Annotated in this window: 47 protein-coding genes and 1 riboswitch (2 of these 48 only partly in view); of the genes, 31 read left to right on the top strand and 16 right to left on the bottom strand. The window is 65.6% G+C overall.

The window, feature by feature from the left end; genetic code table 11:
• Positions 1-446 carry the 3' portion of an NfeD family protein gene (locus tag BMY71_RS13665; protein WP_011501286.1) on the top strand. The gene continues 4 nt to the left of window position 1, outside the view, so only the last 446 of its 450 coding nucleotides appear in the window; the start codon falls outside the window, past its left edge; its stop codon occupies positions 444-446.
• Between the two features lie 174 nt (positions 447-620).
• On the opposite strand, the gene BMY71_RS13660 is transcribed toward BMY71_RS13665, so the two are convergent.
• Positions 621-1,631, bottom strand: coding sequence for a KpsF/GutQ family sugar-phosphate isomerase (locus BMY71_RS13660; protein ID WP_011501287.1), 1,011 nt, complete (start codon positions 1,629-1,631; stop codon positions 621-623).
• A gap of 238 nt (positions 1,632-1,869) precedes the next feature.
• Between BMY71_RS13660 and BMY71_RS13655 the strand changes: the two genes are divergently transcribed.
• Positions 1,870-3,564 (top strand): outer membrane beta-barrel protein, encoded by a 1,695-nt coding sequence (locus BMY71_RS13655; protein WP_092684601.1) that lies wholly within the window; start codon positions 1,870-1,872, stop codon positions 3,562-3,564.
• Between the two features lie 109 nt (positions 3,565-3,673).
• Positions 3,674-4,711, top strand: coding sequence for a Na+-dependent transporter (locus BMY71_RS13650; protein WP_092684391.1), 1,038 nt, complete (start codon positions 3,674-3,676; stop codon positions 4,709-4,711).
• A gap of 64 nt (positions 4,712-4,775) precedes the next feature.
• On the opposite strand, the gene BMY71_RS13645 is transcribed toward BMY71_RS13650, so the two are convergent.
• Positions 4,776-5,048 (bottom strand): DUF7662 domain-containing protein, encoded by a 273-nt coding sequence (locus BMY71_RS13645; protein ID WP_011501290.1) that lies wholly within the window; start codon positions 5,046-5,048, stop codon positions 4,776-4,778.
• A 203-nt stretch (positions 5,049-5,251) separates the two neighbouring features.
• Between BMY71_RS13645 and BMY71_RS13640 the strand changes: the two genes are divergently transcribed.
• Entirely contained in the window at positions 5,252-6,763 is a 1,512-nt protein-coding gene (locus BMY71_RS13640) for a sensor domain-containing diguanylate cyclase (protein ID WP_041805126.1), read from the top strand.
• 92 nt (positions 6,764-6,855) lie between these two features.
• Here the strand turns inward: BMY71_RS13640 and BMY71_RS13635 are convergent, their stop codons facing one another.
• From BMY71_RS13635 to BMY71_RS13625, 3 genes are all read right to left on the bottom strand, one after another.
• A complete protein-coding gene (locus BMY71_RS13635; protein WP_092684389.1) occupies positions 6,856-8,187 on the bottom strand; it encodes a serine hydrolase domain-containing protein in 1,332 nt (443 codons plus the stop codon).
• 64 nt (positions 8,188-8,251) lie between these two features.
• Complete coding sequence (gene galU, locus BMY71_RS13630; RefSeq protein WP_092684387.1) at positions 8,252-9,124, bottom strand: UTP--glucose-1-phosphate uridylyltransferase GalU; 873 nt, start codon at positions 9,122-9,124, stop codon at positions 8,252-8,254.
• Positions 9,125-9,240: 116 nt separating this feature from the next.
• The gene (locus tag BMY71_RS13625; protein WP_092684385.1) at positions 9,241-10,185 is read right to left on the bottom strand and encodes an alpha/beta hydrolase; all 945 of its coding nucleotides are present in this window, start codon (positions 10,183-10,185) and stop codon (positions 9,241-9,243) included.
• A gap of 216 nt (positions 10,186-10,401) precedes the next feature.
• Between BMY71_RS13625 and BMY71_RS13620 the strand changes: the two genes are divergently transcribed.
• Complete coding sequence (locus BMY71_RS13620) at positions 10,402-10,881, top strand: Hsp20 family protein (RefSeq protein WP_092684383.1); 480 nt, start codon at positions 10,402-10,404, stop codon at positions 10,879-10,881.
• Between the two features lie 274 nt (positions 10,882-11,155).
• Positions 11,156-11,959 carry a sulfite exporter TauE/SafE family protein gene (locus BMY71_RS13615; RefSeq protein ID WP_092684381.1) on the top strand — a complete coding sequence of 268 codons (804 nt, stop codon included), beginning with the start codon at positions 11,156-11,158 and terminating at the stop codon, positions 11,957-11,959.
• A gap of 54 nt (positions 11,960-12,013) precedes the next feature.
• Here the strand turns inward: BMY71_RS13615 and BMY71_RS13610 are convergent, their stop codons facing one another.
• Positions 12,014-12,766, bottom strand: coding sequence for a hypothetical protein (locus BMY71_RS13610; RefSeq protein ID WP_092684599.1), 753 nt, complete (start codon positions 12,764-12,766; stop codon positions 12,014-12,016).
• Positions 12,767-13,184: 418 nt separating this feature from the next.
• Between BMY71_RS13610 and gltB the strand changes: the two genes are divergently transcribed.
• Both gltB and BMY71_RS13600 read left to right on the top strand, forming a co-directional pair.
• Positions 13,185-17,933: a glutamate synthase large subunit gene (gene gltB / locus BMY71_RS13605; protein ID WP_011501298.1), complete on the top strand. Its 4,749-nt coding sequence runs from the start codon at positions 13,185-13,187 to the stop codon at positions 17,931-17,933.
• Between the two features lie 164 nt (positions 17,934-18,097).
• Positions 18,098-19,552: a glutamate synthase subunit beta gene (locus BMY71_RS13600; protein WP_092684379.1), complete on the top strand. Its 1,455-nt coding sequence runs from the start codon at positions 18,098-18,100 to the stop codon at positions 19,550-19,552.
• A gap of 10 nt (positions 19,553-19,562) precedes the next feature.
• Here the strand turns inward: BMY71_RS13600 and BMY71_RS13595 are convergent, their stop codons facing one another.
• Positions 19,563-20,480, bottom strand: a complete 918-nt coding sequence (locus tag BMY71_RS13595) for a helix-turn-helix transcriptional regulator (protein ID WP_041805670.1) — start codon at positions 20,478-20,480, stop codon at positions 19,563-19,565.
• A gap of 156 nt (positions 20,481-20,636) precedes the next feature.
• On the opposite strand from BMY71_RS13595, the gene BMY71_RS13590 reads away from it, so the two are divergent.
• From BMY71_RS13590 to boxB, 4 genes are all read left to right on the top strand, one after another.
• Positions 20,637-22,193, top strand: coding sequence for a benzoate-CoA ligase family protein (locus tag BMY71_RS13590; RefSeq protein WP_175557673.1), 1,557 nt, complete (start codon positions 20,637-20,639; stop codon positions 22,191-22,193).
• 40 nt (positions 22,194-22,233) lie between these two features.
• The gene (locus tag BMY71_RS13585; protein WP_092684376.1) at positions 22,234-23,055 is read left to right on the top strand and encodes an alpha/beta fold hydrolase; all 822 of its coding nucleotides are present in this window, start codon (positions 22,234-22,236) and stop codon (positions 23,053-23,055) included.
• A gap of 109 nt (positions 23,056-23,164) precedes the next feature.
• Positions 23,165-24,853: a 2,3-epoxybenzoyl-CoA dihydrolase gene (gene boxC / locus BMY71_RS13580; protein ID WP_092684374.1), complete on the top strand. Its 1,689-nt coding sequence runs from the start codon at positions 23,165-23,167 to the stop codon at positions 24,851-24,853.
• Between the two features lie 129 nt (positions 24,854-24,982).
• Positions 24,983-26,419, top strand: coding sequence for a benzoyl-CoA 2,3-epoxidase subunit BoxB (boxB, locus tag BMY71_RS13575; RefSeq protein WP_175557678.1), 1,437 nt, complete (start codon positions 24,983-24,985; stop codon positions 26,417-26,419).
• A 254-nt stretch (positions 26,420-26,673) separates the two neighbouring features.
• Here boxB and BMY71_RS13570 read toward each other — a convergent pair whose 3' ends face one another.
• Both BMY71_RS13570 and BMY71_RS13565 read right to left on the bottom strand, forming a co-directional pair.
• A complete protein-coding gene (locus BMY71_RS13570) occupies positions 26,674-27,480 on the bottom strand; it encodes an SDR family oxidoreductase (RefSeq protein ID WP_092684370.1) in 807 nt (268 codons plus the stop codon).
• Positions 27,481-27,679: 199 nt separating this feature from the next.
• Positions 27,680-28,738 carry a polysaccharide deacetylase family protein gene (locus BMY71_RS13565; RefSeq protein WP_092684368.1) on the bottom strand — a complete coding sequence of 353 codons (1,059 nt, stop codon included), beginning with the start codon at positions 28,736-28,738 and terminating at the stop codon, positions 27,680-27,682.
• 155 nt (positions 28,739-28,893) lie between these two features.
• Here BMY71_RS13565 and BMY71_RS13560 point away from each other — a divergent pair, with 155 nt between their 5' ends.
• From BMY71_RS13560 to phoB, 10 genes are all read left to right on the top strand, one after another.
• Positions 28,894-30,288, top strand: coding sequence for an OmpA family protein (locus BMY71_RS13560; RefSeq protein ID WP_092684366.1), 1,395 nt, complete (start codon positions 28,894-28,896; stop codon positions 30,286-30,288).
• A 4-nt stretch (positions 30,289-30,292) separates the two neighbouring features.
• Complete coding sequence (locus BMY71_RS13555; protein ID WP_041805128.1) at positions 30,293-30,589, top strand: hypothetical protein; 297 nt, start codon at positions 30,293-30,295, stop codon at positions 30,587-30,589.
• A 237-nt stretch (positions 30,590-30,826) separates the two neighbouring features.
• Positions 30,827-31,861 (top strand): lysylphosphatidylglycerol synthase domain-containing protein, encoded by a 1,035-nt coding sequence (locus BMY71_RS13550; protein WP_011501309.1) that lies wholly within the window; start codon positions 30,827-30,829, stop codon positions 31,859-31,861.
• A gap of 2 nt (positions 31,862-31,863) precedes the next feature.
• Positions 31,864-33,219: an ATP-binding protein gene (locus BMY71_RS13545; protein WP_175557672.1), complete on the top strand. Its 1,356-nt coding sequence runs from the start codon at positions 31,864-31,866 to the stop codon at positions 33,217-33,219.
• 135 nt (positions 33,220-33,354) lie between these two features.
• Positions 33,355-34,365 carry a phosphate ABC transporter substrate-binding protein PstS gene (gene pstS, locus BMY71_RS13540; protein ID WP_011501311.1) on the top strand — a complete coding sequence of 337 codons (1,011 nt, stop codon included), beginning with the start codon at positions 33,355-33,357 and terminating at the stop codon, positions 34,363-34,365.
• 234 nt (positions 34,366-34,599) lie between these two features.
• A complete protein-coding gene (gene pstC, locus BMY71_RS13535) occupies positions 34,600-35,601 on the top strand; it encodes a phosphate ABC transporter permease subunit PstC (RefSeq protein WP_011501312.1) in 1,002 nt (333 codons plus the stop codon).
• Positions 35,602-35,603: 2 nt separating this feature from the next.
• Positions 35,604-36,464 (top strand): phosphate ABC transporter permease PstA, encoded by an 861-nt coding sequence (gene pstA / locus BMY71_RS13530; protein WP_011501313.1) that lies wholly within the window; start codon positions 35,604-35,606, stop codon positions 36,462-36,464.
• The gene (gene pstB / locus BMY71_RS13525) at positions 36,461-37,285 is read left to right on the top strand and encodes a phosphate ABC transporter ATP-binding protein PstB (protein ID WP_011501314.1); all 825 of its coding nucleotides are present in this window, start codon (positions 36,461-36,463) and stop codon (positions 37,283-37,285) included. Before pstA ends, pstB begins: the two co-directional genes overlap by 4 nt.
• A 25-nt stretch (positions 37,286-37,310) precedes the next feature.
• Positions 37,311-38,027 (top strand): phosphate signaling complex protein PhoU, encoded by a 717-nt coding sequence (phoU, locus tag BMY71_RS13520; protein ID WP_011501315.1) that lies wholly within the window; start codon positions 37,311-37,313, stop codon positions 38,025-38,027.
• Positions 38,028-38,081: 54 nt separating this feature from the next.
• Positions 38,082-38,783, top strand: a complete 702-nt coding sequence (gene phoB, locus BMY71_RS13515) for a phosphate regulon transcriptional regulator PhoB (protein ID WP_011501316.1) — start codon at positions 38,082-38,084, stop codon at positions 38,781-38,783.
• Positions 38,784-39,137: 354 nt separating this feature from the next.
• Here phoB and BMY71_RS13510 read toward each other — a convergent pair whose 3' ends face one another.
• The gene (locus tag BMY71_RS13510; protein WP_041805676.1) at positions 39,138-39,647 is read right to left on the bottom strand and encodes a GcrA family cell cycle regulator; all 510 of its coding nucleotides are present in this window, start codon (positions 39,645-39,647) and stop codon (positions 39,138-39,140) included.
• 458 nt (positions 39,648-40,105) lie between these two features.
• Here BMY71_RS13510 and BMY71_RS13505 point away from each other — a divergent pair, with 458 nt between their 5' ends.
• From BMY71_RS13505 to BMY71_RS13495, 3 genes are all read left to right on the top strand, one after another.
• Positions 40,106-41,317: an aspartate aminotransferase family protein gene (locus BMY71_RS13505; RefSeq protein ID WP_011501318.1), complete on the top strand. Its 1,212-nt coding sequence runs from the start codon at positions 40,106-40,108 to the stop codon at positions 41,315-41,317.
• A 23-nt stretch (positions 41,318-41,340) separates the two neighbouring features.
• On the top strand, positions 41,341-42,267 hold the full coding sequence (gene argF, locus BMY71_RS13500; RefSeq protein WP_092684364.1) for an ornithine carbamoyltransferase: 927 nt from the start codon (positions 41,341-41,343) through the stop codon (positions 42,265-42,267).
• 218 nt (positions 42,268-42,485) lie between these two features.
• The gene (locus BMY71_RS13495; RefSeq protein WP_011501320.1) at positions 42,486-43,499 is read left to right on the top strand and encodes an Hsp33 family molecular chaperone; all 1,014 of its coding nucleotides are present in this window, start codon (positions 42,486-42,488) and stop codon (positions 43,497-43,499) included.
• Positions 43,500-43,639: 140 nt separating this feature from the next.
• Here the strand turns inward: BMY71_RS13495 and apaG are convergent, their stop codons facing one another.
• Positions 43,640-44,032 (bottom strand): Co2+/Mg2+ efflux protein ApaG, encoded by a 393-nt coding sequence (gene apaG, locus BMY71_RS13490; protein ID WP_041805130.1) that lies wholly within the window; start codon positions 44,030-44,032, stop codon positions 43,640-43,642.
• 336 nt (positions 44,033-44,368) lie between these two features.
• Here apaG and BMY71_RS13485 point away from each other — a divergent pair, with 336 nt between their 5' ends.
• From BMY71_RS13485 to BMY71_RS13475, 3 genes are read left to right on the top strand one after another with little or no spacing between them, the layout of a single operon-like run.
• Positions 44,369-45,637, top strand: coding sequence for an OpgC domain-containing protein (locus BMY71_RS13485; RefSeq protein ID WP_041805131.1), 1,269 nt, complete (start codon positions 44,369-44,371; stop codon positions 45,635-45,637).
• Entirely contained in the window at positions 45,634-46,413 is a 780-nt protein-coding gene (locus tag BMY71_RS13480) for an SGNH/GDSL hydrolase family protein (protein ID WP_011501323.1), read from the top strand. Before BMY71_RS13485 ends, BMY71_RS13480 begins: the two co-directional genes overlap by 4 nt.
• Positions 46,414-46,448: 35 nt before the next feature.
• Positions 46,449-47,360, top strand: coding sequence for an SGNH/GDSL hydrolase family protein (locus tag BMY71_RS13475; protein WP_011501324.1), 912 nt, complete (start codon positions 46,449-46,451; stop codon positions 47,358-47,360).
• A 16-nt stretch (positions 47,361-47,376) separates the two neighbouring features.
• On the opposite strand, the gene BMY71_RS13470 is transcribed toward BMY71_RS13475, so the two are convergent.
• Together BMY71_RS13470 and BMY71_RS13465 are read right to left on the bottom strand one after the other, a co-directional pair.
• Positions 47,377-48,021: a L,D-transpeptidase gene (locus BMY71_RS13470; RefSeq protein WP_041805133.1), complete on the bottom strand. Its 645-nt coding sequence runs from the start codon at positions 48,019-48,021 to the stop codon at positions 47,377-47,379.
• Positions 48,022-48,410: 389 nt separating this feature from the next.
• Positions 48,411-49,637: an O-succinylhomoserine sulfhydrylase gene (locus BMY71_RS13465; protein WP_092684362.1), complete on the bottom strand. Its 1,227-nt coding sequence runs from the start codon at positions 49,635-49,637 to the stop codon at positions 48,411-48,413.
• Positions 49,638-49,711: 74 nt separating this feature from the next.
• Positions 49,712-49,791, bottom strand: a riboswitch (SAM riboswitch).
• A gap of 111 nt (positions 49,792-49,902) precedes the next feature.
• Between BMY71_RS13465 and BMY71_RS13460 the strand changes: the two genes are divergently transcribed.
• Entirely contained in the window at positions 49,903-51,009 is a 1,107-nt protein-coding gene (locus BMY71_RS13460) for a 2'-deoxycytidine 5'-triphosphate deaminase (RefSeq protein ID WP_041805680.1), read from the top strand.
• A gap of 160 nt (positions 51,010-51,169) precedes the next feature.
• On the opposite strand, the gene BMY71_RS13455 is transcribed toward BMY71_RS13460, so the two are convergent.
• The gene (locus BMY71_RS13455; RefSeq protein ID WP_092684360.1) at positions 51,170-53,158 is read right to left on the bottom strand and encodes a TIGR03768 family metallophosphoesterase; all 1,989 of its coding nucleotides are present in this window, start codon (positions 53,156-53,158) and stop codon (positions 51,170-51,172) included.
• 265 nt (positions 53,159-53,423) lie between these two features.
• A complete protein-coding gene (locus BMY71_RS13450) occupies positions 53,424-54,767 on the bottom strand; it encodes a PQQ-dependent sugar dehydrogenase (protein WP_092684358.1) in 1,344 nt (447 codons plus the stop codon).
• Between the two features lie 149 nt (positions 54,768-54,916).
• Between BMY71_RS13450 and BMY71_RS13445 the strand changes: the two genes are divergently transcribed.
• Together BMY71_RS13445 and BMY71_RS13440 are read left to right on the top strand one after the other, a co-directional pair.
• Complete coding sequence (locus tag BMY71_RS13445; RefSeq protein WP_092684356.1) at positions 54,917-55,951, top strand: hypothetical protein; 1,035 nt, start codon at positions 54,917-54,919, stop codon at positions 55,949-55,951.
• Positions 55,952-56,086: 135 nt separating this feature from the next.
• The gene (locus tag BMY71_RS13440) at positions 56,087-57,538 is read left to right on the top strand and encodes an MATE family efflux transporter (protein WP_092684354.1); all 1,452 of its coding nucleotides are present in this window, start codon (positions 56,087-56,089) and stop codon (positions 57,536-57,538) included.
• Here the strand turns inward: BMY71_RS13440 and BMY71_RS13435 are convergent.
• On the bottom strand, positions 57,524-57,671 hold the final stretch of the coding sequence (locus BMY71_RS13435) for a methylated-DNA--[protein]-cysteine S-methyltransferase (RefSeq protein WP_011501332.1). The gene runs 440 nt beyond the window's last position; 148 of the gene's 588 nt are visible here — the last part of the coding sequence; its start codon lies off the right edge, out of view — the gene reads right to left on this strand; it ends in the stop codon at positions 57,524-57,526. The two genes, BMY71_RS13440 and BMY71_RS13435, sit on opposite strands and share 15 nt — an antisense overlap.

The raw sequence follows: 57,671 nt of genomic DNA, 5'->3' as shown, positions 1-57,671 counted from the left end.
TGGACATGCTGGGCGCGCTGGGACCGTGGAACTGGCTGATCATCGGCTTCGTGCTGATGGCGCTGGAGTTGCTCGCGCCGGGAATTTTCCTGTTCTGGCTCGGCCTCGCCGCGCTGCTGTCAGGGCTGGCGGCGTTCGCGCTGCATCTGTCGTGGCAGCTCCAGATCCTGCTGTTCGCGCTGTTCGCCGTCGCGGCGGTGCCGCTATGGCGGCGGATGGCGCGCGGCGGTGCGGCCGAGTCCAACGCCACCAACCCGTTCCTCAATCGCCGCGCCGACGCACTGGTCGGCCGCATCTTCACGCTGGAAAAGCCGATCGTCGACGGCGTCGGCACGGTGCGGATCGACGACACCTTCTGGCGCGTCACCGGTCCCGACGCTCCTGCCGGGAGCCGGGTGAAAATCGTGCAGGCGGATGGAGTGAATTTGACGGTAGCGGGGGCGTAGTCGTCGCGCTTGCAACGCATTCCGCGTCATCCTGAGGCGCCGCCGCGCAGCGGCGGCCTCGAAGGATGAGCCGCAAGCACTTGTCGCCGCATCCTTCGAGGCCCGCTTTGGCGGCGGGCGCCTCAGGATGACGGTTCAGAGCAAGTAGCGATTTAGTAAGGACGACGTTGTGGCTTACGCTACGCCGGCGCGGAGCAGATCGTGCAGGTGCACGATGCCGACCGGCTTCTTGCCCTCGGTCACCAGCAGCGCGGTGATCTTCGAGGAATTCAGCAATTCCAGCGTCTCGCCGGCGAGCAGGCCGGGGCTGATCGTCTTGGGCCGCTTGGTCATCACCTCGTCGACGATCGCGGTCATCAGGTCCGGCCGCATGTGCCGCCGCAGATCGCCGTCGGTGACGATGCCGGCGATCTGGCCGTTGGCGTCGACGATACCGACGCAGCCGAAGCCCTTGGCCGACATCTCGACGAGCGCGTCCGACATCTTGGTGCCGAGCGGCTTCAGCGGGATCGCCTCGCCGGTATGCATCAGGTCGCGGGCGTATTTCAGCATGGCGCCGAGCTTGCCGCCGGGATGCAGCACGCTGAAATCAGTCGAGGTGAAGCCGCGGCTCTCCAGCAGCGCGATCGCGATCGCGTCGCCGAGCGCCAGCATCATCAATGACGACGTCGTCGGCGCCAGATTGTGCGGGCAGGCCTCGCGCGCCTTCGGCAGCGTCAGCGAAATGTCGGCCGCCTTGGCCAGCGTCGAGCCGTTGTCGGAGGTCATCGCGATCAGCGCGATCTTGAACCGCGAGGCGTAGGTAATGAGGTTCTTCATTTCCGGCTGCTCGCCGGACCACGACATTGCGAGGATAATGTCGTCGGCGGTGATCATGCCGAGGTCGCCATGGCTGGCTTCCGAGGCATGGACGAAGAACGCCGGCGTGCCGGTCGAGGCGAAGGTCGCCGCGATCTTGCGGCCGATATGCCCGGATTTGCCCAGCCCGGTGATGATCAGCCGCCCCTTGGCATTGCGGATCATCTCGATCGCGGCGACGAAAGCGCCGCCTAAATCCGATTGCAGCGCCGCGGCGAGCGCGGTGACGCCGTCCGCTTCCGCCTCCAGCGTGCGCAGGGCCGAGGGGATCGCGGCGGCGGAATCGGTCATCGCTGATTTCGTGATGTTGGGTTTGGAAAGAGCCATGCAGGGTCCCAAAACATGAGCCGTGGTCCGGCCGGGACCCCTTCTAGCATGCCGCCGGACGGGATGCGACGCGCCCGGCGGTTGTCCGGAAAGGTTCTCAACCGAACGTTCATCACGCGTCTCAACCCCTCCTTAACCATAAACGTTTTAACTCCATTAACGATGATCAGCGCCGCGCGGCTGCGACGCGGCTTGGTCGTTGAGTGTAAGAAATTGATTTTGTTGAGGTTCTGTGATCGTGACCCCGGCGCCAGCAACGGGCCGCCACCGCCGTGCAGCTCTGCTGCGGGCGGTCGCCGCTTGCCTGCTGACCGGCGGGGCCGGGCACGCCGAGGCGCAGAGCCTGACCCGCGACTTGTTCCGGCCGGAACGCGGTGCATTCGTGGCGCCGCAGGACCGGCCGCTGCAGCGGACGACGCCGCCGTCCGGCGCAGCCGATCCGTATGCGACGGACGATGATACCCGTAGAGACAGAAACGCGCAGTCCCGGCTGAGCGGATCGCCGAATTTCGGGCTTCAGCCGAGCCTTGGCGCCGCTGGCACTGGCTATGACGCGCTCGGCCGCAAGCGTCAGAAGCCCAAAATCTTTCCCGGTGCGCCGCAGCCGAAGGTGGTTGGTCCCGGATCGCCGGCGCTGATCCCCGCGCCGCCGCCGCCCCGTCCGGCGCCGCCGTCGCAGAGCGCCGCCAAGCCGCCGGTGTCGGCCGCCTTCAACGGCACGCTGCCCGGCCAGCCGACCCGCCGGCGTCTCAAGCCCGACCTCGAGCCGTTCGGCCCGGTCGGCGACTACGCCGGCAGCTTCCTGTTCAAGGGCGCGATCGAAGTGAACGGCGGTGCCGACAGCAATCCCGGCCGCACCAATAAGCCGCGCGGCTCGGGCTTCTATAAAGTTTCGCCGGAGCTGATGGTGACCTCGGACTGGGACCGCCACGCGCTGGTCGCTGATCTGCGCGGCTCTTACACCGGCTACGGCCACGACTTCACCAATCCGCCCGGCGTGGTGTCGTCGGCGCCGCTCAATCTCGACCGTCCGGAGTTCGATGGCCATGTCGACGGCCGGCTCGACGTCACCCGCGACACCAGGCTGCTCGGTCAGGGCCGGCTGATCGTCGGCACCGACAATCCCGGCAGCCCGAACATCCAGGCCGGGCTGGCGAAATATCCGATCTACACCCAGACCGGCGTGTCGGGCGGCATTGACCAGAGTTTCAATCGCCTGCAGGTCACCGCGATCGGCAGCGCCGACCGCAGGGTTTTCCAGCAGTCGCAACTGACCGACGGCAGCACGTTCACCAACGCCGATCGAAACTACAATCGATATGCCGGCACCGGGCGGGTCAGCTACGAGTTGCTGCCAGGCCTGAAGCCGTTCGTCGAAGGGCAGGTCGACAACCGCACCCACGACACCACGGTCGATCGTTTCGGCTTCCGGCGCAACAGTAACGGCGGCTACGTCAAGGGCGGCACCAGCTTCGAGCTGACGCGCCTCCTCACCGGCGAGGCGTCGATCGGCTACGCGGCGCGCACCTATGCCGACCCGCGGCTGCTGAAGCTCGACGGCCTGCTCACCACGGCCTCGCTGATCTGGACAGTGACGCCATTGACGACGGTGAAGTTCGGCGCCGACACCACGATCGACGAATCGCCGCTGTTCGGCGTGTCCGGCGTGCTGACGCGAAGCTACACTGCCGAGGTCGACCACGATTTCCGCCGCTGGCTGACCGCGATCGGCAAATTCACCTACGCGACCTACGACTATCAGGGCTCCAGCCGAAGCGATCGCTTCACCTCGCTGGAAGGCAATCTGGTCTACAAGCTGAACCGCTCGCTCTGGGTCAAAGGCACGCTGCGCCGCGACCAGCTCGATTCCAACATCGTCGGCGCGAGCTACAACGCCACCGTCGTGATGCTCGGCGTCCGCCTGCAGAATTGAGCTGGCCGCCGCATCGGCGGCGCTGCAACAGGAAGCAATCAGAAGTGATTTCGGGCGCCGGTGGAAATCCGCCATTGTCCGCGCCGAACTCCATCCTCCCCATGAGTCCATGCCTTTCAATTTGCATCATGCCGCCGCCGTTCCGGTGCGCGCTCTCGCTTGGCTCGGTCGTCAGGGCACGCGGGCGATCGCCGCGCTGGTCTTTGTCGGACTGGCGGCGCCCACACTCGGTGCGTGGATGAAGCCGTTCCTCGGCGAAGCAATCTTTCTGCTGCTTTGCGTTTCGTTTATGCGCGTCGACATGGCGTCGTTGCGCGCCAATCTGCGCCGACCGGGGATCGTCATCGCGGCGACCGCGTGGACGACGCTGGCGGTGCCGCTGATCGTCGGCGTCGTCAGCCTCGCTGTCGGCCTCGACCATCGTTCGCCGGATCTGTTCCTGGCGTTGATGCTGCAGGCGGTCGCCTCGCCGATGATGGCGGCGCCGGCGTTGGCGGCGCTGATGGGCCTCGACGCGACGCTGGTGCTGATCACGCTGGTCACGAGCACGGCGTTGATCCCGTTCACGGCGCCGCTGCTGATCTTCATCTTCGTTGGGCCTGTGCTGACGCTGTCGCCGCTCGCGCTGGGGCTGAAACTGGCCGCGATCCTCGGCGGATCGCTGCTTGTGGCGGCGGCGATCCGCCGGATCGTCGGAGGCGCTGCGATCAGGCGGCACAAGGAGCCGATCGACGGCTTCAACGTCATCGTCCTGTTCGTTTTCGTCGCTGCGATCATGGGGTCGGTCACCACCAGTTTTCTCGCCGACCCGGCGGGCGTCATCGTGCTGGCGCTGTTCGCCTTCGTGGTGTTCGCGGCGCTGCTCGGCGCAACCTTGCTGATCTTCCGCGCCATCGGCGACGAACGCGCGCTGGCGCTCGGCCTGATGGTGTCGCAGCGAAACATGGGCCTGATGCTGGCTGCGACCGATGGCGCGCTGCCCGGCTTGACCTGGCTGTATTTCGCGCTGGCGCAGTTCCCGATCTACCTGTCGCCGCAGCTTCTCAAGCCGTTCGCGCGAAGGCTGACCGTGCGGTCCGCCGAGGCGAACGGATTGCCGGTCGAGGCGGGCGACGGACGCCCGCGCTCCGCTACTCGTGTGCGTTGACCTCAGGTCGCCAGGTCAACAGCCCTTCAGTGACGCGCGGCTCGCGGTCGAGCCTGGAGCGATGTCAGTACCGGCGGCGGTCGCGTTCGGCCTTGATGCGGCGAAACCGGACGCCTTTGCCGTCCGGCAGGCGCGTGGCGATATAGCCGGCAGCGAGGCAGGCCTCGCGCTGCGGCATCTTTTCTTCGGGGGCCCGGGTCGAGTCCCACCACGACGCGCGCTGCGCCGCGCGCGGCAGCGCGAAGCCGAGCAGCTCTTCGATCTGTTCGTTGCTCAGCACCAGTTCCGTTGCGGTCTGCCGCGTCAGGAAATCCCGGAGCTGTTCAAATTTGTCCACCTTCTCTGACTCCTCATTCCGCGAAACCGTCGTCGCCTGCCCGCATGTCGCGACTTGTTGCGCCGAAGTCTATGACAAGGGACTGTTTAGGCTTGCCGGTGAAACACGACGTTAACCGCAGGTTATGTCCTTATCCTAAGTTAGGCCCTCTGCAAGTTTCCAACTTAAGTCCTCTGCAAGCTTTGGATGGCATCCCTCGGCCTATGAATGGCGGCGGGTTTTTCGAACGCGTGAGAAAGGAAATCGGCCGGCGACGGCGGATGTCCGCGCGGCTGCTGATCGCCTCGTCCGTCATCACAGTGCTGGGCTTTTCCGCGGTGTGCGGCAGCATCATGCTCGACATGCGCGGCAACGCTCAGGAATTGGCGCGGCAGACCCAGGAAAATCTGGCGTCCACGATCAGCGCTGACATCAACCGCAACATCGAGGCGTATGATCTGTCGCTGCGTTCCGTTGTCAGCAACCTGGCGCTGCCGCAACTTGCTCATGTCGACGAAACCCTCCGACGGCTCATCCTGTTCGATCACGCGAGCATTGCGAGGCATTTCGGTTCGATCCAGGTGTTCGACGCGCAAGGAAACCTGACGATCGACTCCGCGACGCTGACGCCCGAGAAACTCAATCGCGGCGATGAGCCCTTCGTCAGCGCGCATCGCGACGATCCGACTGTAGGTCTCTATATCAGTCGCCCGATGCAGCATCGCGGCACCTTTGCGATCGTGCTCAGCCGGCGGATCTCCGGAACGGACGGCCGGTTTCTCGGCGTTGTCGCCGGTTCGATCCGTTTCAGCTATTTCAAGCAGGTGTTCAGCCGGCTCCGGCTGGAGCCGGATGACACGATCGGGGTCGTTGCGCGTGACGGAACGCTGGTGATGCGGACGCCGTTCAGACCGGACGTCATCGGCACCAATGTGATGGGCGCCCCGGGCGTCAGACAGGTTTTCAGCCAGCGGCGAGGCTGGTACAGCGGCGAAGGCATCATCGACCAGATTCCGAGGATGATGGTTTGGGCCGACGGCACCCGTCCGTTGGTGGTGATCGTCGGGAAATCATGGAGCGATGTCTTCCGGATGTGGCGCCATGAGGCGATCCGAATCAGCCTTATTCTGCTCGGGCTCGCGATCATCGTCGCCGGCTTCACCGTCTTCTTTATCCGCGAGATCGACCGCCGCGCCGAGGCCGAGCGCCGGCTGGAAGAACTCGCCACTACCGATTCGTTGACCGGGCTGATCAACCGCCGCAAGTTCGATACCCTGATCGAGCGCGAATGGCGCCGCGCGCTGCGTATGAACACGCCGATCGCGCTGCTGATCATCGACGCCGATCACTTCAAGGCATTCAACGACGGCTACGGTCACCAGGCCGGCGATCAGGTGCTGGTCGGCATCGCGCTGTGCATCGGCGACTCGGTGCAGCGCGCCGGCGACTGCGCCGCGCGATTCGGCGGCGAGGAGTTCGCCGTGCTGTTGCCGGGGGGCAGTGCCACCGCAGCGCAGGGCGTCGCGGAGACCATCCGCAACAAGGTCGCGCATTGGTCGGTCGGCCAGGGCGATGTCACGGTCAGTATCGGCGTCGCCAGCATGACGCCTGCGCCGGGCCAACACTGGCCGGTGCTGTTCGAAGCCGCCGACAAGGCGCTGTATGCGGCCAAGGATCTTGGCCGCAACTGCTGCGTGGTCGCCGCCAGCCGGCACGATCTGACGCTGGCGGCGTAACCGGCGAGGCTGTCGCCCCGAGGGGGCTTACGTCCCCAGATATCGCTGCATGTCGGCGCGCAGCCCGTCGCGCAGGTGTCGGCGCCGCGCCGCTATTTCATCAGTTCGGCGGCCAGCGCCGCATAGGCCGGCAGCGTCACCGGATCGTTGACGCCGTTGGCGGCGTAGGGATGCGAGGCGTAGCGCACGATCACCATCTCCGCCTTGGGGTCGATATAGATCGACTGGCCATGGATGCCGCGCGCGGCGAAGGCCCCATTGGCGTTGTTGGTGATCCACCACATGTCGCGATACGACCAGCCCGGCAGCGTCTTGTAACCGGCCTTGGCGAATTTCGCGGCATCGCCGCCCTTGCGGATGTCGGCGATGGCCTCGGCCGGTACGATCTGCTGGCCGTTGAAGCGGCCGTTGTTGCGGATCATCTCGCCGAACCGGGCGAGATCGCGCAGCGTGGTGTTGAGCCCGCCGCCGCCGGATGCGGTGCCGATGCTGTCGACCATGAAATAGGCATCCTCCTCGGCGCCGAGCTTCTGCCAGATCCGCTGCGACAGCAGATCCGCCAACGACTGGCCGCTGGCGCGCTGGACGACCCACGCCAGCACCTCGGCGTTGGACGTCTTGTAGGCGAAGGCGTCGTCATGCTGACCTTCCTTCTGCAACGTCACGAGGAAGTCGAAGAAGGTCTTCGGGCCGTTGTAGCCGGCAGGCTGCGGCATCATCCCGCCGGCCCTTGCATAGTCGAATACCTCGGCCTTGGGATCGGAATAGTTCTCCGAATATTTCACGCCGATGGTCATGTCCATCACCTGCCGCACGGTGGCGTCGCCATAGGCGGACCCCTTCAGCTCCGGCACGTATTTGACGGCCGGCGCGGCGGGATCGAGTTTGCCCTCCGCGGCCAGCATCGCCGCCAGCGTGCCGACGAACGACTTGGTGACGGAGAAGGCGATATGCGGGCGGTGGGCCTCGCCGGCGCCGAAGTATTTCTCGTAGATAATGGCGCCCTTGTGCAGCACCAGCAGGCCGTCCGCATAGGTCAGCGCCGGCAGATCGCCGAAGGTGACTTGCTGGCCATCCATGGTGGCGAAGGCAATCGTATCGAGGTCGCGCTCGGCGCGCGGCAGTTGCGCCGCCGCGCCGCTGCCGCGCCAGACATTCGCGGTCGGGCCCAATTCGCGGATGTGGTTGAACGACCAGCGCGTACCGGGAAATTGGCTGCTCGATCCGTCGCCGAATCGCACGATCCTGTCCGGCGGCGGCGGAAAGTCCTGCATCACCCGATTCGCGATCGGATCGCTCTGCGCCGCGCTCGGCGGCTTGCGGGCATCTTGGGCGACGGCGATCTGGGCGAAGGCCGCGAGGCCGAGCGCCAGCAGGCTCGCGCCTGCGCGTGCGGATGCGCGACGAATTGGGTGATGCGTCATGGCGTTTTCCCTAGGTTTTGTTGTTTGTTGCTGGTGACGAGATTGCCGGACGGCGCGGCAGGCGTCAGGCGAGATATCGCTGCATGTCGGCGCGCAGCCCGTCGCGCAGATCGTCGCGTCGCATCGCGAATGCGATGTTGGCGCGGAGGAAGCCGGCCTTCGAGCCGCAATCGTGACGCTCGCCCTCGAATTCGACGCCGTAGAATTTCTGCGTCGCGGACAGTCCGATCATGGCGTCGGTGAGCTGGATCTCGTTGCCGGCGCCGCGCTCCTGGGTCGCGAGAATCTTGAAGATCTCCGGCTGCAGGATGTAGCGGCCGGTGATCGACAGGTTCGACGGCGCGGTGCCGGGCTTCGGCTTCTCGATCATGCCGTCGATCTCGAAGATGTTGCCGTCGCGCTTGCCGACGCCGCAGATGCCGTATTGATGGGTCATGTCGGCCGGTACTTCCTCGACCGCGATGACATTGGCCTTGTCGCCGAGTCTTTCGGCGGCCTGGATCATCTGCTTGAGGCAGCCGGGCGTGTTGAGCACCAGCTCGTCAGGGAGCACCACCGCGAACGGTTCGTTGCCGACGATGTCGCGGGCGCACCAGACGGCGTGGCCGAGGCCGTGCGGCGCCTGCTGGCGGGTGAAGCTCATCGCGCCGGCCTCGGGCTGGTCGCGCGCCAGGATTGCCATTTCCGACGTCTTGTTGCGCTTCTCCAGTGTCACGTCGAGTTCGAACTGGCGGTCGAAATGATCCTCGATCATGCCCTTGTTGCGGCCGGTGACGAAGATGAAGTGTTCGATGCCGGCTTCCTTGGCCTCATCGACGACATACTGGATCAGCGGTCTGTCGACGATTGTGAGCATCTCCTTCGGCATCGCCTTGGTGGCGGGAAGGACGCGGGTGCCGAGGCCGGCGACCGGAAACACGGCTTTACGGATTTTCATGGGCTGGGGATCTTTCGAGAGAATTTGGACGACCAAGGGCAGCGTTTGCAGCCTGCAACCAAGGCGGATGTGTGAAGTTCCTCCGCCGCAGCTAGTTTCGTTAACGGCACATCACATCAGAACAGCGGGGTCCCGGGGACGAAAGCATCGAACGCCGCCCAGAATTGCTCGCGGTAGCGATCCTGCTCCTGCAGGATCTCGTGCCTGGCGCCGGCGATCATCAGATGCGAGCCCGCACGCAGATGATAGGCGAACTCTTCGATCGCCGCTGTCGAGACGATGGTATCATGGCTGGCGGCGAGCATCAGGATCGGCTGCCGGATTCGCGACGGATAGTTCGCAGCCCGAAATCCGTGCATCGCGGCGAAAGACGTATCGGCCCAGGCGACCGTCGGCGAGGCGAGGCCGAGCGTCGGATCCTCGGCGACGATCGCGGCGTTGCGGGCGTAGCGCACCGGGTCCGAGGTCAGCGGATTGCCGACGAAAGGCTCGGTGTTGGCGAGAACGTCGTTGCCGCCTGGCACGTAGCGGCCGCCCTGGCCGGCCAGCCGCATTGCCCGCAACAGCAGCCGCACCGGCAGCGATGTCGCGCGGCCCGGCAGGTCGATCATCGGGGCCGACAAAACCATGCGGTCGAACCAGCGTTTGCCGGAATACGCAATTCGGAGCATCACCGCGCCGCCCATCGAGTGGGCCAGCGCAAAATGCGGCGGCGGACAATCCGGCAGCACCACCTCGCGCACGAACGTCTCGACGTCGATCTCGTAGTCCGAGAAAGCGCGGACATAGCCCTTGCGCGGATCGTGCAGTCGCCGCGCCGAATGGCCCTGGCCGCGCCAGTCGATCATCGCCACCGCGAAGCCGCGGTCCTGCAGGTCGCGCACCGTCTCGAAATACTTCTCGATCTGCTCGGTGCGGCCGGTGAAGACGCAGACGGTGCCCTTGCGCCCTGCCGGCGGCGGCCATCGCGCGAACCGCAGCTCGGCGCCGTCGGGGGTTTTGATGGTGCCGGACACGGCGCCTTCGGGGACCGGATTGGCGGGAATCGAGACGAGCGTCATGCACCAGGTCCGGTTGATCTAAATCGCTGATTTAAAAGGAGGAAAATCGAACAGCACGAACATCGTCCGGACCTCTTGAACGCCGGAACGCTCCTCCCATATCATTTTCATGCAGGCCACACCAAGGGGCAGGAACTTGCCTCCCCGGCTGCATAAGACGATGCCCGGCCCGATGGCGGGCGGGTACCCAACAGTCGCTTCTAGGAGGACTACACCATGCGTACTTTCGATCTCACCCCGTTCTATCGCTCCACCATCGGTTTCGACCGCCTGTTCAATCTGCTGGACCAGACCCCCGGCGATGCGGCAGCCCCCGGCTATCCGCCCTACAACATCGAGCGGACTGGCGAAAACGCCTACCGGATCAGCGTCGCGGTCTCCGGCTTCTCCTCCGCCGAGCTGTCGATCGTGTCCAAGGAAAACACCCTGACGATCAAGGGCGAGAAGACCGCCAATGAGAACGGCGCCAAGTCCGAGGTGCTGTATCGCGGCATCGCCGCGCGCGCCTTCGAGCGGGCGTTCCAGCTCGCCGACTACGTCACGGTGAAGAACGCCAGCCTCGAGAACGGTCTGCTGCACGTCGACCTCGTGCGCGAGATCCCCGAGGCGAAGAAGCCGCGTAGCATTCCGATCAGCACCATGGCGGTATCCGCGCCGCAAGTGGTCGATCAGTCCAACGCGAAGGCGGCTGCGTAAGCGCGCTGCGAGCTTTCAACAATCATCGTTCGAACGCCCCGGGAAACCGGGGCGTTTTTGTTGGCGGTAAGCTTCGGTTGGCTGGGCAGAAACAGAGAAGGACGATGGCTCAATTCGGCGCATGGTTTATGCCAAAGTTCATGTTGGCCGGGGCTTGGCCGGTCGCTACGATTCCGCACCGCACGGCCTGCCGTGAGCACGGCCTGCCGGAAGCATCGTGAAGCCAGCCGCCACGACGGATCGCGGGTATCCAAATTCCCACGAAAGTGCCGTCATGTCGGAAGTTTTCGATTCACCGCCGCGCTCCAAACCAGTTGCGTTCGGCGCTGGTGCGCTGATCGGAGCGCTGGGCGGCCTGATCGGTCTCGGTGGGGCCGAGTTCAGGTTACCGTTGCTGATCAGCCTGTTCAGGTTTCGCGGCCTGGACGCGGTGATCCTCAACAAAGCCGTCAGTCTCGTTGTGGTTGCCACCGCCTTGCCGTTTCGCGCCAGTGCCGTTCCGCTCGCCGATGTGGCGGGGGAATGGCCGATCATCCTCAACCTGCTCGCCGGCAGCTTGGCGGGCGCGTGGATCGGCGCGGGCTGGGCCACGAGGCTGCAGTCGCAAACACTCTACAGAATCATTGCGGTCCTACTGGTTGCGATCGCGGGCGTCCTGCTGTTCGCTCACGATGTGGTCGCCGGGGCTCCGTTGTTCAGCGGCGCAGCGCTGTTGCTCGCCGGCGTGATCGCAGGTTTCGTCATCGGGGTCATCGCGTCGTTGCTTGGTGTCGCCGGTGGCGAATTTCTGATTCCGACTCTGGTGCTGCTATTCGGGGCGGATATCAAGTTGGCGGGAAGTCTCTCACTGGCGGTCAGCTTGCCGACCATGCTGGTCGGTTTTGCCCGGTACAGTTTGGATGACAGCTTCTCCGTGATCGGCCGGAACAAGGCCTTCTTGCTCGTGATGGCGGCCGGATCGATCGTGGGAACGCTGATCGGTGGATTACTGTTGGGGCAGGTGCCGAACGCGGTCCTGCTTCCCGCGCTTGCGGCGATTCTCCTGATTTCGGCCGCCAAAGTCTGGCGGCACGCTTGATCGCCGCGCCGTGAGGCCGGGGGCTCCTGAGTTCGCCCGCGAGTCGGTGCCGGACTACTCCAGCCCCTGCACCGGCGGCATCGGCTCGGTCGGCTGGATCGGCGGCGTCGACGGCTTGGCCTCGGTGGGCGTTGGAGCGGGTGCGGCGGCCGGCTTGTCCTGCACCGTGGCGCTCTCCTGCCTGGGCGCATCAGTGTTCGGCTTTGAGGCGTCCTTGCCGGGAGTCACTGCGGCGGCCGCATTCGACGCGGCGGCCGGCGACGGCCCCTTGGTTGATTGCTGCGGCGAAGGCCGCGGCAGCGGCGTGGTCGGGGTGCGGCTGGCCAGGTGCGGGACCGATCGCGGCGGGCGCGGCGGGCGTCCTTCGGCCAACGGCGGCAGGCCCTGGACCGGTCCGTAGCTGGCGAGGGTCTCCTCTTCCATTGCAGCGCCCATCCGCCACGCCGGCATGAACCGCACCAGCCGGCCGCTGCGGCCGTCGATCACAAGGCGGCCGTCGTCGCCGTCCGGGTTGATCGCGGCCAGCGTGTAGAACATCCCGCGCTGCCGTGGGATGCCGAGCGGCGCAAAGCCTTCGTCGCGGGCGATCGCGGAGATTTCGCGCGGCGACAGCACCGCGGGGGCGAATGTCGCTTCCGGTACGTAGCGGCGCTGCCGTGGCGGCGGCATGGCCGCATAGGGACCTTCGATGTCCGAGGTCGCCGTGATCGCCGGTCGCCCGATCTCGCGTGGCGGCGCCGGCTGCGCCAACGCCGCGGTCGCGGTGGCGACAAAACCGGCCGACATCATCCACCCGATAAATTTCATGTCCTGCTCCTGCGACGTCCCTGCACCCATCCTGGGCGGCGCGGAGCCTCACGCCGGAATCGGGCGTCGCTTGGGCCGGATCGCGGCCGTTTCGGCGTGAATCCAGGGCGCATTTTGCGGATTGCACCTTTGGAAACAGGACTCTCGCGCGCTTGTGTGATAAAGAAAAATTTGGCAAGGTCGTGTCTAGGACAGCATCACTGTCTCAATTGCGGTGGTAGCCCGACACGGTTTGCATCGTAATTCGCGGCGTTTTCGCCGCGTGAGGCTCCTGCATTGTCCATTGGACGATATGGACACCGGGGTCTGAATACGGAAATCGTGGCTCGCGGCGGCGAGCGGTGGCCCGGAGGGTGCCGCGGATGCCCTGAAGTGCGCCGCTGCTGGAAGTATCCTTGCCGGATGAATGAGGACGAACATGAGCGGGTCTGGGTTTGAGCGCGACAACACGGCTGCCGAAGCGCTGACGGTGGACCCGGCTGCGAAAGCGAATGCGACTTTGGTCGGGCAGGATCAGCGCGAGCACGATTGGCGGCCGCCGGCTGAGGGCCTGTACGACCTGTCGCGCGAGAAAGACGCCTGCGGCGTCGGTTTCATCGCCAGCATCAAAGGCGTGAAGTCGCATCAGATCGTCGCCGATGCGATCCGGATTCTGTGCAACCTCGAGCACCGCGGCGCGGTCGGCGCTGACCCGCGCGCCGGCGACGGCGCCGGCATTCTGGTGCAGATTCCGCACGCCTTCTTCAGCCGCAAAGTCTCGGAACTCGGCTTCACGCTGCCGGCGCCCGGTGAATACGCCGTCGGCGCATTGTTCATGCCGCGCGACAGCTCGTGGCGGAAGGTGATTCAGAGCATCGTCGCCGACCAGATCAAGGCCGAGGGCCTGACCCTGCTCGGCTGGCGCGATGTGCCGACCGACAATTCGTCTTTGGGTGAGACCGTCAAGCCGACCGAGCCCGCCAACATGCAGGTGTTCGTCGGTCGCGGCAGCGTGATCAAGACCGAGGACGATTTCGAGCGTCAGCTCCTGATTGTGCGCAAGTCGATCTCGAACGCGATCTATCAGCGCCGCGACCGCGGCTTCGCCGGCTACTACCCGGTGTCGCTGTCGTGCCGCACTGTGATCTACAAGGGCATGTTCCTGGCCGATCAGCTCGGCAAGTATTACCCCGATCTCAGCGAGCCGGATTTCGAAAGCGCGCTGGCGCTGGTGCATCAGCGGTTCTCGACCAACACTTTCCCGACCTGGTCGCTGGCGCATCCGTACCGGATGGTCGCGCATAACGGTGAGATCAACACCCTGCGCGGCAACGTCAACTGGATGGCGGCGCGGCAGGCTTCGGTGCATTCCAAGCTGTACGGCAAGGACATCAGCCGGCTGTGGCCGATCTCCTATGAGGGCCAGAGCGACACCGCCTGTTTCGACAACGCGCTCGAATTCCTGGTGCGCGGCGGCTACTCGCTGCCGCATGCGGTGATGATGATGATTCCGGAGGCGTGGGCCGGCAATCCGTTGATGGATGAGCAGCGCCGCGCCTTCTACGAATATCACGCGGCGCTGATGGAGCCGTGGGACGGCCCGGCGGCGCTCGCCTTCACCGACGGCCGCCAGATCGGCGCCACGCTCGACCGCAACGGTCTGCGTCCGGCGCGCTATCTGGTGACCAAGGACGACCGCATCGTGATGGCGTCCGAAATGGGCGTGCTGAAGATTCCGGAAGATCAGATCGTCACCAAGTGGCGGCTGCAGCCCGGCAAAATGCTGCTGGTCGACCTCGTCGAGGGGCGCCTGATCCCCGACGACGAGATCAAGGCGCAGCTCGCCGCCAGCCAGCCCTATCGCGAATGGCTGGGCCGCACCCAGATCGTGCTCGAGGAGCTCAAGGACGCGCCGGTCAAGGGCCAGCGCTCCAATCTGCCGCTGCTCGATCGCCAGCAGGCGTTCGGCTACACCCAGGAGGATATCTCGATCCTGATGACGCCGATGGCGTCGACGGGCGAGGAGGCCTCGGGCTCGATGGGCAACGACACGCCGCTGTCGGCGCTGTCCGACAAGCCGAAGCCGCTGTTCACCTACTTCAAGCAGAACTTCGCGCAGGTCACCAACCCGCCGATCGATCCGATCCGCGAAGAGTTGGTGATGAGCCTGGTCTCGATCATCGGCCCGCGGCCGAACCTGTTCGACACCCACGGCCTCGCCGGCACCAAGCGGCTCGAAGTGCGCCAGCCGATCCTGACCGACGGCGACCTCGAAAAGATCCGCTCGATCTCCGAGATCGGCGATCCGCATTTCAAGTCGCGTACGCTCGACACTACTTTTCACGCCGGGCTCGGTGCCGCCGGCCTCGAGCAGGTGCTGGAGGATCTGTCGGCGCGCGCCGAAGCCGCGGTGCGTGACGGCGTCAACATCATCATCCTGAGCGACCGCGCCGCCGGCAGCGATCGGATCCCGATCCCGTCGCTGCTCGCCTGCGCCGCCGTGCATCATCATCTGATCCGGGTGGGCTTGCGAACCTCGGTCGGTCTCGTGGTCGAGTCGGGCGAGCCGCGCGAGGTGCATCACTTCGCCTGTCTGGCCGGCTACGGCGCCGAGGCGATCAACCCGTATCTCGCCTTCGAGACCATCATCGCGCTCAAGGACAAGCTGCCGGCGAAGCTCGACGACTACGAGATCGTCAAGCGCTACATCAAGTCGATCGGAAAGGGCCTGCTGAAGGTGATGTCCAAGATGGGCATCTCGACCTATCAGTCGTATTGCGGCGCGCAGATTTTCGACGCCGTCGGGCTCAAGGCCGATTTCATCGCCAAGTACTTCGCCGGCACGCATTCGCAGATCGAGGGCGTGGGGCTCGCGCAGATCGCCGAGGAAACCGTGCGCCGTCATCACGACGCGTTCGGCGGGGCGATGGTCTACAAGACCGCGCTCGATGTCGGCGGCGAATACGCCTACCGCTCACGCGGCGAGGACCACGCCTGGACCGCGGATTCGGTGTCGACACTGCAGCACGCGGTGCGCGGCAATTCCGCCGAGCGCTACCGCGCCTTCGCCCGCATCCTCAACGAGCAGCAGGAGCGTCTGTTGACGCTGCGCGGCCTGTTCAAGATCAAGGATGCCGGGGCCGAGGGCCGCAAGCCGGTGCCGCTCGCCGAAGTCGAGCCGGCCGCCGAGATCGTCAAGCGGTTCTCGACCGGCGCGATGAGCTTCGGCTCGATCTCGCGCGAGGCGCACACCACGCTGGCGATCGCCATGAACCGGATCGGCGGCAAGTCGAATACCGGCGAGGGCGGCGAGGAAGCCGACCGCTTCAAGCCGATGGCGAATGGCGATTCGATGCGCTCGGCGATCAAGCAGGTCGCCTCGGGACGGTTCGGCGTCACCACGGAATATCTCGTCAATTCCGACATGATGCAGATCAAGATGGCGCAGGGCGCCAAGCCGGGCGAGGGCGGACAGCTGCCCGGCCACAAGGTCGACGCGACCATCGCCGCGGTGCGCCACTCGACCCCGGGCGTCGGCCTGATCTCGCCGCCGCCGCATCACGACATCTACTCGATCGAGGATCTGGCGCAGCTGATCTACGATCTGAAGAACGTCAATCCGACGAGTGCGGTCTCGGTCAAGCTGGTGTCGGAAATCGGCGTCGGCACCGTCGCCGCCGGCGTCGCGAAAGCGCGCGCCGACCACGTCACCATCGCGGGCTTCGAGGGTGGCACCGGCGCTTCGCCGCTGACCTCGATCAAGCACGCCGGTTCGCCGTGGGAAATCGGCCTCGCCGAGACCCATCAGACCCTGGTGCGTGAGCGGCTGCGCTCCCGCATCGTGGTGCAGGTCGATGGCGGCTTCCGCACCGGCCGCGACGTCGTGATCGGCGCGCTGCTCGGCGCCGACGAGTTCGGCTTCGCCACCGCGCCGCTGATCGCCGCCGGCTGCATCATGATGCGCAAGTGCCATCTCAACACCTGCCCGGTCGGCGTCGCCACCCAGGACCCGGTGCTGCGCAAGCGCTTCACCGGCCAGCCCGAGCACGTCATCAACTACTTCTTCTTCGTCGCCGAGGAAGTCCGCGAACTGATGGCGAGCCTCGGCTATCGCAGCTTCAACGAGATGGTCGGCCAGTCGCAGATGCTCGACCAGCAGGCGCTGGTCGCGCATTGGAAGGCCAAGGGCCTCGACTTCTCCAAGCTGTTCCACAAGCAGAAGGCCGAAGCCGGCCAGACGCTGTATCACTCGGAGATCCAGGACCATCACCTCGACAACGTGCTGGATCGCACGCTGATCGCGAAGGCGCAGGCGGCGATCGACCGCGGCGCGCCGGTGAAGTTCGAGGTCGAGATCAACAACACCAACCGCTCGGCCGGCGCGATGCTGGCCGGCACCGTCGCCAAGCATTACGGCCATGCCGGCCTGCCGCACGACACCATCCAGGTGCAGCTGAAGGGCACCGCGGGGCAGGCGTTCGGCGCCTGGCTTACGCGCGGCATCACCTTCGACCTCGAAGGCGAAGGCAACGACTATGTCGGCAAGGGCCTGTCCGGCGGCAAGATCATCGTGCGGCCGCCGGCGAATTCCGGCATCGTGCCGGAAGAGTCGATCATCGTCGGCAACACCGTGATGTACGGCGCGATCGAGGGCGAGTGCTACTTCCGCGGCATCGCCGGTGAGCGCTTCGCTGTCCGCAATTCGGGTGCGGTGGCCGTCGTCGAGGGCGCCGGCGACCATTGCTGCGAATACATGACCGGCGGCATCGTCGTGGTGCTCGGCAAGACCGGCCGCAACTTCGCAGCCGGCATGTCGGGCGGCGTCGCTTATGTGCTGGACGAGGACGGTTCGTTCCCGAAACTGTGCAATCTGGCGATGGTCGAACTCGAGCCGGTGCTCTCGGAAGAGCTGATCAACGCCGGCGCGTTCCACCAGTCGGGCGATCTCGAGGCGCATGGCCGGGTCGACGTGTTCGCCGATTTGCTCGGCTCCGACATCGAGCGGCTGCACGTGCTGATCTCGCGCCACGCCAAATATTCCGGCTCGAAGCGCGCCGCCGAGATCCTCGCGAACTGGAACGACTACCTGCCGAAGTTCCGCAAGGTGATGCCGGTCGAGTACCGCCGTGCTTTGCGCGAGCTGAAAGCGCGGCAGGCCGAGGAGCCGAAGATCGCGATCGGAGCGTAAGAACTAACAGGCGATGCCGTCACCCTGAGGCGCCCGCGCGGCGCGCGGGCCTCGAAGGGTGACAGCGGCAAGGAAAGCAACAGAACAGTCATCCTTCGAGGCTCGCCATGAGCGAGCGCCTCAGGATGACGACCGGAACGAGAATTCAGGGGCGTCAGGGTTCGATGGGCAAGATCACGGGATTTCTGGAAATCGAGCGGCACGATCGCTTCTATGCGCCGGTCGCCGAACGGGTCAGCAACTACAAGGAATTCGTCGTTCCGCTGAGCGAGAAGGACACCCGCGATCAGGCCGCGCGCTGCATGAATTGCGGCATTCCCTATTGCCACGGCACCGGCTCGGCGCAGCCGGGCGCGCCGGGCTGCCCGGTCAACAACCAGATCCCCGACTGGAACGATCTGGTCTATCAGTCCAACTGGCAGGAAGCCTCGCGCAACCTGCATTCGACCAACAACTTCCCGGAATTCACCGGCCGGATTTGTCCCGCGCCTTGCGAGGCGTCGTGCACGCTGAACATCGACGACAACCCGGTCACGATCAAAACCATCGAATGCGCGATCGTCGACCGCGCCTGGGAGAACGGCTGGCTCGCGCCCGAGATCGCCTCGGTCAAGACCGGCCAGAGCGTTGCGGTGGTCGGCTCGGGCCCCGCGGGTCTGGCTTGCGCGCAGCAGCTCGCGCGCGCCGGCCACGACGTCCATGTCTATGAGAAGCTCGCCAAGGCCGGCGGCCTGCTGCGCTACGGCATTCCCGACTTCAAGATGGAGAAGCATCTGATCGACCGCCGCGTCGCGCAGATGGAAGCCGAGGGCGTCACCTTCCACTACAATTCGCCGGTCGGCGGCAGCGCCGCGGGCGCGGTCGATCCGGCCGAACTCCTCAAGACCTATGACGCCGTCGCGTTGACCGGCGGCGCCGAGGCGCCGCGCGATCTGCCGATCCCGGGCCGCGACCTTGCCGGCATTCATTTCGCGATGGACTTCCTCACCCAGCAGAACCGCCGCGTCTCCGGCGAAGCGGTGAGCGGCGATGATATCCTGGCCACCGGCAAGAACGTGGTGGTGATCGGCGGCGGCGACACCGGCTCGGACTGCATCGGCACGTCGATCCGTCAGGGCGCGAAGTCGGTGACCCAGATCGAGATCATGGCCGCGCCGCCGGAGAAGGAAGACAAGGCTCTCACCTGGCCGAACTGGCCGATGAAGATGCGCACCTCGTCGAGCCAGGCCGAAGGCGCGGATCGCGAATTCGCGGTGCTGACGCAGAGCTTCGCGGGCGAAAACGGCGCGGTGAAGCAGCTCAATTGCGTCCGCGTCGACGCCAAGTTCCAGCCGATCCCCGGCACCGAATTCGTGCTGGAAGCCGACCTCGTGCTGCTGGCGATGGGCTTCGTCTCGCCGGTGAAAGAGGGGCTGCTCGCCTCGCTCGGCGTCGCGCTGGACCCGCGCGGCAATGTCAGCGCCGACCTGTCCCACTTCACCACCTCGATCGACAAGGTGTTCGCCGCCGGCGACATGCGCCGCGGCCAGTCGCTGGTGGTTTGGGCGATCCGCGAAGGCCGCCTCTGCGCCCGGGCGATCGATCAGTTTCTGATGGGCAGCACGACGCTGCCGAAGTAACGGCGCAGCGCTACACCGCCGCGTTCTTCAGCCCGAACGCGCAGGCGTCGCGGCACAGCACCGGCGAGACCATCGCGGTCAGTTTCGCCGCGGCCTCGTCGACGCTCAGCCCCGCGGTGTCGAGCACGCCGGAGGCGCGGGCGTAGAGCGGTTCGCGGCTCTGCAGGATGGTTCGCAGCTCCTGCATCGCGGCGCGATCGTCGGCCATCGGCCGCAGATCGCCCTGGCCGCGCACCCGCGCCATATGCTCCTCGGGGTCGGCCTTCAGCCAGATCGTGTAGAACGACGACAGGATCTGATCGAAGCTGATCGCCTCGGAGACGATGCCGCCGCCGGTCGCCAGCACCATCAGTTCCTTGCGCGCCAGCAATTGCGTCAGCGCCGCCTGCTCCATCCGGCGGAAACCTTCCTGGCCGTACAGCGCGATGATCTCGGCGACCGACAGGCCGTTCTGCTGCTCGATTTCCTTGTTCAGCTCGACGAACGACCAGCCGATCTTGTCGGCGAGCATTCGCCCGAGCGTCGACTTGCCGGCGCCGCGCAGCCCGATCAGCGCGATGCCGTGCAGCGCCTGGGCGCGCCGCGCGCCGGCGCCGAGCCGGCCCATGCCGGACAGCACGTCCTTGGCATGTGCGATCTGCACCGGCGTGGCGCGGCGGACCAGATCGCGGATCACCGGCCAGTCGATCGACGGGTCGCTGTTGGGGAGCAGATCCTCCAGCGGCGTCGCGAGCGCGTCGGACACCCGGCGCAGCAGGATGATCGAAACGTTGCCTTTGCCGCTCTCGAGCTGTGCGATGTAGCGTTCGGAAATCCCCGACACTTTCGCCAGCACCTTGCGCGACATGCCGCGCAGTCCGCGCAGCGTGCGGACGCGCTGCCCGAGCTCCAGCAGGAAGCCGGCATCGGATTCGGCAGATTCTGTCATTTCCAAAAGGGCGCTCATGATGTCGCGCGGAATCATAATGCCGCAGAGGATTGACAGCAACCCGGTCCGGTGGCTTGCTATGAATTATAATTCTTAAAGAACGAGAATTCCAAGGAAACACAGGGAGGTCGCCATGGCCAGTGGCGCTGCCGGACAATGCACGGCATGACCCGGGCAGGGTCGTATAATGCGGTGAGCTGGCTGCTCGACCGCAATGTCGCCGAAGGGCGCGGCGACAAGCTCGCCTATACGGACACCGTTTCCGAGCTGACCTATCGGGCGCTGCAGCGCGAGACTTGCCGTGCCGCCAATCTGCTGCGTCGCCTCGGCGTGCGCCGCGAGGAGCGGGTGGCGATGATCATGCTCGACACGATCGATTTTCCGATCGTGTTTCTCGGCGCGATCCGCGCCGGCGTGGTGCCGGTGCCGCTCAACACCCTGCTGACCGCAGAGCAATACGCCTATGTGCTGGCAGATTGCCGGGCGCGGGTGCTGTTCGTTTCGGATGCGCTGGTTCCGGTGGTGAAGGACATCATCGCCCGGCTGCCGGAGCTGACGCATGTCGTGGTGTCGGGCGGCGATGCGCACGGCCATCTCAAGCTCGCCGACGAACTCGCGCAGGAGAGCGACGCGTTCGAGACCGCCGCGACCCATGCCGAGGAGCCGGCGTTCTGGCTGTATTCCTCGGGCTCGACCGGAATGCCCAAGGGCGTCCGGCATCTGCACGCGAACCTTGCCGCCACCGCCGAGACCTACGCCAGGCAGCTCCTCGGCATCCGCGAGGACGACGTCGTGCTGTCGGCGGCGAAGCTGTTCTTCGCCTATGGGCTGGGCAACTCGCTGACCTTCCCGCTGTCGGTCGGCGCCACCACCGTGCTGAATGCGGAGCGGCCGACCCCCGCGGTCGTCTTCAAGCTGATGCAGCGCACTCATCCGACGATCTTTTGCGGCGTCCCGACGCTGTTCGCGGCGATGCTCAATGATCCGGCGCTGAAGACCGATACCGCCGGCAATCGCCTGCGCATCTGCACCTCGGCCGGCGAGGCGCTGCCGGAATCGGTGGGGCTGGCTTGGAAAGCGCGGTTCGGCGCCGACATTCTCGACGGCGTCGGCTCGACCGAGTTGCTGCACATCTTCCTGTCCAACGCGCCCGGCGACATCCAGTACGGCACGTCAGGCCGTCCGGTGCCGGGCTACAAGGTGCGGCTGGTCAATGAAGCGGGCGCGGACGTTGCCGACGGCGAAGTCGGCGAGCTTCTGGTCGACGCGCCGTCCGCCGGCGAGGGCTACTGGAATCAGCGCAGCAAGAGCCGCGCGACGTTCGAGGGCAACTGGACCCGCACCGGCGACAAATACATTCGCGACGCCAATGGTCGCTACACCTTCTGCGGCCGCGCCGACGACATGTTCAAGGTGTCGGGCATCTGGGTGTCGCCGTTCGAGGTCGAGAGCGCGCTGATCACTCACCCTGCTGTGCTCGAAGCTGCGGTAGTGCCGGACGCCGATTTCGACGGGCTGCTGAAGCCGCGCGCCTATGTGGTCCTGCGCGACGGCGTCGTCGCCGACGGCCTGTTCGAGCAACTCAAGGATCACGTCAAGCACAAGGTCGGGCCGTGGAAATATCCGCGTTGGATCGAGGTGGTGCCCAGCCTGCCGAAAACCGCCACCGGCAAGATCCAGCGCTTCAAGCTGCGCGAGGGCGCCTCAGGATGACGATTCGTTCCAAGCGGTTAGTCAGCGAAAGGGCGTCGTCATGACGTCCCTCTTGTCCACTGGCCATCTCACCATCGGCGACGACCAGCTCGAATATCGCATGATCGGCGCGTCGCCTGCCGACTCGCCGACGCTGGTGTTGTTGCATGAAGGGCTCGGCAGCGTCGGGCTGTGGGGCGATTTTCCGGACAGGCTCGCGGCGGCGACAGGCGCAGGCGTCTTCGTGTATTCGCGCGCCGGCTACGGCGGCTCGAGCCCGGCGAAGCTGCCGCGGCCGCTCGACTACATGCATCGCGAAGCGCTCGACGTGCTGCCGCAACTCCTCGACGCGATCGGATTTCGCAGGGGGCTCCTCGTCGGGCATTCGGACGGCGCCTCGATCGCGACGATCTATGCGGGCGGCGTGCCGGATCACCGCATCCGCGGCGTCACGCTGATCGCGCCGCATTTCATCGTCGAGGATGTTTCGGTCGAATCCATCGCCGCTATCAAGACTGCCTATGAGAGCACCGAGCTGCGCGCCAAGCTGGCGCGCTGGCACAGCGATGTCGACAACGCCTTCTACGGCTGGAACGGCGCCTGGCTCGATCCGGCGTTCCGCGCCTGGGATATCTCCGATCACCTCGCTTACATCCGCGTGCCGGTGCAGATCGTGCAGGGCGCGGACGACCAGTACGGCACGTCGAGGCAGATCGCGATCGCCGAGGCCGAGTGTTACTGCCCGGTCGAGCCGCTGATCATCCCCGGCGCCGGACACTCGCCGCATCGCGAGGCGGCCGAGGCGACGCTGCGCGCCGTCGCCGATTTCGCCGACCGCATTCTCAACGCGCACGGCGAAGCAGCGCATGGGCAGGCCGCTTGAGCCGGATCGAAAAGCTGCAACAAAATGCAGAATTATAGCCGTGAGCGCTGGACGCGTCGGAGATTGTGCATTATATTGCAGATTAACCGATAAAGGATAAGGGGTGAACATGGCCGGGGAGGATCGCGTTCTTGCCAACGGAGCGAGCCGGATCGACTTTCAAACCGATCCGTCGCGCTATCGGCACTGGACCCTCGCGGTCGACGGCGACGTCGCGACGCTCACCATGGATGTCGACGAGAATGGCGGCCTGTTCGAGGGCTATCAGCTCAAGCTGAATTCCTATGACCTCGGTGTCGACATCGAGCTTGCCGACGCGATGCAGCGGCTGCGTTTCGAGCACCCGCAGGTGAAGGTCATCCTGCTGCGCTCCGGCAAGAACCGGGTGTTCTGCGCCGGCGCCAATATCCGGATGCTGGCCGGCGCGACCCATGCCCACAAGGTCAATTTCTGCAAATTCACCAACGAGACCCGCAACGGCTTCGAGGATTCCTCCGAACATTCCGGTCAGCGCACCATCGCGGTGATCAACGGCACCGCGGCCGGCGGCGGCTACGAATTGGCGCTCGCCGCCGATCACATCATCATGGCCGACGACGGCGCCGCGGCCGTGGCACTGCCGGAAGTGCCGCTGCTGGCGGTGCTGCCCGGCACCGGCGGGCTGACGCGGGTGGTCGACAAGCGCAAGGTGCGGCGCGACCGCGCCGACTTCTTCTGCACCATCGAGGAAGGCATCAAGGGCAAGCGCGCGGTGCAGTGGCGCCTCGTCGACGAGATCGCCCCGAACAGCAAGCTCGAAGCCAGGATCGCCGAGCGCGCGCAGCAATTCGCCGCGTCGTCCTCCCGCAATGGCGGCGGCAAGGGCATCGCGCTGACGCAGCTTCCGCGCAGCTTCGACGAGGCGGGCGTGCGCTATCAATTCGTCGGCGTCGATATCGACCGAGCGGCGCGGATCGCGACGATCTCGATCGCGGGCCCGCAATCCGGTCCTCCTGCCGATATCGACGGTCTGATCGCACAAGGCGCGTCGACCTGGTCACTGCAGGCCGCGCGCGAACTCGACGACGCCATCCTGCATCTGCGGATCAACGAACTCGGCATTGCGATGCTGGTGTTCAAGTCGCACGGCGACAGCGACCTGGTGCTGGCGCACGACGCCTTCCTGGAAGCCAACACGGCGCATTGGCTGGTCAACGAGATCCGGCACTACTGGAAGCGCGTGTTGAAGCGGATCGACGTCACCTCGCGCACGCTGGTGACGCTGGTCGAGCCGGGCTCGTGCTTCGCCGGTACGCTGGCCGAACTCGTATTCGCTGCCGACCGCTCCTACATGCTGATCGGCGCCCGGCAGGGCGACAACCGCGCCGCGCCGCAGTTGACGCTGAGCGCGATGAATTTCGGTCCCTATCCGATGAGTCACGGCCTGACGCGGCTGCAGTCGCGCTTCCAGGCCGATGCCGATGAGCTTGTCCAGGCGCAGGCGAAAATCGGCGAGCCGCTGGATGCCGAGGCCGCCGACGAACTCGGCCTCGTCACCTTCGCGCTCGACGACATCGACTGGGACGATGAGGTTCGCGTCTTCCTCGAGGAACGCGCCAGCTTCTCGCCCGACAGCCTCACCGGCATGGAAGCCAATCTGCGCTTCGTCGGCCCCGAAACGATGGAATCCAAGATCTTCTCGCGCCTCACCGCATGGCAGAACTGGATATTCCAGCGCCCCAACGCCGTCGGCGAAGACGGTGCGCTGCGCCGCTACGGCACCGGTCAGAAGGCGCAATTCGACATGACGCGGGTGTGAGCCGCACCCGCACCGTCATCCTTCGAGGCGCGTAACAACGCGCACCCCGGATCAAGTCCGGGGCAAGCTCTCAGGATGACGGCGAATTCAACGACACGAGACCCAACCGGGAGCCACGCCATGAACATCATGAACGTCGACTACTCGACCAAGATTCCGAACAATGTCGATCTTGCGTCCGATCGCCAGGTGCTCAAGGCACTGGAAGGCTGGCACCCGGGCTATATCGACTGGTGGAACGACATGGGTCCCGAGGGCTTCCAGCAGTCGCTGGTGTATTTGCGCACGGCGTATTCGGTCGATCCGCGCGGCTGGGCCAAGTTCGACTACGTCAAGATGCCGGACTATCGCTGGGGCGTGCTGCTGGCGCCACAGGAGGATAACCGCACGATTCCGTTCGGCGAGCATTACGGCGAGCCGGCGTGGCAGGAAGTCCCCGGCGAGTATCGCGCGATGCTGCGCCGGCTGATCGTGATCCAGGGCGACACCGAGCCCGCTTCCGTGGAGCAGCAGCGCCATCTCGGCAAGACCGCGCCGTCGCTCTACGACATGCGCAACCTGTTCCAGGTCAATGTCGAGGAAGGCCGCCATCTCTGGGCGATGGTGTATCTGCTGCAGAAATATTTCGGCCGCGACGGCCGCGAGGAGGCCGACGATCTGTTGCGCCGCCGCTCCGGCGACGCCGATTCGCCGCGGATGCTCGGCGCCTTCAACGAAGCGACGCCGGACTGGCTGTCGTTCTTCATGTTCACTTATTTCACCGACCGCGACGGCAAGATGCAGCTGCACTCGTTGGCGCAGTCGGGCTTCGATCCCTTGTCGCGCACCTGCCGCTTCATGCTGACCGAGGAAGCGCACCACATGTTCGTCGGCGAGACCGGCATCAGCCGGATCGTCCAGCGCACCTGCGAGGCGATGCGGGACGCCGGCATTTCGGATCCGACCGACATCGCCAAGGTGCGCGCGCTCGGCGTGATTGATCTGCCGACGATCCAGAAGAAGCTCAACCTGCACTACACGCTGTCGCTCGATCTGTTCGGCTCGGAGGTTTCGACCAACGCCGCCAACGCCTTCAACGCCGGCATCAAGGGCCGCTATCACGAGACCCAGATCGAGGATGACCACCGGCTCACCAGCGCCACCTATCCGGTGCTGAAGCTGGTCGACGGCGTGATCAAGCGCGTCGACGAGCCGGCGCTGACTGCGCTCAACATGCGGCTGCGCGACGATTACAGCCAGGACTGCGTCAAGGGCCTGCTGCGCTGGAACAAGGTGATCACGACCGCCGGCTACGACTTCCAGCTGGCGCTGCCGCACGTCGCCTTCCACCGCGCGATCGGCGAGTTCAAGGGCGTCCACGCCACGCCCGAAGGGCTCCTGATCGATGGCGCGACCTGGGCCAGGCGCAAGGACGACTGGCTGCCATCGACCGACGATGGCGACTTCATCGCCAGCCTGATGCAGCCGGTCAGCGACCCCGGCGCCTACGCCCCCTGGATCGCCGCTCCCAAGGTCGGTATCGACAACAAGCCGGGCGATTTCGAGTATGTGAAGATCGAAACCTGAGCGGGCGGGCGGTTACGGAGTCACTGCCCGCGAGCCCCCACCCCAGCCCTCCCCCGCAAGCGGGAGAGGGGGCAGGCCGCGGCCGGGGCAGATGCCTTGCTCAGTCCTGATGTAGTTGAACGACCCTTCGACGCCGTCAGCGCGCTCCCTCCCCCGCTTGCGGGGGAGGGTTGGGGTGAGGGCGACGCGGGTACGTTCCTATCGATTCCGGGTTCGCGCTTCGCGCGCCCCGGAATGACGGATGCTCCCGAAACTCACGCCCAGCTATCGCCCGTGAAGCCGGGATTGGCGTAGACCACGCCGCCGTCGACCGCGATGGTGGCGCCGACGACGTAGTCGCCGGCGCGCGACGCCAGATAGATCGCGGTGCCCGCCATGTCCTCGTCGGTTCCGATCCGGCCCGAAGGCACGCGCTTCGCCACTGCGTCGGCTTCGTCGCGTGCGGCCTTGTTCATGTCGGAGGCAAACGGTCCCGGCGCGATCGCGGTCACTACGATGTGGTCCTTGATCAGCCGCACCGCCATCCGTCGCGTCAGATGGATCAGGCCGGCCTTCGAGGCGGCATACGGATAGGTCTCGAGCGGGTTGACGAAGATGCCGTCGATCGAGGCGATGTTGATCACCTTGCCGGGACGCTCGGCCGTGGCCGCGGCGCGCAGCGGTCCGGCCAGCGCCTTGGTCAGGAAGAACGGCGTCTTGACGTTGAGGTCCATCACCTTGTCCCAGCCGTTCTCCGGGAATTCGTCGAAGTCGGCGGCCCAGGCGGCGCCGGCATTGTTGACGAGAATGTCGAGCTTCGGTTCGCGCGTCTTGATCTCGCTCGCCAGCATCTCGATGCCCGCCATGGTCGAGATGTCGATCGGCAGCGCGATGCATTCGCCGGGATGTTGCGCGGTCAATTCCGCCGCGGTGGCCTCGCAGGCGGCGGCCTTGCGGGCGGTGATGTAGACCCGCGCCGCGCCGTAAGCGAGGAAACCGGACGCGATCATCTTGCCGATGCCGCGCGAACCGCCGGTCACCACTGCGACCCGCCCTTGCAGCGAAAACAGATCCTTGAACATGCAACCTCCCGTTGTTTGCTGAAATGTTTGCGGTGCCGCCAGGGGCGAGTCAAGGCGAGCCGCCGCAGCACGGGTACGGATCGCGAAGCTCAGCGGCGCGCAGACGCAACGCGCGGACGTCCTTCTCCGCACGCGCGGAAACGGCGAACGTCGTTCTTCGAAACTGATACTACGCTGATGAGGCGGCTTTCGCCCGGCGTCACGCCGCGTCGACGCGGCGGAATCCGTTCCACATTGCGGTCGCGGCGCCGGATGTCAGCACCGGCAGAATGCGGTCGTCCTGGTAGTTGCCGTTGAGCGAGACCCGCGGCAGTGCGGTGAGGTGATCGGCGACGCCGGAAAACAGCATTCCGGGCCGCGTCGTCACCGCCGTCTTGTAGCCCGCCTGCCGCGCCAGCTCGTATTCACGCGGCCCCGCGGCGGCGCGGTCGCCATACGGATAAGCGAGATGCGCGACCGCGCGCTGCAGATGCGATTCGATTCGGACGCGGCTGATCGACAATTCGTGCGCCGCCAGCGCGTCGCGCTGCTTGGCGAGAATGCAATGGGTGATGCTGTGGGCGCCGATCGTCACCAGCGGATGCCTGGCGAACGGCTGCAACTCGTTCCACGACAGGCAAAGCTCGCGGCATGCGGCGGTTTCGTCGATGCCGTAGCGGGCGCATAGCGCGCTCATCGCGCGCGGCAGATCGTCGCTCTCGGGCAGGTCGCGCAGCAGATCGTGCAGCCGGTCGAACGCATCCTGCTTGGCCTCGGGCGTGCGCGCATCGATCCTGACCGCGACGCCGCCGATCTCGGCTTCGATCGTGTCGTGTCGCGCGATCAGCCGCTCGAGGGTGATCCACCACAGCCGTCCGGTGCCCTGGGCAAAATCGCTGGCGACGAAGACGGTGAACGGGGCCTGGAATTCCTCGAACACCGGCAGCGCGAAATCGCGATTGTCGCGATAGCCGTCGTCGAGCGTGATGCAGGCGAACCGGCGTCCGAAATCCCGCGCCGTCAGCCTGCGGTGCAGTTCGTCCAAAGTAATAATGTCGATGTTCTGGGCGCGCAGATGTCGCAGCGTTGCCCGAAGGAACTCGGGCGTGACCTCGAGGTGGCGGTTCGGCCGGAACGCGCCATCCTGCGCGGGCCTCACATTGTGCAGCATGAAGATCGTCCCGATCCCGGAAAAGATCGGACGCAGGACGTGATAGGCGCCGGTAAAATACAGAGCATCGAGCCCGGCACGGATGATGTTGTGACGAAGCTGCTTCATCGGGCTGCGGGCTGGTTCATGTCGGGTTAAAGCTAGCGCCACACGTTTGAAGAAACGGTTATTGCGCACTGCCGTGTTGGTTGATTTTCCCTTTTTGCGTTTGACAGCCCTCCAACGGTTTGATTTCTCTCTGCTTCTGATCCACGGGAAGCGGAATGCGCGGACTTTTCAGATCGAGCGGCCAGTGGTGGCGCGGCGCCATCATTCTTATCGCTCTATGGGCGATCGCGGCGTGGACCACCACGCCGGCCGTGGAAGCCGATGTCGCCGAGCGGTCCGCCGCAGCGCTCAAGAGTACGGTGCTGGACAAGACCCGGCTGACGGCAGCCGGTCGCGACATTGCATTCTCTGCCGATGCGTTCTCCGAAGAGGGCCGCCGCAGCGCGGTCGCCGCGGTCGAAAGCGTCCCTGGCGTCCGGCTGGTGGTCGACCAGACCCGGCTGGTTCCGCTGGCGTCGCCATTCGTCTGGTCGGTCGAGCGTGATGTGGTTCGCGTGACGCTCGGCGGCAGTGCTCCACTGCCGGCCAGCAAGGCGAGGCTAGCCGAAGCGGCCCGCAACGAAGTCAGCGGCGTCGAGGTTGTCGATCAGATAAGCCTCGCGCGCGGCGCACCCTCTCGTTTCGACGCCACCGCACTGCTGCTGGTCGATCAGATCGGCAAGCTCAAGGAAGGCAAGATTACGCTGTCCGACACCAAGATCAGCCTGTCCGGCATGGCGCGCGATCTCGGCGGCCGCGAAGCCATCGCCGCGGCGCTGAGGAATCTGCCGGAGGGCTATTCGGTCGCCGAGAACGACATCAAGGCCCCGCCTTACGTGTTCCAGGCCAACAAGGATCCGGTTGCGTCGACGCTGACGCTGACCGGCTACGTTCCCGACAACGCCGTCCATGCCGTGTTGGCGGACACCGCCGGCCAAAAATTCTTCAGCGAGAAGGTGGTCGACAACCTCAAGGCCAGCATCGGCGCGCCGCAGGGCTTCGCAAATGCCGTCAAACCGGCGCTGGGCGCGCTGTCGCGGCTTTCGACCGGCACCCTGATCGTGTCGGATCGCGAGGTGCGTCTGTCCGGCGATGCGCTGTTCGAGGCGGCGGTCAGTCAGATCCGGTCCGAACTGAACAAGGACATGCCGCAAGGATGGACCGTCAAGGCCGACCTCTCGGTCAAGCCGGCGGCGTCGCCGGTCGACGCGACGGTCTGCCAGCAATTGTTCAACGACCTGCTCGGCAAGAGCACTGTGCGCTTCGACTCCGCCAGCGCCAGCATCGACAAGGACTCCGCCGGCCTGCTCGACCGGCTGATCGAGACCGCGATGCGTTGCCCCGGCGCCGCCATCGAGGTGGCGGGACACACCGATAGCGCCGGCGAGGCCGGCTCCAACCAGGCGCTTTCGGAACGTCGGGCGCGGGCGGTGGTCGACTATATGGTGAGGGCCGGCCTGTCGCCGGAGCGTTTCCGGGCTTTCGGCTATGGCAGCAAGATCCCGCTCGAAGGGAACGAGACCGACGCTGGCAAGGCGAAAAATCGCCGCATCGATTTCATGATCAGGTGACGGCATGATGGCGTTGGCAAACTTCTACTGGGGCTGGCTGCTGGGATCGCTGCTGCTGGGATTCGCCGCGGGCTGGATTTCGGTGGTGCAACGCGGCACAGGCCTCTCGAACAACGCCGCAATGGGGATCGGCGGGGTGGCGGCGGTGCTGGTCGGCCTGTCGCTCGCCCGGATCGTTCCCGGTCGCGCCGGTTACTGGCTCGATCTTTTCCTCGTCATGATTGCCGCCTATCTGGTGGGGTGTGCGATCGGGTCCTGGCTGCGCTACTGGGTTGTCGCGCGGCAGATGCAGGGGAGCTGAGCTCCCCGCAACGGCGTCCGGCGCGGTTCGCCTGGCGTGAAACTGCTGCGAATGGTCTCAGGTGATGAAACCTGTTGGCTCGACCCGATTTGAACCGAAGGAGCGGGATTGGCGGTATCGTACGAATTCCATCCAGCCCGGAAACAAGCTACCAAAGCTTTCTGGCCACGGTCCGGTGACGGCTGTCGTGATACCGGTCCCGATGTCCCAGGCAGTGGAGAGGGATTTGAGGTTTAGATGGTGGCCGCAATCGGCAGGGTGATCGCGCATCTGCGCGAGAAGCAAATCCTGCACAAGCTCGGTGTTGCGATCAGCATCGCGGTCATCGCGGCCGCTTGTTACGTTCTCTTCCATCTGCTGCGCGGCATCGATGTCGACAAGGTGCTCGAGGCGATCCGCCAGACCGAACCGCGGCTGATCGGGCTTGCCGCGCTGTTCGTCGCCGCCGGTTACTTTACCCTGACCTTTTACGACCTCTTCGCGTTGCGGACGATCGGCCGCAACGACGTGCCGTATCATATCGCCGCGCTTGCCGCCTTCACCAGCTATTCGATCGGTCACAATGTCGGCGCCAGCGTCTTTACCGGCGGCGCGGTCCGTTACCGGATCTATTCGGCCTGGGGCCTCGACGGCATCGACGTCGCCAAGATCTGCTTTCTCGCCGGCCTGACCTTCTGGCTCGGCAACGCGGCGGTGCTCGGGATGGGCATCGCCTATCATCCGGAAGCCGCGTCCTCGATCGACCAGCTGCCGCCCTGGCTCAACCGGGTGCTGGCGCTGGTCATCCTCGCCGGCCTGATGGTCTATGTGATCTGGATGTCGATCAAGCCGCGCAGCGTCGGCCGCGGCACCTGGACAGTCGAACTGCCGGGCGGGCCGCTGACGATGCTGCAGATCGGAATCGGCATCATCGATCTCGGCTTCTGCGCGCTGGCGATGTACGTGCTGGTGCCCGACGAGCCCAATCTCGGTTTCGTGGTCGTGGCGGTGATCTTCGTGTCGGCGACTCTGCTCGGCTTCGCCAGCCATTCCCCCGGCGGCCTCGGCGTGTTCGACGCCGCGATGCTGGTCGGGCTGTGGCAGATGGACAAGGAAGCTCTGCTGGCCGGGATGCTGCTGTTCCGCCTGCTTTATTACATCGTGCCGTTCATGCTCTCGGTGATTATTCTCGCCATCCGCGAAATCGTTCTCGGGGCGCGGTTGAAACGGATGCACCGGCTCGCCGACGCGCTCGACCCGAAGCCGATCCGACAGGATCCCACCCCAGGCTAGCCATGATCGCCCAGGCGCCCGACGAGCAAGCCCGCCACGCCGGACCGCTGGTCCCGTCGACGGACAACACCCCCGCGCCGATCGCCTCGCCATGGGCGGACCGGCTGCGTCATGCCGCGATCATTCTGCTCGCGGCGGCGATCGCGCTGGTCGCACTGGCCGCTTTCGGCGAAATCTCGGGCGCCGCTGCCGGCGCCGTGTTCGTCTGCATCGCGGCGGCGTCGCTGGTGCCGTGGCGGCTGCACAGCACCGTCAGCGCGCGTGAGGAAACCCACGGCGTCAGCCCGGTCGAGACGCCGGTGGTGCGCGCGATCGTCGCCGGGATGCCCGATCCCGCGGTGCTGCTCGATCGTGCCGGTCGGGTGCTGCATCTCAACGATGCGGCCGAGCAGATCGCGCCGGCGCTCCGCGTCCGCGAACTGGCGCAGTTCGCGCTGCGCAATCCGGAGATCGTCACCGCGTTGCGCGAGGCGATCGCCACCGCCGAGCCGCGCCGGGTCAGCTATCTCGATCACGCGCCGATCGAGCGCTGGATGGAGTTGATCATCACCCCGGTGCAGGTGCCGACCGCGTTCGATGGCACCGACCAGTGCATGTTGATGACCTTCCACGATCTCACGCCGCTGCGCCGCGTCGAGGAGATGCGCGTCGATTTCGTCGCCAATGCGAGTCACGAGTTGCGCACCCCGCTGGCGGCGTTGTCCGGCTTCATCGACACGCTGCAGGGGCCTGCGCGCGACGACGCCAAGGCCCGCGAGCGGTTCCTCGGCATCATGCAGGCGCAGGCGACGCGGATGGCGCGGCTGATCGACGATCTGCTGTCGCTGTCGCGGGTCGAGCTGAGTGTCCATGTTCGGCCCGACACGCAGATTGATCTCGCGCCGCTGATCAAGCAGGTCGCCGACGGGCTCGAGCCGCTGGCGAAGGAACGCCAGGTGGCGATCGAGATCGAGCTGCCCGAAGCGCCTGCGGTGATCGCCGGCGATCGCGAGGAATTGCTGCGGGTGTTCGAGAACCTGATCGAGAACGCGCTGAAATACGGCGCCTCCGGCGGCCGGGTCGCGGTCTCGGTCGGCTCGGTGCCGTCATCGGATGGCGGTGTGGAGTATCGCGTCGCGGTGCGCGATTTCGGTCCCGGCATTTCCCCCGAACACCTGCCGCGACTGACCGAACGGTTCTACCGGGTCGATGTCGGCGACAGCCGTTCCCAAGGCGGTACTGGATTAGGATTATCGCTGGTGAAACATATTGTTAACCGCCATCGCGGCCGGCTTTTGATCGAAAGCGTGATGAAAAACGGGGCGACTTTCACGGTCTGTTTCCCCCCGGAAAAACCCCGGGTTCGAACCGAAAACTGATTTTAATTCAATGGGTTGACGTAGTCACACGAGTGTCATCAAACCCTCATAAAAGGTCAATCGACCGCCCCTAAAGCGGGCGGGGTAAGCGCGATCGGGCGCGATGAGCGCTTCGCTTACCAACGGAGACCTTTTATGAATTTCATCAAGTCTATCGTCGCAGCCGGACTGGTTGCGGCGTCGACCTCGGCATTCGCTGCCGACATCACCGGCGCCGGCGCCACCTTTCCGTTCCCGCTGTATTCGAAATGGGCGGACGCCTACAAGAAAGAGACCGGCAACGGCCTGAACTACCAGTCGATCGGCTCGGGCGCCGGCATCAAGCAGATCATCGCCAAGACCGTGACGTTCGGCGCAAGCGACATGCCGCTGAAGCCCGAGCAGCTCGAGAAGGAAGGCATGATCCAGTGGCCCCAGGCGATGGGCGCGCTGGTTCCGGTCGTGAATCTCGAAGGCGTCCAGCCCGGCGAGCTGGTGTTCACCGGCGAAGTGCTGGGTGACATCTATCTCGGCAAGATCAAGACCTGGAACGATCCGGCGATCGTCAAGCTCAATCCGAAAGCGAAGTTGTCGGGCGACGCGATCACCGTGGTTCGCCGCTCCGACGGCTCGGGAACGACGTTCCTGTGGACCGACTATCTGACGAAGGTCAACGCCGAGTGGAAGTCGAAGGTTGGCTCCGGCACTGCGGTGGAATGGCCGGTCGGCGTCGGCGCCAAGGGCAATGAAGGCGTTGCCGGCAACGTCAGCCAAACCAAGAACTCGATCGGCTACGTCGAATACGCCTATGCCAAGCAGAACAAGCTGACCTACGCCGGCGTCGTGAACAAGGCCGGGAAGACGGTGCAGCCGACCATCGGCGCGTTCCAGGCTGCGGCCGCCAATGCCGATTGGGCCGGTTCGAAGAACTACTACGTCATCCTGACCGATCAGCCCGGCGAGGCCTCGTGGCCGATCACCGGTGCGACCTTCATCCTGATGCACAAGGATCCGTCCGACAAGGCGGCCTCTTCGGAAGCCATCAAGTTCTTCAAGTGGGCGTTCGAGAAGGGCGACAAGATGGCCGAAGAACTCGACTACATCCCGATGCCGGAGCCGGTGGTCAAGCTGATCGAGAAGACCTGGTCGGCCGACATCAAGAGCTGATCTTCGTCACCAGCAGGCGCGATCCGGCTCTGCCGGGTCGCGCGACGCTCTCGACTTATGACGTTCGTGACAGCTGAGATCCCGCCGTGCGCGGGCCGGGTTTCGGTGCGCCATTGAGCGGCGCAGCGCATCGTGCGGCTCGCATTGCGGTGCAACGCAGCATTCGGTTCAAACAGAAATCTCCAGGCTACGCGGCTCGTTTATCGTAACCTGCATCGGCACAAGGAGACAGGCGTGGCGGACATGGCGGTTGACAGTACAGGGCTTCAAGCGACGGCAGGACCTTATGATCGCGCCCGGGCCCTGAACGCTTTCAGGTTCGGCGACTCCGCATTCTACTGGACCACCCGCGCCTGTGCGATTTCGGTCCTGTTGATCCTCGGCGGCATCATCATTTCGCTGATTGTCGGCGCCTGGCCGGCGCTGCGCGAGTTCGGCCTGTCGTTCCTGACCACCGCTCGCTGGGCGCCCGCCAATGATCCGCCGGTGCTCGGCGCGCTCGGTCCGATCTACGGCACGCTGGTGACGTCGGCGATCGCAATGACGATCGCGATCCCGGTCGGCCTCGGCATCGCGATCTTTCTCACCGAGCTCTGCCCGCTGTGGCTGCGACGGCCGATCGGCCTCGCGGTCGAATTGCTGGCCGGCATTCCATCGATCATCTACGGCATGTGGGGCTTCTTCGTGCTCGGGCCGTTTCTCGCCAATCATTTCCAGCCGGTGATGATCGCCCTGTTCGACGGCGTTCCGGTGCTGGGCACGATCTTCGCCGGGCCGCCGTCCTATCTCAGCCTGTTCAACGCTTCGCTGATCCTTGCGATCATGGTGCTGCCGTTCATCACCGCGATTTCGGTCGACGTGTTCAAGACCGTGCCGCCGGTGTTGAAGGAAGCCGCCTATGGCGTCGGCTGCACCACCTGGGAAGTCGTTCGCAGCGTGGTCATTCCCTACACCCGCGTCGGCGTGATCGGCGGCGTGATGCTGGCGCTCGGCCGCGCGCTCGGCGAGACCATGGCGGTGACCTTCATCATCGGCAACTCGTTCCGGATCAGCGGCTCGATCTTTGCGCCCGGCACCACGATCTCGGCGGCGATCGCCTCTGAGTTCGCCGAGAGCGACGGCCTGCACCAGTCCGGCCTGATCATGCTCGGCCTGTTGCTGTTCATTCTGACCTTCCTGGTGCTGGCGGCGGCGCGGCTGCTGCTGATGCGGCTCGAAATGAAGGCGGGCAAGTAATCATGTCCTCGATTCAACGCAGTCCGATTTACAATCGCCGTCACCGCGTCGATCTGGTGGTGAAAGTGCTGTGCTCCGCCGCGGCGGTGTTCGGCGTCACCTGGCTGGCGCTGATCCTGTTCACGCTGTTCTACAACGGCCTCGCCGGCGTCAATTGGCAGGTGTTCACCCAGAACACGCCGCCGCCCGGCTCGACCGAAGGCGGCCTGCTCAACGCCATCGTCGGCTCGGTGATCATGACCGTGTTCGGCGTCGGCATCGGAGCGCCGCTCGGCCTGTTCGCCGGCACCTATCTCGCGGAATACGGCAAGCACGACCGGCTCACCTCGGTGATCCGTTTCATCAACGACATCCTGCTCAGTGCGCCGTCGATCATCATCGGCCTGTTCATCTACGGCGCGGTGGTGGTGACGATGGGCCGGTTCTCGGCGCTCGCAGGCTCGCTGGCGCTGGCGGTGATCGTGATCCCGGTGGTGGTCCGCACCACCGAGGACATGCTGCTATTGGTGCCGAGCTCGCTGCGCGAGGCGGCGTCCGCGCTCGGCCTGCCGCGGTCGCTGGTGATCCGCCGAATCGCCTACCGCGCCGCGCGCGCCGGCCTGATCACCGGCATCCTGCTCGCCACCGCGCGCGTCGCCGGCGAGACCGCGCCGCTGCTGTTCACCGCGCTCAGCAACCAGTTCTTCAGCCTCGACATGACCAAGACGATGGCGAACCTGCCGGTGACCATCAACAACTTCGTCCAGAGCCCCTATGCCTACTGGAAGCAGCTTGCCTGGACCGGCGCGTTGCTGATCACCTTGACTGTGCTTGCCCTGAACATTGGTGCGCGCATCATCGGCGCCGAGAGGACCACGAAATGAGCGAGATTTCGATTGCCACCAGCGTTCCGAGCGGACCGGGACCGCTGATCGGCAACCAGCCCGACGGCCCCGCAAAGGTCATCGTGCGCGATCTCAATTTCTACTACGGCCAGAATCACGCGCTGAAGCACATCAATCTCAGCCTCGCCGCCAACCGCGTCACGGCCTTCATCGGTCCGTCGGGTTGCGGCAAGTCGACCCTGCTACGTGTGTTCAACCGGATGTACGATCTCTATCCGGGCCAGCGCGCCGAGGGGCAGGTGATGCTCGACGGCAACAACATTCTCGACCCGAAGCTCGACCTCAACCTGCTGCGGGCGCGGGTCGGGATGGTGTTCCAGAAGCCCACGCCGTTCCCGATGACGATCTACGAGAACATCGCGTTCGGCATCCGGCTGTACGAGAAAATCTCCAAGTCGGAGATGGACGGCCGGGTCGAGAAGGCGCTGCGCAGCGCGGCGCTTTGGAACGAGGTCAAGGACAAGCTCAACGCGTCCGGCCTCAGCCTGTCCGGCGGCCAGCAACAGCGGCTGTGCATCGCACGCACCATCGCGGTGCGGCCGGAAGTGATCCTGTTCGACGAGCCGTGCTCGGCGCTCGACCCGATCTCGACCGCGAAGATCGAAGAGCTGATCGACGAGTTGAAGGAAGACTACACCATCGCCATCGTCACGCATAACATGCAGCAGGCGGCCCGCGTTTCGGAGTCGACCGCCTTCATGTATCTCGGCGAACTGATCGAATTCGGGCCGACCAACAAGATCTTCACCTCGCCGAACGACCGGCGCACCCAGGACTACATCACCGGCCGTTTCGGCTGACGCGCCACGCGCGAGGAGAATGGAAATGGGCTTCGAACATACCAGCAAGGCGTTCGACGGCGACCTGCAGGAACTGACCCGGATGGTCGCCGAGATGGGCGGTCTGGCGGAGCGTCAGATTGTCGACGCGGTCGATGCGCTGGTCCGTCGCGACATCGCGCTCGGCGCACGGGTCGTCGCGGCCGATTCCGAGATCGACCAGATGCAACGCTCGATCGAAGAGCGGGCGGTGCTGACGATCGCACGGCGGCAGCCGATGGCGGTCGACCTGCGCGACATCGTCGGCGCGATGCGGGTCGCCACCGATCTCGAACGAATCGGCGACCTGTCGAAGAACATCGCCAAGCGGGTCAACGCGATCGACAGCGACTTTCATCCACTGAAGCTGATCCGCGGCCTCGAACACATGACCGATCTGGTGCAGTCGCAGGTCAAGGCGGTGCTCGACGCCTACACCGCGCACGATCTGCCGGCCGCGATGGTGGTGTGGAACGGCGACGAAGAGGTCGACGCGATCTGCACCTCGCTGTTCCGCGAACTGCTGACCTACATGATGGAAGACCCGCGCAATATCTCGTTCTGCATCCACCTGATGTTCTGCGCCAAGAACATCGAGCGGATCGGCGACCACGCGACGAATATCGCCGAAACGGTGTTCTACATGGTCGAGGGCCAGCAGATCCTGGACAAGCGGCCGAAGGGCGACATGACGACGTTCGCGAACGCGACGCCGGGCAACTAACGCGGATCCCGCAAGCCTGCGGCCGCATCAATTGATTGAACACGAGGACGACACATGGGTGCGCGCATTCTGGTAGTTGAAGACGAGGAAGCGCTGACCACGCTGCTGCGTTACAATCTCGAATCCGACGGCTACGACGTCGAAACGGTCGCGCGCGGCGATGACGCCGACACGCGGATGAAAGAGCGGCTTCCTGATCTGGTGGTGCTGGACTGGATGCTGCCGGGGCTGTCGGGGATCGAGCTGTGCCGAAGGCTGCGGGCGCGGTCCGATACCAAGCAGTTGCCGATCATCATGCTGACCGCGCGCGGCGAGGAGAGCGAGCGCGTCCGCGGGCTCGCCACCGGCGCCGACGATTACATCGTCAAGCCGTTCTCGGTGCCGGAATTGCTGGCGCGGGTGAAGGGCCTGCTGCGGCGTGCGGCGCCTGAGCGGCTGGCAACCGTGCTGACTTACGGCGATCTCGAACTCGACCGCGACAAGCGCCGCGTCGCGCGCTCCGGCCGGCCGATCGATCTCGGCCCGACCGAATATCGCCTGCTCGAATTCTTCCTCGAACATCCCGGCCGGGTGTTCAGCCGCGAGCAGTTGCTCGACGGCGTCTGGGGGCGCGATATCTATATCGATGAGCGCACCGTCGACGTTCACATCGGCCGCCTGCGCAAGCTGCTCAATCCGGGCCGCGAGCAGGACCCGATCCGCACCGTCCGCGGCGCCGGCTACGCACTGGATGATCGCTTCGCCAAGGCGGAGTAGGCCCGCAGCGTTTCGTTACAATCAGCCGTCATCCTCCGCGAAAGCGGAGGACCCAGTATTGCAGAGCGTTTGTGATGAGCACGGCCGCCCTGCGATACTGGGTCGCCCGGTCTTCGCCGGGCGATGACGGGGCCTTGAGTCGCGCGCGCTGCGAACTACTTTTTGTCAGCAAATGATCCGACGATTGTCATCCTCCGCGAAGGCGGAGGGGTCGGTATTGCAGTGCGGTTGTGAGAACTAACTGGCGCCCTAGGATACTGGGTCGCCCGCTTTCGCGGGCGATGACAACCTCGAGCGGTGGCGCAGCCGTGCGCTGCGCGAGCGTCGTTTGCCGCAGCTCTGCGCTGACGGCGCTTACCGCGTCGGCTTCGGCTGCTGGCGGCGGCGATCGCCGACAGGCTGATACGCGATGCGCGAGTGATGCGCGCAATAGGGCAGGCTCGGCAGCGACTTGCCGCCGCAGAAGAAGAATTCCGGATTGCTCGGATCGCCGATCGGCCAATGGCAGGTGGCTTCATTGAGTTCCAGCAGCGACAGCCGCTGGTTCATCGGCACGACGTTGTCATAGGTGACCGGATTGGGCTCGGCCTCGACCTCGAACACATGCGCCAGTGCGGTATTGCCGCGCGCCACCGGCCGTGTCACCCGCATCATGTGCGGGGTCGGACGCGCCTTGCGCGGACGTGGCGCCGCCGAGGAGGGGCTCTTGGCCCGGCCCGACAGGCCGAGGCGGTGAACCTTGCCGATCACGGCGTTGCGCGTCACATTGCCGAGCTCCGCGGCGATTTGACTCGCCGACAGCCCGCCTTCCCATAATTTCTTCAACTGCTCGACGCGCTCGTCGGTCCAGGTCAATGCCGTCATCATGTTAATTCCTTCCTGCCGCGAGGCGCTGGTCCCAGCGGAACCGCGGCTGCGAGGTCGCCAATTTCCTTGCCGTCAGAATCCCTTAGCCCTCGCCGGGCGGCCCTTGCCGCCCGGGCGTTACGCCCCGACCGAGAACTCGAAAAGGAATACAAAACGCGCACGAGATGTCGTACCCGACAGCCAAAACGCTACAATATGGCGTGACTCACGCGCAAGAGTCCGACCTGGTGCGTCCACACCTTCTCGACAAAGTGAGTCTTCATCGACACAGCGGCGACCGCGCGGCAAGTCGGGGGGAACCCTGACCGAAGCCGCTGTTGACAGTGACTTCAGCGCACCTAGAATGACTACACGTGCCGCCTGGAAAGGCGGCACGTTTCGTTTCCGGGGTACGTTGGCCCGCGACCGCAGAGAAAGCGGCCGGCCCGGCTGCCCGTTTTCCGATCGGATCGGCCATGTCGAACGCTGCTGCTACGTCCCATCTCCTGCCGGTATTCGCGAGAGCGGATGTCGCTTTCGAGCGCGGCGAGGGCGTTTGGCTGATCGCGACCGCCGGCGAGCGTTATCTCGACTTCACCAGCGGCGTCGCGGTCAATTCGCTCGGCCATTGCCATCCGCATCTGGTCGAGGCGCTGCAGCAGCAATCGGCGAAGCTGTGGCACACGTCGAACCTGTTCAAGAGCCCGGACGGCGAGCGGCTTGCCGCGCGGCTGTGCGAGCAGAGCTTCGCCGATTATGTGTTCTTCGCCAATTCGGGCGCGGAAGCGATCGAATGCGCGCTCAAGATGACGCGGCACTATCAGTTCTCGAAGGGATCTCCGGAGCGCACCCGGATCATCACCTTCGAAGGCGCGTTCCATGGCCGCACGCTGGCCGCGCTCGCCGCCACCGGCTCGGCAAAGTACCTGGAAGGCTATGGCGACCCGCTCGATGGTTTCGACCAGCTGCCGCTCGGCGATATCGAGGCGGTGAAGAAGGCGATCGGCCCGAATACCGCCGGCATCCTGATCGAGCCGCTGCAGGGTGAGGGCGGCGTCCGCGCGCCGGAGCCGGCCTTCTTCCGGGCGCTGCGTGAGTTGTGCGACGCCAATGGCCTGCTGCTGGTGTTCGACGAAGTCCAGACCGGGATGGGCCGCACCGGCGAATTGTTCGCCTATCAGCGGCTCGGCGTCGCGCCCGACATCATGGCGCTGGCGAAAGCGCTGGGCGGCGGCTTCCCGATCGGCGCCTGCCTCGCCACCGCGGAAGCGGCCAAGGGCATGGCGCCGGGCTCGCACGGCTCGACCTTCGGCGGCAATCCGCTGGCGGTTGCCGCGGCCAATGCGGTGCTCGACGTGATGCTGAAGCCCGGCTTCTTCGATCACGCCAAACGGATGTCGCTGATCCTGAAGCAGAAGCTCGCCGGGATCGTCGATCGTTATCCGCAGGTGCTCAGCGAAGTGCGCGGCGAGGGCCTGCTGATCGGCCTCAAGGCGGTGGTGCCGTCGGGCGATCTGGTCGCTGCGCTGCGCGACCAGAAACTGCTCACCGTCGGCGCCGGCGACAACGTCGTTCGCTTGCTGCCGCCGCTGATCGTCGACGAGGCCGAGATCGAAGAGGCGGTGACGCGGCTCGAGCGCGCCTGCGGCGTGCTGTCCGGCCAGGCCGCGCAGCGGGAGGCGGTGTGATGAGCAACGCCACGACCAAAGCCATGAAAAACGCGCCCCGGCACTTCCTCGACCTTTCCGAGCTGCCGACCTCGGAGTTGCGCAACATGCTCGCCGCCGGCGTGGCGATCAAGGCGAAGCGCAAGGCCAATATCGAGCCCGACAAGCCGCTGGCCGGCAAGACGCTGGCGATGATCTTCGAAAAGCCCTCGACCCGCACCCGCGTCTCGTTCGACGTCGGGATGCGCCAGCTCGGCGGCGAGGCGATCATGTTGACCGGCGCCGAGATGCAGCTCGGCCGCGGCGAGACCATCGCCGATACCGCGCGCGTGCTGTCGCGGTTCGTCGACATCATCATGATCCGGATCCTCAATCACGACTCGCTGCTCGAGCTTGCCGCCAACGCCACCGTGCCGGTGATCAACGGCCTGACGCGCAAGTCGCATCCCTGCCAGGTGATGGCCGATGTCATGACCTTCGAGGAGCATCGCGGATCGATCAAGGGCGCGACCGTGGCCTGGACCGGCGACGACAACAATGTGCTGGCGTCGTGGGCCCACGCGGCGCAGCGCTTCGAGTTCAATCTCAAGATCGCGACCCCGCCGCAGCTCGCGCCGAACAAGGCGATGCGCGACTGGATCAAGGCCAGCGGCGCACAGGTCACGCTCGGCAACGACGCCGAGGAGGCGGTGCGCGGCGCCGATTGCGTTGTCACCGACACCTGGGTGTCGATGGGCGACAAGGACGGCGAGCACCGCCACAATCTGCTCAAGCCGTATCAGGTCAATTCCAAGCTGATGTCGCTCGCCCACAAGGACGCGATCTTCATGCACTGCCTGCCGGCGCATCGCGGCGAGGAGGTCACCGACGAGGTGATCGACGGCCCGCAATCGGTGGTGTTCGACGAAGCCGAAAACCGCCTGCACGCGCAGAAGGGCATCCTGGCCTGGTGCCTCGGCGCGGTAGCGTAGGTCTCTTTCCCTCTCTCCTTTTGGAGGAGGGTGCCTGAGCGCAGCGAAGGCGGGTGAGGGGCCGGCACAGCGCCCGCGTCCACCCCTCATCCGACGCGGACTGCGTCCGCGCCACCTTCTCCCGCAGGGGAGAAGGAAGAGGCCGCGCTGCATCGCTGCCATTCATCCCCGCGGCCCGGCCCTTCCGATCCGCCAGCCCCGCCCCCAGATAGAGCGCCATGACCTCGCAATCTCAAAATCCCAAGACATCCGATACGCCGCCGGTGCGTGCGCCGTCCGCGGTTCCGGTCGACGACACGGTGCTGCCGTTCGAGGTCGGCCCGCTCGACCTGCGCGGCCGGCTGACGCGGCTCGGCCCGGCGCTCGACGAGCTGCTGGAAAAGCACGCCTATCCGACGCCGGTCGCCAAGCTGCTCGGCGAGGCGATCGTGCTGGCGACGCTGCTCGGCTCGTCTTTGAAATTCGATGGCCGCTTCATCCTGCAGACCCAGACCGATGGCCCGGTATCGTTCCTGATCGTCGATTTCCAGGCGCCCGACCGGCTGCGCGCCTATGCACGGTTCGACGAGAGCCGGCTGACGCCCGGGCTGGATTCCGGCGCGCTGCTCGGCAACGGGCATCTGGCGATGACGATCGACCAGGGCGTGGACATGAGCCGCTATCAGGGGCTCGTCGCGCTGCAGGGCGGCGGCCTCGAGGAAGCGGCGCACGAATATTTCCTGCGCTCCGAGCAGATCCCGACCAGGGTGCGGCTCGCAGTCGGCGAGGAGTTGCGCAGCGGCGAGGGCGGCCGGCATCACTGGCGCGCCGGCGGCATGTTGTTGCAGTTTCTCCCCAAGAGTCCGGAGCGCGCGCGGCAGGCCGATCTGCATCCCGGTGACGCGCCGGAGGGCGCTTCGGTCCACGCCGTGCAGGAAGACGACGCCTGGGTCGAAGGCCAGTCGCTGATCGCGACCGTGGAGGACGTCGAACTGATCGATCCGGACCTGTCCGGCGAGCGGCTGCTGTATCGGCTGTTTCACGAACGCGGCGTAAGGGTGTTCTCGTCGCTGCCGTTGCGCGCGCAATGCTCGTGCTCGCGCGACGCGGTGGCCGGCATGTTGTCCCGCTTCGAAGCCAAGGACCGCGCCGACATGGTCAAGGACGGCAAGGTCGTGGTGACCTGCGAGTTCTGCAGCTCGGTCTACGAATTCACCCCGCAAGAGGCGGGCGTGGAGGAGGCGGGCGAGTAGTTCGTGTCTCGTAGGATGGGTGAGTACGTAGGGTGGGTTAGCGCGAAGCGCGTAACCCACCGATTCACGTCTCGCCGCCAAGATGGTGGGTTACGGCGCTCCGCGCCGAACCCACCCTACGGCGCGCTCAGCGCCGCTCCTCAATTCAACGTCCGTTTCCCTTCCGGGCTGTCGAGCGAGAACGCCGGGACGTCGATTTCGAATTTTTCGCCGCTTTCGCTTTCCATCTGGTAGCGGCCGGCCATGAAGCCGGAGGCGGTCGGGAGCGGGACCCCGCTGGTGTATTCGAACCGTTCGCCGGGCGCGAGCACCGGCTGTTCGCCGACCACGCCTTCACCGCGGACTTCCTGGGTGCGGCCGGACGCGTCGGTGATCACCCAATGCCGGGTGCGCAGCTGCACGGTCTCGTCGCCCGAATTGGTGATGACCACGGTATAGGACCAGAAAAACTGTCGGTTTTCCGCCGAGGAGCGCTCGGGGAGGTAATTCGGTTCGACAGTCACCTCGATCTGGCGAGTTACGGCGCGGTACATGAGAGTTGTTCCAGCTTGAATCGCAATCATATCGCAGAAATCCTATCTGAAACCAGCCGTTCGGAACGATTTTCAGCTTCTGAGACCATATAGAGCCGTGGTTTCAACATAGTTGGCGCATAGTCCCGCAGGCGACGCAGGGTCGCACCGACGGCGTGGGCGAACCGGCAACGTGCCGGTCGCATTCCGCCGCAACGATCGCGACCTTCGCCGCCGCAATGCGGCCCGACCGCCTGCAAGGCCCGTCCGGCTGAACCCGTTGCAAAATCTTCGCCTGTCGGTGTGCAGGCTGATATATCAGCGCCAAGGCGCGATGTTGCGCCCGCCCGGAGCCCCATGACTCCCGTAGCCTCGTCCGTCGCTGAACCGATCGCCGGAGCGCCGCCCGCGAGCATCCCGCCGCAGGTCGAGACCGTTCCGCCGCCGGCGCCCCCACCGCAGCCGGCGCTGCAAAAGCCTGCGCCGAAGCGCGAATTGCGGCTCGATCTGTTCCGCGGCCTGGCGCTGTGGCTTATCTTCATCGACCATCTGCCGGCCAATATTCTCACCTGGCTGACGATCCGCAACTACGGCTTCAGCGACGCCACCGAGATCTTCATCTTCATCTCCGGCTACACCGCCGCCTTCGTGTATGGCCGCGCGATGCGCGATCAGGGCGTGGTGGTGGCGTCGGCGCGGATCATGAAGCGGGTCTGGCAGATCTACGTCGCCCACGTCTTCCTGTTCACCATCTTCCTGGCCGAAATCTCCTACGTCGCCAACAGCTTCCAGAACCCGCTCTACACCGAGGAAATGGGGATTCTGGATTTCCTCAAGCAGCCCGACGTCACCATCGTGCAGGCGCTGCTGCTGCGGTTCCGTCCGGTCAACATGGACGTGCTGCCGCTTTACATCGTGCTGATGTTCTTCCTGCCGCCGATCCTGTGGATGATGCGGCGCTCGCCCGACGTCGCTCTGGCGCTGTCGACATTCCTGTATGCGGCGACCTGGCAGTTCGACCTGCATCTGACCGCCTATCCGAGCGGCGTCTGGGCGTTCAATCCTTACGCATGGCAATTGCTGTTCGTGTTCGGCGCCTGGTGCGCGATGGGTGGGGCGCAGCGCCTGTCACGGGTGCTGGCGTCGCCGATCACCCTATGGGTGGCGGTCGCCTATCTGCTGGCGGCGTTCTTCGTCACCCTGACCTGGCACATGCCGCAGCTGTTCCATACCCTGCCGAAATGGCTGGAACAGTGGATGTATCCGATCGACAAGCCCAATCTCGACGTGCTGCGGTTCGCGCATTTCCTGGCGCTGGCGGCGATCACCGTCCGATTCCTGCACCGTGACTGGCGCGGCCTGAACTCGATCTGGCTGCGGCCGTTGATCCTGTGCGGGCAGCATTCGCTGGAAATCTTCTGTCTGGGCATCTTCCTTGCATTTGCCGGCTACTTCGTGCTGGCCGAGATCGCCGGCGGAGCGGTCATGCATTTCTTCGTCAGCTTGACCGGGATCATCATCATGTCGGCGTCAGCATGGCTTTTTTCGTGGTACAAGAACGCAGCGGCCAAGGGCGGAAGTCAAAAAACAAGCCCGGATGCCGATCTCGCGGGGGGCGACGCATGATGGCCGGCAGGATGGCCAGCTTTGGATTTGTGCTGGGCATCGCCCTGCTGGCAGCGCTTGGAACGCCGGCTTGCGCCGCGCCCGAGACGTCGCCGCAGAATTGCGACGCGCCGGCCTATCTGCTGTCGACCGACGCCACCCTGGCCAAGGTCGCCACCGCGCTGAAGACCGACCGCAAGCTCGATATTCTGGTGATCGGTAGCCGCTCCTCCAGCATCGGCTCGGCCGAGAGCACGGCCTATCCGGCGCGGTTGCAGACGCAACTCCGCGAAAGGCTGCCCGGCGTCGCCGTCAACGTCACCGTCGAGATGCGGGCGAAGCGCACCGCCGCCGAAGTCGCGCCCGGCCTCGGCCAGCTCGTCGCCGAGCGCAAGCCTGCCTTGCTGATCTGGCAAACCGGCACTTACGACGCGATCCGCTCGGTCGATCCCGACGAATTCCGCAGCGCGCTCGGCGACGGCATCGAAGCGTCGAAGAAGGCCGGCGCCGACGTCATCCTGATGAATCTGCAATACAGCCCCCGCACCGAAACCATGATCAATCCGGCGCCCTATCTCGATAATATGCGGGTGGTGGGACAGGAGCACGATGCGCCGCTGTTCGATCGGTTTGCGCTGATGCGGCATTGGAACGAGACTGGAGAATTCGATCTGTTCAGCCCTTCGCCGGGCATCGACCTGGCGATGCGGGTGCACAATTGCATCGCGCGCGCGCTGTCGAGCTTCGTGATCGATGCGACGAAGATCAATCCATCGGAGTTGAGGACGCTGCGTTAATGAGGAGTCGAAGTTGCGCGAGGTTCGCCGCCGCGATGTTTTCGGCGGCGATATTGTTTGGCGGCACAATGCCGGGTGCGTCCGCGCAAACCGCCCAGGCTGCGCCGGATCCGGCCAGAGCCGACGCGGCGCCGGTCGACCGCGACCCGGCGCAGAAGGGCCTCGCCGGCAAGGCGATCGACAGGATGAAGGATGCCGCCAAGCAGGCCGGCGACGTTCTGACCAGGGTGCCGTGCCTGCCGCCGCGGGGCGGTAGCAAGTCGATGGGCTCGCTGCCCCATGTCGCCCGCAAACTGGTCGACGGCCTGCCGGTGGTGATCGTGGCGTTCGGTTCGTCGTCGACGCAGGGCCATGGCAGCACGTCGCCGGCCTACACCTATCCGACCCGTCTCGCCGAGCGGCTGCGCCGCCATTACCCGACTGCCGACATCACCGTGATCAACAGCGGCAAGGGCGGCGAGGACGCGCCCGAGATGATGCAGCGGCTGAAGACAACGGTGCTCGACGCCAAGCCGGATCTGGTGATCTGGCAGGTCGGCACCAACGCCATCCTGCGCAATCTCGATCCGGCCGACACCGGCCGGCTGGTCGAAGCAGGCATCGCCGCGATCCAGGCCGCGGAGGCCGATGTCGTGCTGGTCGATCCACAATACGCGCCGCGGGTCAATGAGCGCGCCGAGAGTGCCGGCAAGATGATCAAGGCGCTGGGCCGGCTCGCCGAGCTGCGCCATGTCGGCATCTTCCCGCGCTTCGAGGTGATGAAAGACTGGCACGAGCAGCAGGCGCTGCCGTTCGAGATTTTCGTCACCGCCGACGGCCTGCACATGAACGATTGGGGCTACGCCTGCTTCGCGCAGCTTCTCGGCGACGACATCATCCGCTCGGTCGGCCAGATCAAGCTCGGCGTCACCGTGCCCTCCGACGTCCACGCCTACCGGCCGATGTGAGGCCGGGACTCGTCTTTCACTTCACCACGACCCGCGCGCCGGTCGGCACGCGCTCGTAAAGATCGAGCACGTCCTGGTTCAACATCCTGATGCAGCCGGACGAGACCGCTTCGCCGATCGTCCCCGGCTCGGTGGTACCGTGGATGCGGAACATCGTGTCCTTGCCGTTGCGGTAGAGATACAGCGCACGCGGTCCGAGCGGATTGTCGACACCTCCGGACATCCCGCCGGCCAGCTTGCCGTAACGCGCCGGTTCGCGCGCGATCATCTTCGCCGTCGGGGCCCAGTTCGGCCATTCCGCCTTGCGCCCGACTTCCGCCGTGCCGGTGAAGGCCAGCCCGGCCTTGCCGACACCGACGCCGTAGCGCAGCGCCTTGCCGCGTTCGGTCACCAGATAGAGAAAGCGGTTGCGCGGTTCGACCACGACGGTGCCGGGCGGCTCGCTGCCCGTGTAGTCGACGACCTGCCGCACATAAGCGGGATTGAGATCGCCCGGATCGACGCCGTCGATCGGAAACTTCTCGGTGTCGATCGCGGCATAGCGCGCCGCCACCGCCGGGCTGACCAGCGACGGCGAGACGCCGAGCGGCGACTGGGAATTCGTGACACAGCCGCCGAGCGCGAGTGCGGCGGCGAGGATGAGCAGGGTGGGAAATTTCATCGGAACAATCGAGTTCGCTGACTTGGCTTTCTGACGGCCGCGCGTCTGCGCCACCTCACTGTGCTGAGCGCGGCCCGAGGCAGCCCCATGCTGATAGCATCGCCGAGCGCCTGCGCGACGCTTCGCAACTGCGGCATGTCGACGCCTGCGGGTTCCATCGCGTGCTGAAGTTCCGGCAACGACGCGAGCCGGCCGATCGTGTGGCGAATCCAGCAATGACGTCACCACGCGTCATGTCCGCGCTCGTCGCGGGCATCCACGTCTCAGGCAGATGATGCGGGGAAGACGTCGATGGCCGGGAACAAGCCCGGCCATGACGGACGTGATAGCGGAACTACACGGCTTCACAGGCCGACCACGCGGCGTGGTCGGCCGTCGGACGCTTGAACTCACACGTGATCGAGCGCGGCGATCAAATCCTCGATCAGATCGTCCTTGTGCTCGAGCCCGGCCGAATAGCGGATGAAGCCCTCGCTGATGCCGAGTTCGGCGCGGGCTTCCGGCTTCAGCCGCTGATGCGTGGTGGTCGCCGGGTGGGTGACCAGGCTCTTGGCGTCGCCGAGATTGTTGCTGATCTTCACCAGCTTCAGCGCGTTGAGGAAGCGGAACGCCTCGGCCTTGCCGCCCTTGACCTCGAAGCCCACCAGCGTCGAGCCGGCGCCCATCTGCTTCTTGACGGTCGCCGCCTGCGGATGATCGGCGCGGCCGGGATAGATCAGCCGCGCGACCTTGGGATGAATCGCCAGCGCGTCGGCGATCGCGGCCGCGGTCTCGGTCTGCTGCCGGACGCGGACCGACAGCGTCTCCAGGCCCTTCAGCAGCACCCAGGCGTTGAACGGCGACAGCGACGGACCGGTCTGGCGCAGATACATCTGGATATGCTCCTCGATGAACGCCTGCGACGCCAGCACCACGCCGCCGAGACAGCGGCCCTGGCCGTCGATGTGCTTGGTCGCGGAATACACCACGACGTCGGCGCCGAGTTCGAGCGGGCTCTGCCAGATCGGCGTCGCGAACACGTTGTCGACGACGAGGCGCGCGCCGCCGGCATGGGCGATCTGCGCAATCGCGCCGATGTCGAGCACGTCGAGCGTCGGATTGGTCGGGCTTTCCAGAAAGAACGTCTTGGTGTTCGGCCGAACCGCGCGCTGCCATTGGTCGAGATCGAGGCCGTCGACCAGCGTCGATTCGATGCCGTAGCGCGGCAGCAGGTCCTCGACCACGTAGCGGCATGATCCGAACATCGCCTTGGAGGCGACGACGTGATCGCCGGCGCGCAGCGGCGCCAGCATCGCGGCGGTCACCGCGGCCATGCCGGTGGCGGTGGCGCGCGCCGCCTCGGCGCCTTCGAACTCCGCCATGCGTTGCTCGAAGCTGAACACCGTCGGGTTGGAAAAGCGCGAATATTGGAAGCCGGGATCGTCGCCGGTGAAGCGCGCTTCGCATTGCTCGGCGCTGTCGTAGACGAAGCCCTGGGTCAGAAACAGCGCCTCGGAGGTCTCGCCATATTGCGAGCGCAGGCTGCCGGAATGCACCAGGCGGGTCTCGCGGCGATAGTGAGCGGTGTCGGGGATGGCGATGGAGGGCTTCGGATCGGGCGATTTGGTCTCGGACATGTGGTCTCCCTCGTGACCACACCGGGCGGTGCGGGCACAAAAAAACCGGCCTGGGGATCAACCCTCGAGCCGGGATCACACTGTCCCCGGCCTGTTTAGCGACTTGTTTAACGTGGCTGCAAGCCGGCCGGCTCAAATCACCACGGGATAAGTCCGGCTCATAATCCTCGGTGCACTTCACGTCAAGCCAGCCATCGGATAACCGATGAAATCGTGTATTTTTTCCGCGTCTGGCGGCCCTGCGGCCGCTGTGAGGATCGCCGCCGTGCCGTTTGCGTTGCCGCCCGATGCCGATGGAATTCTGCCCGACCGCATGATTGCGGCGATGGCCGAGGCCGGGCTGATCCTGCCGGAATACCCGTTCGTCGAAAGCCAGATCCAGCCGGCCAGCCTGGATTTGCGGCTCGGCGCGGTCGCCTACCGGGTGCGCGCGAGCTTCCTGCCGGGGCCGGACTGCACCGTCGCCGAGCGAATCGACGAGCTGAAGCTGCACGAGATCGATCTGTCCGACGGCGCGGTGCTGGAGACCAACTGCGTCTACATCGTGCCGCTGCTGGAAAGCCTGGCGCTGCCGCGCAGCATCGTCGCCGCCGCCAATCCGAAAAGCTCGACCGGGCGACTTGATGTCTTCACCCGCGTGATCGCCGACGGCACCCGCCGCTTCGACATGATCGGCGCCGGCTATCACGGCCCGCTTTATGCGGAGATCAGCCCGAAGACCTTCCCGGTGCTGCTGCGCGAGGGCTCGCGGCTGTCGCAGGTCCGCTTCCGCACCGGCCATGCCACGCTCGACGCCGACGAGTTGGATGCGCTGCACGACCTCGAACGGCTGGTCGATGCCGACGACGCCGATCTCAATGGCGGCGTCGCGCTCAGCGTCGATCTGTCGGGCGAAAACTCGAACGGCTTTGTCGGCTACCGCGCCAAGCGTCACACCGGCGTGGTCGATGTCGACCGCCGCGGCGGCTATGCGGTCGGCGAGTTCTGGGAGCCGATTGCGGCGCGCCCGGACGGCACGCTGATCCTCGACCCCGGCGAGTTCTACATCCTCGCCTCGAAGGAAGCCGTCCAGGTGCCGCCGGACTACGCCGCCGAGATGGTGCCGTTCGACCCGCTGGTCGGCGAATTCCGCGTGCACTATGCGGGCTTCTTCGATCCCGGCTTCGGCTATGAGGGCGCCGGCGGGCTCGGCTCGCGCGCGGTGCTGGAAGTGCGCTCGCGCGAGGTGCCGTTCATTCTCGAACACGGCCAGATCGTCGGCCGCCTGATCTACGAAAAAATGCTGTCCCGCCCCGCCTCGCTCTACGGCCAGCGCATCGGCTCGAACTATCAGGGCCAGAGCCTGAAGCTGAGCAAGCATTTCAAGGCGTAGAGCATGATCCCGAAAAGTGGACACCGGTTTTCGGAGAAGATCATGCTCAAACTAGAACCTGGAGCAGGATGACGATTCGAAGATAAGTCATCCTGCTCCAGCCGCCGCCTCCGGATCGAGGCGGCGCGCGCCGATCGTCATACCTTTTGCTGCGCGATTACTACCGCAGCGGCACCGCCCGCTTCAGCACGCTGACCATTTCCGGGCTGAGCTGCTTCAGCAGCTCGACATTGCTCGACGCGTGATACGGGACCGGCTTTGCGGCCGTGCTCAGGTCGACGAACTGGATCGAGGGGTCGGTCGCCTTGGGATCGTCGCTTTGCGGCCTCGTCGGGTCCATGCTCGGGACCTGCAGCGTGCCGCGGCCGCCGGCCGTCGCGTAGTTCCGGCTGTTGAAGGTGATGTCGTTCTGAATGATCTGCTGGGTCGCGATGGCGTATTTGCGCGACTGCGCCGCCGGCGTTCCCTCGGCAGCAGCGACGTCGACGTTCACGGCCTCGATCGACACCGTGTAGTCGGCGTTGAGCGTGATCTCGAAGGTTCGGAACTGCTGCGGGAAGTCGCGCAGCGAACAGGTCTCGACCTGCCAGAACCCTTGCTCCGGCCGGTTCGGATCGGCGGAGGGAAACGCCTTGACGACGTTCATGTGGCGATGTCCGGCGATCCACATCAACAGATTCGGCGTCGCCTGCAGCGTCTGCACCAGGCCGGCGAGGTCGACGGCGTTGGCGAAGCCGGGCGCCGCGTTGGCGTCGCCCATCCACCATTCCATCTCGGAGCCGATCGGCGAGACGCCGATCGGAATGTGGTTGGCGATGATCATCAGCTGATTGTCGGCCTGTCCGCGTGCCAGTTCGGCCTTGAGCCATTCCCAGCGCCGCGCGTCGAGAAAGCCGTGGCCGTGAATGTCGCGCGAACCGTCCTGTTCGGACTGGGTGACGTCGAGCACGATCACCTTCAGCGGCAGGTCGGCTTTCGGCAGGAAACTGTAGCAGGCAAAGCCGTCGACGGCGCTGGCGCGGTCGACCAGATCAAAGCCGTGACCCTTCGGGCTGGTCGTGGTGTCGCGGAATTCGGCGAGCCATTCGGCGCGGAGCAAAGGACGGCGCAAGGGATCTGCGTCGATCTGCGGCGGCTGGCCGTTGAACGCCGGGTCGTCGGCGCGGCCCGCATGAATGATCGCCCCATAAGGGCTCGCGCCATCGATGACGCCCGGATAGAACGCCGGCTCGGCCTTCAGCTTGCGATAGTCGAACAGCGCCGGGAAGCCGGCGAGGTTCGGTCTCAGCAGATCGCCGACCGCCCAGACCTTGTCGGCGGTGTAGGTCTGCCGCAGGCCCATCGACGGATCGGCGTCGACCGGAAACGATCCGATCATGAAATGATCGTGGTTGCCGAGAACCTGATACCAGGGAAGATCCTTGGCGAAGCCGGCGGCCTGGAATGGCATCTGAAAGTCGATGCTGTCCTTGCCGCGATGCTTGCCGGAGCTCGGCGTGATCGGCTTGCCGTCGAGCACGTCGATGTACCAGCGCAGCTCGTTGTACGAGGTGCTGTTGCAGGCGTCGCCCAGCGCGATGCCGAAATCGAACGGGTCGCGTTGGTGCAGATCGTTGACCGTCTGCACGGCCGCATCCAGCACCTGCGTCGAATACAGCATCACCGGCGAATAGATCGAGGTGTTGCTCGCGGCGGCGGGCTCGGTCTGCTGGAACGCGATCAGCTGGTTCGGCGCTTCCTTGTCGGTGATGTGGACATCGGAGAACGAGAAGAATTTGAGCAGCCGGGTCCTGGCCGCGTTCGCCGGCTTCTGATAGCCGGCGGACATCAGGTCGGTCCGCTGCACCACCGGCAGGCCGGAACCGAACGACCATTCGCCGTAGCCGAGATCCTTGTAGCGCGCGACCTGGTTCAGCTCCGTCTTCTTCAGGCCGGGCGTCCGCGTCGCCGGAAAGGCGATCATCCGCTCTTTCGTGGTCACCGCCGGCGTCTCGATCGGGTAACGCCGCGGCTCGCTTGCCCATGCGGGCCCGCCGAACGGCACGCCGAGGGACACGGCGCCGATGAACGCCGTCGAGGATTGAAGAAACGAGCGCCGGGTTGCAAGCACGCCGCCTGACGGGCCAACTGACAGATCGCGATGATTCATGGGGCAGAGCCTCTATGCGCGGCCGTGCGGCGCGGCGCGATAATGGCGCCGGGTCGTGTCCTGCCATCCAGCGTTCGATCGCACGGATGCCAACGGCCGTTCGAAGAGGGTGTTGTATCAGCGACAGGTTAAGGCGCTGCGAAAACAAACGATCAGGAGATCATCGTTCGTCGGGGTCTTTCGATCGGCAAGTATCAGGTCGTTGGTGCTTCTGGGAGTTAGTCGCGAAGGCGATAGCGCGCGCGGCTGTCGATCGCGTCCTTCGTTATCGCGCCGCCTGCTCCCGCCCTGTCGGCGTGACGCGCCAGATCGAATTGCCGACGTCGTCGGCGACCAGCAGCGCGCCGCGTTTGTCGAGGGCGACGCCGACCGGGCGGCCGAGGGCCTCACCCTTGTCGTTGAGGAATCCGGAGAGGATATCGCGCGGCGGGCCGGACGGCTTGCCTCCGGCGAACGGCACGTAGATCACCTTATAGCCGGAATGCGGCTTTCGATTCCAGGAGCCGTGCTGGCCGATGAAAGCGCCGCCTTTCATCTCGGCGGGGAACAGATCGCCGGTGTTGAAGGCGAGGCCGAGCGAGGCGGTGTGGCTGCCGAGCGCGTAGTCCGGCTTGATCGCCTTCGCGACCAGATCCGGTCGCGGCGGCTTGATGCGCGCGTCGACCGTCTGGCCGTAATAGCTGTAGGGCCAGCCGTAGAAGCCGCCGTCCTGCACCGAGGTCATATAGTCCGGCACGAGGTCGCTGCCGATTTCGTCGCGCTCGTTGACGACGACCCAAAGCGCGCCGGTCTGCGGCTCCCATGCCGGGCCGTTCGGGTTGCGCAGGCCGGAGGCGAACAGCCGCGTTGCGCCGCTCTGCCGGTCAATTTCGAGCACCGCCGCGCGGTTGACCTCGTTGTTCATGCCGTGTTCGCCGACATTGCTGTTCGAGCCGGAGGTCGCATACAGCTTTGCTCCGTCCGGACTGGCGATCAGATCCTTGGTCCAGTGATGATTGATCGGGCCGGCCGGCAGATCGGCGAGCTTGGCGCCGCTGGCGGCGATCCGGGTGTCGCCGGGGGTGTAGGGAAAGCGCACGATTCCGTCGGTGTTGGCGACGTAGAAATCATTGCCGACCAGCGCCATGCCGAACGGCGAATTCAGGCCTTCGAGAAACGTGGTGCGGACCTCGGCCACGCCGTCGCCGTCGGCGTCGCGCAACAGGGTGATGCGGTTGGCGCTCGGAGTCCGCGCGCCGGCGCGGCCCATCACGAATTCTGTCGCGATCCGCCTGAAGCCCTTGTTCTGATCGGGCTGCTCCGGCGCATTGGTCTCGGTCACCAGCACGTCGCCATTCGGCAGCACGTGGAGGGTGCGGGGATGATCGAGCTTGGTGGCGAAGGCGGTCACCGTCATGCCGTCGGCGGGCGTCGGCTTCTCGCCCTCCGCGAAGCCGACCGCCTTGGCGATATTGACCGTCGGCACCAGCGACTTGTTCGGCTCGGCGAGTTTTGGAGTCGCGCCGAAATCCTCGCCCTGCGTCAGATTGGCCTGATCGCCGCAGGCCGCCAGCGGCAGCGCGACGGCAAGGCACGCGGCGAGGCGGCTGGTGTTGAAAGTTCGGCGCATCGAGGGCGTCTCCGCTTGCAGGAATCCATGGATGCCAATGACAGAAGCGGGGTTGTGTTCGGCACGGTGCCATGAAATTCATGTGAACCGGCCCGTCGTAATGTCGCAGCGACGAAAAACACAACAATAGCCAGGGAGCTCGGGACGCGATGTCCGAACGCGAAACGCAATGGCGCCGCTGGCGCAGCGTCGCCGATCTTTATCACGCCTGCTTCACCGGATTGATCCTGACGCTGGTGAGCCGGCGCGGCACGGCGGACGCCGCCGAATTCGTGTTCCGGGTTTTCCGTCGCCAGCAGCAGCAGCGCTTCGTCGCAGGGCTCGACAAGCTCGGACTGCGCCATCTGCCGCCAGCGGTCGCCGCCGCGCAATATCACTATCTGTCGAACTGGATCGGCGGCGTGCATGTCGAGTACATCTACGAGAACGACCGCAAGGCCTGGATTCGCTATCCGCCGCCGCGCTGGATCTGGCGCGGCACCGCGATCTGCGGCGTGCCGGGCGAGGTATCGCGGGCGATGCTGCGCGGCTGGCACGCCAATAACGGCGTGGCGCTCGGCCGTCTCGGCCTCGGCTTCGTCTGCACCAAGCAGAGCGTCGACGGTCAGGACGGCCTCGAAGGCTATTACCACGAAGCCGACCATCCGCTCGATCCCGATCAGCGGCTGGTGTTCGCGCGTCATCTCGAAGCGCCGGTGTTCGATCCGGCCAAGGCTCCGGCGCTGCCGGTCGAGAGCTGGCCGCGGCCGCGGCTGGAGAAGGCCTATCGCAACTACGCGATGGAATATGTCCGCACCGCCGCCCCGGTCGCGGTGCAATTGTTCGGGCCGATCGACGCCGCTTATCTGCTGCACCTGACCGGCAAGCTGATCGGGATGCAGTATTACGACGAACTCGCGCCGGGTCTCGGCGAGACCGGGCGGGACGTCGCCGGCTTTGCGCGGTTGCTGCAGGCGTTGCTCACGGCGCAGGACGACAGCGCCGAGCTGTGCGACACCGGCGACGGCTTCGAGGTCCGGCAGGGCCGCTGGACGCTGATGGACGGGGTCGACGATGCCCATCCGGCCTGCCTGCGGGTGCTGGAAGGGCTGGTCGACGGCCTTGCCGCCGGCTGCGGCCGGCGGATCCATGTCGGGCTGTCGAGCGCGGCCGGCGCGCCGCCGCTGGTGTGGTCGGTGCGCTGAGACGGCGGCTGCAGCCCGGCGCGCCGCCCTGACCTGCCGGGCAATCACCCATGCGTTGCGCGGGCATCGCTTTGCAGCGGATCGGTGATAGGAACGGATCAGGCGCGGCAATCAGATCGGGCCAGGGGGAAACCGATGTCCGACATTGCCGTCGCCGAACTGCCGCCCGTCGAGGACGAGCCGCGGCGTCGGCCGGCAGCCGAGCCGCCGCCGCCGCCCAAGAATCCGCTGCTCGACGACGGCATCCTGTCGACGCTGCTGCGGCTGTCCTGGCCCAACATGGTCGCGCTGACCGCCGGCACCTGCGTGGCGGTGGCCGAGACCTCCTATATCGGCCGGCTCGGCACCGAATCGCTGGCCGCGATGGCGCTGGTGTTCCCGTTCGTGATTCTGACGATGACGATGTCCGGCGGCGCAATGGGCGGCGGCGTCGCCTCGGCGATCGCCCGCGCGCTCGGCTCCGGCGACAGCGACCGCGCCGCCACTCTGGCGATGCACGCGCTGCTGATCGGGCTGTGCTTCGGCTTCGCTTTCATGCTCGGGATGCTGATCTTCGGCGCCCGCGCGCTGGAGCTGCTCGGCGGCCGCGGCAATGTGCTGGCGCAGGCGATCGGCTACGTCCACATCTTCTTTGCCGGCGCAATGGTGCCGTGGCTGATGAACACCTTCGCGGCGATCCTGCGCGGCACCGGCAATATGAAGCTGCCGTCGCTGATGATCCTGAATGCTTCGGTGTTGCAGATCGTGCTCGGCGGCGTGCTCGGCCTCGGCCTCGGCCCGATCCCGAGCTTCGGGATGCAGGGCGTCGCCGCCGGCACGCTGATCGCGTTCTCGATCGGCACCGCGGTGATGGCCTGGTACATCTTCTCCGGACGCGCCCGGGTGACGCCGAAATTCAAGGGGCTGCGGATCCAGCGCGGGATGTTCTTCGACATTCTCAAGGTCGGCGCGGTGGCTTGCTTCTCGCCGCTGCAGTCGGTGCTGACGATCACCATCTTCACCCACATGCTGGCGCATTTCGGCACTGAGGTTCTCGCCGGCTACGGCATCGGCGCGCGGCTCGAATTCATGCTGACCTCGATCGCTTTCGCGATCGGCATCGCGTCGGTGCCGATGATCGGCATGGCGATCGGCGCCCGGCAGGTGAAGCGCGCGCGGCAGATCGCCTGGACCGCCGGGCTGGTGTCGTTCGCCTCGGTCGGCGTGGTCGGCTGCGTGATCGCGTTCTTCCCGGATCTGTGGGTCGATCTGTTCACCAAGGACCCCGCCGTGCGGCTCGCCAGCGAACGCTATCTGCAGGCCGCAGCGCCGATGTACGCCTTCATCGGGCTGTCGATCTCGATGTACTTCTCGTCGCAGGGCGCCGCCAAGGTGCTCGGCCCGGTGCTGGCGCAGACCGGGCGGCTGATCTTCATCGGCATCGGCGGCTGGCTGCTGACGGTGAACCACGGCACGGCCGGAAACTTTTTCACGCTCGCCGCCGCCTCGATGGTGCTGCTCGGCGTCACCTCGGCGCTCAGCGTGCTGCTGACGCGCTGGGAGCCCAAGGTCGTGCCGGTGGTCGATCCGCGGTCATCGTTGTCGTGAGTCGGCCTGGCGCGGTCCGGCGGTGAGCAGCACGTCGAACAGCGAAGGGCCGCGCGTCGTCAGCGCGCCTTCGAGCGACAACAGCCGCCGCCGGGTGATGCCGCCGCCATTGGCGCAGACGCCGGTGGTGTCG

Origin of the sequence: Rhodopseudomonas pseudopalustris (genome assembly GCF_900110435.1) — a bacterium.
Classification (GTDB): domain Bacteria; phylum Pseudomonadota; class Alphaproteobacteria; order Rhizobiales; family Xanthobacteraceae; genus Rhodopseudomonas; species Rhodopseudomonas pseudopalustris.
Note: the sequence above shows the minus strand (reverse complement) of the source record. Positions and strands in the feature narration are given on the sequence as shown.

Excerpts from the sequence above, each read along its gene's own strand:
- gltB (WP_011501298.1), top strand. The coding sequence starts at position 13,185 with ATGAGCGGGTCTGGGTTTGAGCGCGACAACACGGCTGCCGAAGCGCTG.
- BMY71_RS13485 (WP_041805131.1), top strand. The coding sequence starts at position 44,369 with ATGACTCCCGTAGCCTCGTCCGTCGCTGAACCGATCGCCGGAGCGCCG.
- BMY71_RS13610 (WP_092684599.1), bottom strand. The coding sequence starts at position 12,766 with ATGAAATTTATCGGGTGGATGATGTCGGCCGGTTTTGTCGCCACCGCG.
- BMY71_RS13555 (WP_041805128.1), top strand. The coding sequence starts at position 30,293 with ATGATGGCGTTGGCAAACTTCTACTGGGGCTGGCTGCTGGGATCGCTG.
- BMY71_RS13480 (WP_011501323.1), top strand. The coding sequence starts at position 45,634 with ATGATGGCCGGCAGGATGGCCAGCTTTGGATTTGTGCTGGGCATCGCC.
- BMY71_RS13440 (WP_092684354.1), top strand. The coding sequence starts at position 56,087 with ATGTCCGACATTGCCGTCGCCGAACTGCCGCCCGTCGAGGACGAGCCG.
- pstS (WP_011501311.1), top strand. The coding sequence starts at position 33,355 with ATGAATTTCATCAAGTCTATCGTCGCAGCCGGACTGGTTGCGGCGTCG.
- BMY71_RS13560 (WP_092684366.1), top strand. The coding sequence starts at position 28,894 with ATGCGCGGACTTTTCAGATCGAGCGGCCAGTGGTGGCGCGGCGCCATC.
- BMY71_RS13570 (WP_092684370.1), bottom strand. The coding sequence starts at position 27,480 with ATGTTCAAGGATCTGTTTTCGCTGCAAGGGCGGGTCGCAGTGGTGACC.
- phoU (WP_011501315.1), top strand. The coding sequence starts at position 37,311 with ATGGGCTTCGAACATACCAGCAAGGCGTTCGACGGCGACCTGCAGGAA.
- phoB (WP_011501316.1), top strand. The coding sequence starts at position 38,082 with ATGGGTGCGCGCATTCTGGTAGTTGAAGACGAGGAAGCGCTGACCACG.
- apaG (WP_041805130.1), bottom strand. The coding sequence starts at position 44,032 with ATGTACCGCGCCGTAACTCGCCAGATCGAGGTGACTGTCGAACCGAAT.
- BMY71_RS13615 (WP_092684381.1), top strand. The coding sequence starts at position 11,156 with ATGTCGGAAGTTTTCGATTCACCGCCGCGCTCCAAACCAGTTGCGTTC.
- BMY71_RS13465 (WP_092684362.1), bottom strand. The coding sequence starts at position 49,637 with ATGTCCGAGACCAAATCGCCCGATCCGAAGCCCTCCATCGCCATCCCC.
- BMY71_RS13510 (WP_041805676.1), bottom strand. The coding sequence starts at position 39,647 with ATGACGGCATTGACCTGGACCGACGAGCGCGTCGAGCAGTTGAAGAAA.
- BMY71_RS13470 (WP_041805133.1), bottom strand. The coding sequence starts at position 48,021 with ATGAAATTTCCCACCCTGCTCATCCTCGCCGCCGCACTCGCGCTCGGC.
- BMY71_RS13565 (WP_092684368.1), bottom strand. The coding sequence starts at position 28,738 with ATGAAGCAGCTTCGTCACAACATCATCCGTGCCGGGCTCGATGCTCTG.
- BMY71_RS13640 (WP_041805126.1), top strand. The coding sequence starts at position 5,252 with ATGAATGGCGGCGGGTTTTTCGAACGCGTGAGAAAGGAAATCGGCCGG.
- boxC (WP_092684374.1), top strand. The coding sequence starts at position 23,165 with ATGGCCGGGGAGGATCGCGTTCTTGCCAACGGAGCGAGCCGGATCGAC.
- pstB (WP_011501314.1), top strand. The coding sequence starts at position 36,461 with ATGAGCGAGATTTCGATTGCCACCAGCGTTCCGAGCGGACCGGGACCG.
- BMY71_RS13495 (WP_011501320.1), top strand. The coding sequence starts at position 42,486 with ATGACCTCGCAATCTCAAAATCCCAAGACATCCGATACGCCGCCGGTG.
- BMY71_RS13545 (WP_175557672.1), top strand. The coding sequence starts at position 31,864 with ATGATCGCCCAGGCGCCCGACGAGCAAGCCCGCCACGCCGGACCGCTG.
- BMY71_RS13650 (WP_092684391.1), top strand. The coding sequence starts at position 3,674 with ATGCCTTTCAATTTGCATCATGCCGCCGCCGTTCCGGTGCGCGCTCTC.
- BMY71_RS13600 (WP_092684379.1), top strand. The coding sequence starts at position 18,098 with ATGGGCAAGATCACGGGATTTCTGGAAATCGAGCGGCACGATCGCTTC.
- boxB (WP_175557678.1), top strand. The coding sequence starts at position 24,983 with ATGAACGTCGACTACTCGACCAAGATTCCGAACAATGTCGATCTTGCG.
- BMY71_RS13505 (WP_011501318.1), top strand. The coding sequence starts at position 40,106 with ATGTCGAACGCTGCTGCTACGTCCCATCTCCTGCCGGTATTCGCGAGA.
- BMY71_RS13660 (WP_011501287.1), bottom strand. The coding sequence starts at position 1,631 with ATGGCTCTTTCCAAACCCAACATCACGAAATCAGCGATGACCGATTCC.
- BMY71_RS13475 (WP_011501324.1), top strand. The coding sequence starts at position 46,449 with ATGTTTTCGGCGGCGATATTGTTTGGCGGCACAATGCCGGGTGCGTCC.
- BMY71_RS13625 (WP_092684385.1), bottom strand. The coding sequence starts at position 10,185 with ATGACGCTCGTCTCGATTCCCGCCAATCCGGTCCCCGAAGGCGCCGTG.
- BMY71_RS13585 (WP_092684376.1), top strand. The coding sequence starts at position 22,234 with ATGACGTCCCTCTTGTCCACTGGCCATCTCACCATCGGCGACGACCAG.
- pstA (WP_011501313.1), top strand. The coding sequence starts at position 35,604 with ATGTCCTCGATTCAACGCAGTCCGATTTACAATCGCCGTCACCGCGTC.
- BMY71_RS13455 (WP_092684360.1), bottom strand. The coding sequence starts at position 53,158 with ATGAATCATCGCGATCTGTCAGTTGGCCCGTCAGGCGGCGTGCTTGCA.
- BMY71_RS13450 (WP_092684358.1), bottom strand. The coding sequence starts at position 54,767 with ATGCGCCGAACTTTCAACACCAGCCGCCTCGCCGCGTGCCTTGCCGTC.
- BMY71_RS13550 (WP_011501309.1), top strand. The coding sequence starts at position 30,827 with ATGGTGGCCGCAATCGGCAGGGTGATCGCGCATCTGCGCGAGAAGCAA.
- BMY71_RS13445 (WP_092684356.1), top strand. The coding sequence starts at position 54,917 with ATGTCCGAACGCGAAACGCAATGGCGCCGCTGGCGCAGCGTCGCCGAT.
- galU (WP_092684387.1), bottom strand. The coding sequence starts at position 9,124 with ATGAAAATCCGTAAAGCCGTGTTTCCGGTCGCCGGCCTCGGCACCCGC.
- BMY71_RS13620 (WP_092684383.1), top strand. The coding sequence starts at position 10,402 with ATGCGTACTTTCGATCTCACCCCGTTCTATCGCTCCACCATCGGTTTC.
- BMY71_RS13595 (WP_041805670.1), bottom strand. The coding sequence starts at position 20,480 with ATGACAGAATCTGCCGAATCCGATGCCGGCTTCCTGCTGGAGCTCGGG.
- argF (WP_092684364.1), top strand. The coding sequence starts at position 41,341 with ATGAAAAACGCGCCCCGGCACTTCCTCGACCTTTCCGAGCTGCCGACC.
- BMY71_RS13635 (WP_092684389.1), bottom strand. The coding sequence starts at position 8,187 with ATGACGCATCACCCAATTCGTCGCGCATCCGCACGCGCAGGCGCGAGC.
- BMY71_RS13590 (WP_175557673.1), top strand. The coding sequence starts at position 20,637 with ATGCACGGCATGACCCGGGCAGGGTCGTATAATGCGGTGAGCTGGCTG.